Source organism: Polynucleobacter meluiroseus, from assembly GCF_900205755.1.
GTDB lineage: Bacteria > Pseudomonadota > Gammaproteobacteria > Burkholderiales > Burkholderiaceae > Polynucleobacter > Polynucleobacter meluiroseus.
In genome coordinates, this window is the sequence record NZ_OANS01000001.1 from 54659 (window position 1) to 110411 (window position 55753).

Annotated in this window: 57 protein-coding genes and 1 riboswitch (2 of these 58 cut by a window edge); of the genes, 40 read left to right on the forward strand and 17 right to left on the reverse strand. The window is 47.7% G+C overall.

The annotated features are described in order from the left end of the window. From metK to metF, 3 genes are all read left to right on the forward strand, one after another. Positions 1–792 carry the 3' portion of a methionine adenosyltransferase gene (metK, locus tag CP950_RS00340; RefSeq protein ID WP_096671880.1) on the forward strand. The gene continues 381 nt to the left of window position 1, outside the view, so 792 of the gene's 1173 nt are visible here — the last part of the coding sequence; its start codon lies off the left edge, out of view; the stop codon is at positions 790–792. 63 nt (positions 793–855) lie between these two features. After that, positions 856–966, forward strand: a riboswitch (S-adenosyl-L-homocysteine riboswitch). Positions 967–1027: 61 nt separating this feature from the next. Next, positions 1028–2473 carry an adenosylhomocysteinase gene (ahcY, locus tag CP950_RS00345; RefSeq protein WP_096672379.1) on the forward strand — a complete coding sequence of 482 codons (1446 nt, stop codon included), beginning with the start codon at positions 1028–1030 and terminating at the stop codon, positions 2471–2473. Positions 2474–2498: 25 nt separating this feature from the next. After that, positions 2499–3329 (forward strand): methylenetetrahydrofolate reductase [NAD(P)H], encoded by an 831-nt coding sequence (gene metF / locus CP950_RS00350; protein WP_096671881.1) that lies wholly within the window; start codon positions 2499–2501, stop codon positions 3327–3329. On the opposite strand, the gene CP950_RS00355 is transcribed toward metF, so the two are convergent. Next, complete coding sequence (locus tag CP950_RS00355) at positions 3318–3953, reverse strand: 5-formyltetrahydrofolate cyclo-ligase (RefSeq protein WP_096671882.1); 636 nt, start codon at positions 3951–3953, stop codon at positions 3318–3320. The two genes, metF and CP950_RS00355, sit on opposite strands and share 12 nt — an antisense overlap. A gap of 168 nt (positions 3954–4121) precedes the next feature. Here CP950_RS00355 and CP950_RS00360 point away from each other — a divergent pair, with 168 nt between their 5' ends. From CP950_RS00360 to CP950_RS00370, 3 genes are read left to right on the forward strand one after another with little or no spacing between them, the layout of a single operon-like run. Continuing rightward, a complete protein-coding gene (locus CP950_RS00360) occupies positions 4122–6014 on the forward strand; it encodes a lytic transglycosylase domain-containing protein (RefSeq protein WP_096672380.1) in 1893 nt (630 codons plus the stop codon). 23 nt (positions 6015–6037) lie between these two features. Continuing rightward, complete coding sequence (locus CP950_RS00365; RefSeq protein ID WP_096671883.1) at positions 6038–6946, forward strand: complex I NDUFA9 subunit family protein; 909 nt, start codon at positions 6038–6040, stop codon at positions 6944–6946. 4 nt (positions 6947–6950) lie between these two features. Continuing rightward, entirely contained in the window at positions 6951–8075 is a 1125-nt protein-coding gene (locus CP950_RS00370) for a tRNA nucleotidyltransferase/poly(A) polymerase-related protein (protein ID WP_096671884.1), read from the forward strand. 11 nt (positions 8076–8086) lie between these two features. Here CP950_RS00370 and CP950_RS00375 read toward each other — a convergent pair whose 3' ends face one another. Then, a complete protein-coding gene (locus tag CP950_RS00375) occupies positions 8087–9274 on the reverse strand; it encodes a class I SAM-dependent methyltransferase (protein WP_096671885.1) in 1188 nt (395 codons plus the stop codon). 24 nt (positions 9275–9298) lie between these two features. Between CP950_RS00375 and CP950_RS00380 the strand changes: the two genes are divergently transcribed. The 8 genes from CP950_RS00380 (at position 9299) to CP950_RS00415 (ending at position 20794) form a co-directional block, all read left to right on the forward strand. Further along, the gene (locus CP950_RS00380) at positions 9299–10120 is read left to right on the forward strand and encodes an SDR family oxidoreductase (RefSeq protein ID WP_096671886.1); all 822 of its coding nucleotides are present in this window, start codon (positions 9299–9301) and stop codon (positions 10118–10120) included. Between the two features lie 32 nt (positions 10121–10152). Beyond that, the gene (locus CP950_RS00385; RefSeq protein WP_096671887.1) at positions 10153–10548 is read left to right on the forward strand and encodes a dihydroneopterin aldolase; all 396 of its coding nucleotides are present in this window, start codon (positions 10153–10155) and stop codon (positions 10546–10548) included. Between the two features lie 32 nt (positions 10549–10580). Then, positions 10581–11489, forward strand: coding sequence for a tRNA 2-thiocytidine(32) synthetase TtcA (ttcA, locus tag CP950_RS00390; protein ID WP_096671888.1), 909 nt, complete (start codon positions 10581–10583; stop codon positions 11487–11489). Beyond that, the gene (glmU, locus tag CP950_RS00395; RefSeq protein WP_096671889.1) at positions 11486–12937 is read left to right on the forward strand and encodes a bifunctional UDP-N-acetylglucosamine diphosphorylase/glucosamine-1-phosphate N-acetyltransferase GlmU; all 1452 of its coding nucleotides are present in this window, start codon (positions 11486–11488) and stop codon (positions 12935–12937) included. The genes ttcA and glmU overlap by 4 nt, the downstream gene beginning before the upstream one ends. Continuing rightward, positions 12937–14769 (forward strand): glutamine--fructose-6-phosphate transaminase (isomerizing), encoded by a 1833-nt coding sequence (glmS, locus tag CP950_RS00400; RefSeq protein WP_096671890.1) that lies wholly within the window; start codon positions 12937–12939, stop codon positions 14767–14769. Before glmU ends, glmS begins: the two co-directional genes overlap by 1 nt. A gap of 109 nt (positions 14770–14878) precedes the next feature. Continuing rightward, entirely contained in the window at positions 14879–16405 is a 1527-nt protein-coding gene (locus CP950_RS00405; RefSeq protein ID WP_096671891.1) for an efflux transporter outer membrane subunit, read from the forward strand. Between the two features lie 206 nt (positions 16406–16611). Beyond that, positions 16612–17751, forward strand: coding sequence for an efflux RND transporter periplasmic adaptor subunit (locus tag CP950_RS00410; RefSeq protein ID WP_096672381.1), 1140 nt, complete (start codon positions 16612–16614; stop codon positions 17749–17751). Between the two features lie 7 nt (positions 17752–17758). Beyond that, entirely contained in the window at positions 17759–20794 is a 3036-nt protein-coding gene (locus tag CP950_RS00415) for an efflux RND transporter permease subunit (RefSeq protein ID WP_096671892.1), read from the forward strand. A 9-nt stretch (positions 20795–20803) separates the two neighbouring features. On the opposite strand, the gene CP950_RS00420 is transcribed toward CP950_RS00415, so the two are convergent. Together CP950_RS00420 and CP950_RS00425 are read right to left on the reverse strand one after the other, a co-directional pair. Then, entirely contained in the window at positions 20804–21466 is a 663-nt protein-coding gene (locus CP950_RS00420) for a glutathione S-transferase family protein (protein ID WP_096671893.1), read from the reverse strand. Positions 21467–21489: 23 nt separating this feature from the next. Further along, positions 21490–21990: a flavin reductase family protein gene (locus CP950_RS00425; protein WP_096671894.1), complete on the reverse strand. Its 501-nt coding sequence runs from the start codon at positions 21988–21990 to the stop codon at positions 21490–21492. Positions 21991–22150: 160 nt separating this feature from the next. On the opposite strand from CP950_RS00425, the gene acuI reads away from it, so the two are divergent. Continuing rightward, positions 22151–23134 carry an acrylyl-CoA reductase (NADPH) gene (acuI, locus tag CP950_RS00430; protein ID WP_096671895.1) on the forward strand — a complete coding sequence of 328 codons (984 nt, stop codon included), beginning with the start codon at positions 22151–22153 and terminating at the stop codon, positions 23132–23134. A gap of 27 nt (positions 23135–23161) precedes the next feature. Here acuI and CP950_RS00435 read toward each other — a convergent pair whose 3' ends face one another. Then, positions 23162–23566: a PhaM family polyhydroxyalkanoate granule multifunctional regulatory protein gene (locus tag CP950_RS00435; protein WP_096671896.1), complete on the reverse strand. Its 405-nt coding sequence runs from the start codon at positions 23564–23566 to the stop codon at positions 23162–23164. A gap of 75 nt (positions 23567–23641) precedes the next feature. Between CP950_RS00435 and CP950_RS00440 the strand changes: the two genes are divergently transcribed. Together CP950_RS00440 and metH are read left to right on the forward strand one after the other, a co-directional pair. Continuing rightward, on the forward strand, positions 23642–24706 hold the full coding sequence (locus tag CP950_RS00440; protein ID WP_096672382.1) for a homocysteine S-methyltransferase family protein: 1065 nt from the start codon (positions 23642–23644) through the stop codon (positions 24704–24706). Beyond that, positions 24703–27444, forward strand: coding sequence for a methionine synthase (gene metH / locus CP950_RS00445; RefSeq protein WP_096671897.1), 2742 nt, complete (start codon positions 24703–24705; stop codon positions 27442–27444). Before CP950_RS00440 ends, metH begins: the two co-directional genes overlap by 4 nt. A gap of 21 nt (positions 27445–27465) precedes the next feature. Here the strand turns inward: metH and CP950_RS00450 are convergent, their stop codons facing one another. Further along, positions 27466–27789, reverse strand: a complete 324-nt coding sequence (locus tag CP950_RS00450; RefSeq protein ID WP_243391872.1) for a DUF1840 domain-containing protein — start codon at positions 27787–27789, stop codon at positions 27466–27468. 29 nt (positions 27790–27818) lie between these two features. Between CP950_RS00450 and argS the strand changes: the two genes are divergently transcribed. From argS to CP950_RS00465, 3 genes are read left to right on the forward strand one after another with little or no spacing between them, the layout of a single operon-like run. Then, positions 27819–29564 (forward strand): arginine--tRNA ligase, encoded by a 1746-nt coding sequence (argS, locus tag CP950_RS00455; protein ID WP_096671898.1) that lies wholly within the window; start codon positions 27819–27821, stop codon positions 29562–29564. A gap of 59 nt (positions 29565–29623) precedes the next feature. Next, complete coding sequence (locus CP950_RS00460; RefSeq protein ID WP_096671899.1) at positions 29624–30229, forward strand: SPOR domain-containing protein; 606 nt, start codon at positions 29624–29626, stop codon at positions 30227–30229. After that, complete coding sequence (locus tag CP950_RS00465; protein ID WP_096671900.1) at positions 30226–30882, forward strand: thiol:disulfide interchange protein DsbA/DsbL; 657 nt, start codon at positions 30226–30228, stop codon at positions 30880–30882. Before CP950_RS00460 ends, CP950_RS00465 begins: the two co-directional genes overlap by 4 nt. A gap of 19 nt (positions 30883–30901) precedes the next feature. Here CP950_RS00465 and CP950_RS00470 read toward each other — a convergent pair whose 3' ends face one another. Genes CP950_RS00470 through CP950_RS00490 form a run of 5 tightly spaced genes read right to left on the reverse strand, consistent with a single transcriptional unit; the run spans position 30902 to position 35729 of the window. Next, a complete protein-coding gene (locus CP950_RS00470) occupies positions 30902–31678 on the reverse strand; it encodes an SDR family NAD(P)-dependent oxidoreductase (RefSeq protein ID WP_096671901.1) in 777 nt (258 codons plus the stop codon). Continuing rightward, a complete protein-coding gene (locus CP950_RS00475; RefSeq protein ID WP_096671902.1) occupies positions 31675–32970 on the reverse strand; it encodes an SAM-dependent methyltransferase in 1296 nt (431 codons plus the stop codon). Before CP950_RS00475 ends, CP950_RS00470 begins: the two co-directional genes overlap by 4 nt. Further along, positions 32967–33752, reverse strand: a complete 786-nt coding sequence (locus CP950_RS00480) for a DUF1365 domain-containing protein (RefSeq protein ID WP_096671903.1) — start codon at positions 33750–33752, stop codon at positions 32967–32969. Before CP950_RS00480 ends, CP950_RS00475 begins: the two co-directional genes overlap by 4 nt. A gap of 13 nt (positions 33753–33765) precedes the next feature. Beyond that, positions 33766–35154: an NAD(P)/FAD-dependent oxidoreductase gene (locus tag CP950_RS00485; RefSeq protein ID WP_096671904.1), complete on the reverse strand. Its 1389-nt coding sequence runs from the start codon at positions 35152–35154 to the stop codon at positions 33766–33768. Next, positions 35154–35729, reverse strand: a complete 576-nt coding sequence (locus tag CP950_RS00490; RefSeq protein WP_096671905.1) for a glutathione peroxidase — start codon at positions 35727–35729, stop codon at positions 35154–35156. The genes CP950_RS00485 and CP950_RS00490 overlap by 1 nt, the downstream gene beginning before the upstream one ends. 92 nt (positions 35730–35821) lie before the next feature. Here CP950_RS00490 and rfaE2 point away from each other — a divergent pair, with 92 nt between their 5' ends. Next, positions 35822–36310 carry a D-glycero-beta-D-manno-heptose 1-phosphate adenylyltransferase gene (gene rfaE2 / locus CP950_RS00495; protein WP_096671906.1) on the forward strand — a complete coding sequence of 163 codons (489 nt, stop codon included), beginning with the start codon at positions 35822–35824 and terminating at the stop codon, positions 36308–36310. Here rfaE2 and CP950_RS00500 read toward each other — a convergent pair. Beyond that, positions 36307–37128, reverse strand: coding sequence for a type III pantothenate kinase (locus CP950_RS00500; RefSeq protein WP_096671907.1), 822 nt, complete (start codon positions 37126–37128; stop codon positions 36307–36309). The genes rfaE2 and CP950_RS00500 overlap by 4 nt on opposite strands. Positions 37129–37138: 10 nt before the next feature. Next, positions 37139–37939 (reverse strand): biotin--[acetyl-CoA-carboxylase] ligase, encoded by an 801-nt coding sequence (locus CP950_RS00505; RefSeq protein WP_096671908.1) that lies wholly within the window; start codon positions 37937–37939, stop codon positions 37139–37141. Positions 37940–37976: 37 nt separating this feature from the next. On the opposite strand from CP950_RS00505, the gene CP950_RS00510 reads away from it, so the two are divergent. From CP950_RS00510 to CP950_RS00540, 7 genes are read left to right on the forward strand one after another with little or no spacing between them, the layout of a single operon-like run. After that, positions 37977–39071 (forward strand): VanZ family protein, encoded by a 1095-nt coding sequence (locus CP950_RS00510; protein WP_096671909.1) that lies wholly within the window; start codon positions 37977–37979, stop codon positions 39069–39071. Positions 39072–39082: 11 nt separating this feature from the next. Next, positions 39083–39391: a (2Fe-2S) ferredoxin domain-containing protein gene (locus tag CP950_RS00515; RefSeq protein WP_096671910.1), complete on the forward strand. Its 309-nt coding sequence runs from the start codon at positions 39083–39085 to the stop codon at positions 39389–39391. A gap of 33 nt (positions 39392–39424) precedes the next feature. Then, positions 39425–40132, forward strand: a complete 708-nt coding sequence (locus tag CP950_RS00520) for an alpha/beta hydrolase (RefSeq protein WP_096671911.1) — start codon at positions 39425–39427, stop codon at positions 40130–40132. A 6-nt stretch (positions 40133–40138) separates the two neighbouring features. Then, positions 40139–40414: a YbeD family protein gene (locus CP950_RS00525; protein WP_165766384.1), complete on the forward strand. Its 276-nt coding sequence runs from the start codon at positions 40139–40141 to the stop codon at positions 40412–40414. Between the two features lie 8 nt (positions 40415–40422). After that, the gene (gene lipB, locus CP950_RS00530; RefSeq protein WP_096671912.1) at positions 40423–41067 is read left to right on the forward strand and encodes a lipoyl(octanoyl) transferase LipB; all 645 of its coding nucleotides are present in this window, start codon (positions 40423–40425) and stop codon (positions 41065–41067) included. Next, positions 41064–42080 (forward strand): lipoyl synthase, encoded by a 1017-nt coding sequence (gene lipA / locus CP950_RS00535; protein WP_096671913.1) that lies wholly within the window; start codon positions 41064–41066, stop codon positions 42078–42080. Before lipB ends, lipA begins: the two co-directional genes overlap by 4 nt. Positions 42081–42090: 10 nt before the next feature. Continuing rightward, positions 42091–42660, forward strand: a complete 570-nt coding sequence (locus tag CP950_RS00540) for a hypothetical protein (protein ID WP_096671914.1) — start codon at positions 42091–42093, stop codon at positions 42658–42660. A 12-nt stretch (positions 42661–42672) separates the two neighbouring features. On the opposite strand, the gene CP950_RS00545 is transcribed toward CP950_RS00540, so the two are convergent. Then, a complete protein-coding gene (locus CP950_RS00545; RefSeq protein WP_096671915.1) occupies positions 42673–42930 on the reverse strand; it encodes an accessory factor UbiK family protein in 258 nt (85 codons plus the stop codon). A 265-nt stretch (positions 42931–43195) separates the two neighbouring features. Between CP950_RS00545 and CP950_RS00550 the strand changes: the two genes are divergently transcribed. The 8 genes from CP950_RS00550 to ptsP all read left to right on the forward strand — a co-directional run bounded on the left by CP950_RS00550 (position 43196) and on the right by ptsP (position 50840). Further along, on the forward strand, positions 43196–44140 hold the full coding sequence (locus CP950_RS00550) for a TorF family putative porin (RefSeq protein ID WP_096671916.1): 945 nt from the start codon (positions 43196–43198) through the stop codon (positions 44138–44140). Positions 44141–44164: 24 nt separating this feature from the next. Then, positions 44165–44503, forward strand: a complete 339-nt coding sequence (locus CP950_RS00555; RefSeq protein ID WP_096671917.1) for a P-II family nitrogen regulator — start codon at positions 44165–44167, stop codon at positions 44501–44503. A 13-nt stretch (positions 44504–44516) separates the two neighbouring features. After that, a complete protein-coding gene (locus tag CP950_RS00560; protein ID WP_096671918.1) occupies positions 44517–45995 on the forward strand; it encodes an ammonium transporter in 1479 nt (492 codons plus the stop codon). 100 nt (positions 45996–46095) lie between these two features. Further along, entirely contained in the window at positions 46096–47394 is a 1299-nt protein-coding gene (gshA, locus tag CP950_RS00565; RefSeq protein ID WP_096671919.1) for a glutamate--cysteine ligase, read from the forward strand. A 30-nt stretch (positions 47395–47424) separates the two neighbouring features. Further along, positions 47425–48372 carry a glutathione synthase gene (gene gshB, locus CP950_RS00570; RefSeq protein WP_096671920.1) on the forward strand — a complete coding sequence of 316 codons (948 nt, stop codon included), beginning with the start codon at positions 47425–47427 and terminating at the stop codon, positions 48370–48372. Further along, positions 48369–48800 carry a PTS sugar transporter subunit IIA gene (locus tag CP950_RS00575; protein ID WP_096671921.1) on the forward strand — a complete coding sequence of 144 codons (432 nt, stop codon included), beginning with the start codon at positions 48369–48371 and terminating at the stop codon, positions 48798–48800. Before gshB ends, CP950_RS00575 begins: the two co-directional genes overlap by 4 nt. A gap of 15 nt (positions 48801–48815) precedes the next feature. After that, positions 48816–49085 carry an HPr family phosphocarrier protein gene (locus tag CP950_RS00580; RefSeq protein WP_096671922.1) on the forward strand — a complete coding sequence of 90 codons (270 nt, stop codon included), beginning with the start codon at positions 48816–48818 and terminating at the stop codon, positions 49083–49085. A gap of 3 nt (positions 49086–49088) precedes the next feature. Continuing rightward, positions 49089–50840, forward strand: coding sequence for a phosphoenolpyruvate--protein phosphotransferase (gene ptsP / locus CP950_RS00585; RefSeq protein WP_096671923.1), 1752 nt, complete (start codon positions 49089–49091; stop codon positions 50838–50840). On the opposite strand, the gene CP950_RS00590 is transcribed toward ptsP, so the two are convergent. From CP950_RS00590 to gpmA, 3 genes are read right to left on the reverse strand one after another with little or no spacing between them, the layout of a single operon-like run. Continuing rightward, positions 50832–51590, reverse strand: a complete 759-nt coding sequence (locus CP950_RS00590) for a HesA/MoeB/ThiF family protein (protein WP_096671924.1) — start codon at positions 51588–51590, stop codon at positions 50832–50834. The genes ptsP and CP950_RS00590 overlap by 9 nt on opposite strands. A 26-nt stretch (positions 51591–51616) precedes the next feature. Then, a complete protein-coding gene (locus CP950_RS00595; RefSeq protein WP_096671925.1) occupies positions 51617–53050 on the reverse strand; it encodes a S41 family peptidase in 1434 nt (477 codons plus the stop codon). A gap of 15 nt (positions 53051–53065) precedes the next feature. Then, positions 53066–53755, reverse strand: a complete 690-nt coding sequence (gene gpmA, locus CP950_RS00600) for a 2,3-diphosphoglycerate-dependent phosphoglycerate mutase (protein ID WP_096671926.1) — start codon at positions 53753–53755, stop codon at positions 53066–53068. 22 nt (positions 53756–53777) lie between these two features. On the opposite strand from gpmA, the gene CP950_RS00605 reads away from it, so the two are divergent. The 4 genes in view from CP950_RS00605 to CP950_RS00620 are tightly spaced (at most 30 nt apart) and all read left to right on the forward strand, a layout consistent with a single transcriptional unit that may run on beyond the window. Then, positions 53778–54191 carry a rhodanese-like domain-containing protein gene (locus CP950_RS00605; protein ID WP_096671927.1) on the forward strand — a complete coding sequence of 138 codons (414 nt, stop codon included), beginning with the start codon at positions 53778–53780 and terminating at the stop codon, positions 54189–54191. A 22-nt stretch (positions 54192–54213) separates the two neighbouring features. Then, positions 54214–54471: a glutaredoxin 3 gene (gene grxC, locus CP950_RS00610; RefSeq protein WP_096671928.1), complete on the forward strand. Its 258-nt coding sequence runs from the start codon at positions 54214–54216 to the stop codon at positions 54469–54471. Between the two features lie 30 nt (positions 54472–54501). Then, on the forward strand, positions 54502–55023 hold the full coding sequence (gene secB / locus CP950_RS00615) for a protein-export chaperone SecB (RefSeq protein ID WP_096671929.1): 522 nt from the start codon (positions 54502–54504) through the stop codon (positions 55021–55023). A 21-nt stretch (positions 55024–55044) separates the two neighbouring features. Continuing rightward, positions 55045–55753: the 5' portion of an NAD(P)H-dependent glycerol-3-phosphate dehydrogenase gene (locus CP950_RS00620; RefSeq protein ID WP_096671930.1), read on the forward strand. Its footprint extends 314 nt past the window's final position; 709 of the gene's 1023 nt are visible here — the first part of the coding sequence; the start codon lies at positions 55045–55047; its stop codon lies off the right edge, out of view.

Consider the following 55753-nt stretch of genomic DNA (forward strand, 5'->3'; position numbering starts at 1 on the left):
GGCTATGCTTGTGATGAGACTACTGAGCTCATGCCCATGCCGATTCATTTGGCGCACCGTTTAGTGGAACGTCAGTCCCACTTACGTCGTGATGGCCGTTTAAATTGGTTGCGTCCTGACGCTAAGTCTCAAGTAACACTGCGCTATGTCGATGGCAAGCCTGATTCGATTGATACCGTCGTGTTATCCACTCAGCACGATGAAGAAATTTCGCTCGAGAAATTGCGCGAAGCGGTGATCGAAGAAATCATTAAACCGGTATTGCCTAAGCATCTCATTAAAGGCGCGATTAAATTCTTGGTCAATCCAACAGGCCGATTTGTGATCGGTGGCCCACAGGGTGACTGCGGTTTAACCGGGCGCAAAATTATTGTTGATACCTATGGTGGTGCAGCGCCCCATGGTGGTGGCGCTTTTTCCGGAAAAGATCCTTCCAAGGTGGATCGCTCAGCAGCCTATGCTGGCCGCTATGTTGCCAAGAACATCGTTGCCGCTGGTTTAGCGAGTAAGTGCTTGATTCAGATCTCTTACGCAATTGGCGTTGCTAAGCCCACATCCGTGATGGTGAGTACTTTTGGTACTGGCAAGATTGCCGATGAAAAGATCGCCCAATTGGTTTCTGAGCACTTTGACTTGCGCCCCAAGGGCATTGTGAAAATGCTGAACCTCTTGCGTCCAATTTATCGCAAAACCGCTGCATACGGCCATTTTGGTCGTGAAGAGCCTGAATTCACTTGGGAGCAGTGTGATAAAGCGCCTGCATTACGTGCAGCAGCTGGCCTATCAGCCTAATAAGTGGTGATAGTTAAGTAGTAATACAGTCGAACATGGCGAAATTGATTACAATTTCGCCATGCCTTCAAGGAGCGTTGCAAGGAATACTGCGAACCAGTGTTTCCCCAGGCTTGAAGGGAGTGAGTCCTTAGTAACCCGAGGACCTGCTAATTGCAACCGCGCTCGCTAACCCATGATTCAATGGCTAGCGAGTATCTACTCCAGCGTTGAATCGTATTTAGCTGGAGCTTTCATGAGCACTGTTACAGATTTAAACGAATTCGTTGCAACGCGTTGCGCGATTGCAGATATTTCCTTATCGGATTTTGGCCGCAAAGAAATTGCGATTGCCGAAACTGAGATGCCTGGCCTGATAGCAATTCGTGATGAATTCGCAACGCAACAACCCTTGCGTGGGGCGCGCATCACTGGCTCCTTGCACATGACCATTCAAACAGCGGTATTGATTGAAACGCTCGAAGCCTTGGGTGCAGAAGTGCAATGGGCTTCCTGTAATATTTTCTCCACTCAGGATCATGCCGCCGCAGCCATTGCTGCCAACGGTACCCCCGTGTTTGCGATTAAAGGTGAGACCCTCGAGCAGTATTGGGATTACACGCACCGCATCTTCGAGTGGGCGGATGGCGGTTACACCAATATGATTTTGGATGATGGTGGCGACGCAACTTTGTTGCTACACCTAGGTGCCCGTGCTGAAAAAGATCAAGCTTGCATCAGCCACCCTAGTAGCGAAGAAGAAACAATCTTGTTTGCCGCTATCAAGAACAAGCTGGCCATTGACCCTACTTGGTACTCAACGCGCTTAGCTAAAGTTAAAGGCGTCACCGAAGAAACTACTACTGGCGTACATCGCCTCTATCAAATGTTTGCTAAGGGCGAATTGATGTTCCCAGCAATCAACGTAAATGACTCCGTGACTAAGAGTAAGTTCGACAATCTCTATGGTTGCCGCGAATCTTTAGTTGACGCAATCAAGCGTGCAACGGATGTCATGGTGGCTGGTAAGGTTGCTGTGGTCTGTGGTTACGGCGATGTGGGTAAAGGCTCAGCGCAAGCCTTGCGTGCTTTGTCAGCACAAGTATGGGTGACCGAAGTCGATCCTATTTGCGCTTTGCAAGCAGCTATGGAAGGCTATCGCGTTGTAACCATGGATTACGCTGCTGATAAAGCCGATATCTTTGTTTCCGCGACCGGTAACTACCATGTGATTACCCATGACCATATGGTGAAGATGAAGAACCAAGCCATCGTTTGTAACATTGGCCACTTTGATAATGAAATCGATATTGCTGGTATTGAAAAATACCGTTGGGAAGAAATCAAGCCCCAAGTTGACCATGTGATTTTCCCTGCGAGCAATGGCTTGCCAGAGAGACGCATCATCATTTTGGCAAAAGGCCGTTTAGTAAATCTGGGCTGTGGTACTGGACACCCTTCTTACGTCATGAGCTCCTCTTTTGCAAACCAAGTGATTGCACAGATTGAATTGTGGAATGCGGTAGGGACTGATAAATACCCAGTCGGCGTCTACACCTTGCCTAAGCACTTAGATGAAAAAGTGGCGCGTTTACAGCTCAAAACTCTCAATGCGCAATTAACGGTTTTATCTGACCAGCAGGCCACCTACATTGGTGTAACAAAGGAAGGTCCATACAAGACCGACCACTATCGTTATTAATCAGAAAGTAGACAGGCCCAAGATCATGGAATTAAGTATTGAATTCTTCCCTCCAAAAACACCAGAGGGAGAAAACAAGTTACGGCTGGTGCGCGAGCGTTTGAGTGAGGAACTCAAGCCCGCGTTTTATTCCGTGACCTTTGGGGCTGGCGGCTCTACGCAGTCAGGGACATTAAAGGTAGTGAGTGATATTCACGCTGCTGGCGCAAGCGTAGCGCCCCATTTATCTTGTGTTGGCAGTTCGCGCGATAGCGTGCGCGAGATGCTCAAGCAGTATCAAGCTTTAGGCATTAAGCGTATTGTCGCTTTACGCGGTGACCTGCCATCTGGTATGGGGCAGTACGGTGAGTTCCATCACGCTAATGAATTAGTGGAATTTATTCGTCTCGAGACAGGCGACTGGTTTCATATTGATGTTGCAGCTTATCCAGAAAGTCACCCGCAAGCAAAGTCACCAGCGAGTGATATTGGCTTCTTTGTACAAAAAATGAAAGCGGGCGCGAATTCCGCGGTGACCCAGTATTTTTATAACAGCGATGCTTACTTCCGTTTTGTGGATGAGGCATACGACTTAGGAGTTACCCAGCCAATCATCCCTGGGATCATGCCGATTACCAATAGTACGCAACTGCTGCGTTTTTCAGATGCCTGCGGCGCTGAAATTCCTCGTTGGATTCGTTTGCGTTTGCAATCCTATGGTGATGACACTGCTTCTATCCGCGCTTTTGGCGAAGAGGTGGTAACTGACTTGTGCGACCAACTATTGTCTGTTGGCGCGCCCGGTATCCATTTTTACTCCCTCAATCAAGCGGATGCCGTTCTTGGCATCACCGAGAATCTGAATTTACCGAGCTGAGTTGTGGATGCCTGATTCGGTCAGCATGATGTCCAGAGGTTCATCATGCGTTTGACTTTGCCATTGGGCATCATTGAGTTTTTGCCAATCAAAACCAATACCCACGCAGAGTAAGTCTGGTTTAGCCTGTCTTAATTGGGCTAAGGTGCGGTCAAAGTAGCCACCACCGTAGCCAAGGCGCCAAAAATAGTGCCTAGTTGCACTCATCGATTCAGACCAGCCTACGCAAGGAATCAAAATACAGTCTGGCGCGATTTGAGCCCTACGCGGATTATTGGGATCAGGCTCGGGTACGCCGTGCTGACTAGGAATTAAGGTGTCACCCTCTTGCCAAGCATAAAAATCTAAATGTTTGTCTGGGCGTGCAAAAGGTAAGCAGAGCCGTCGCGCTTTATCCTCCTCGACCCAAGTGAGCAAAGAACCGCGCAGATCAACTTCATCTTGAATTGGCCAATATAGGGCGATAGATCCTAAGCGAGAGGCGTTCTTTTGGAGAAAGTCCTGCAAATGAGAGAGCAGGGCGGTCTTTAAGGGCACATCGTCGCCGCAAGCCGCAAAGCTTTTTCTTTGCGCCAATAAGTCTTGACGGAGGGTTTTTACAGAATTGCCGTGCATAACCGACATTATCAGGCGAAAATTGAGAAATGAAGTCATTGCTGAAGCACAGTCTTCGGAGCAATAAAGAAGTACCATTTTTAATGATTTAAATAAGGCTGGAAATTGAAAAAGAAGTTTGGAACGCGAAAAAGCACATATCCGCTTTGCTTCGGAGCGCTGCTCTTGGCTTTTGCTATGGGCAGCCCGAGCCAGGCAGCTGACGCCGTTAAGAAATCGAGTCAAGCCAAGTCGTATGTAAATAAGGTAACAGCAGCGGATCTTACCGATAGCGACCGAACTTTCATGGAATTACGTGAAGCCGCTAAAAAGAATGACGTACCGCGCACCCAACAACTTGCAGCTAGCTTAGTGAACTACCCATACGACGATTACGTTGCCTACTTTCGCATCAAGCCACAGTTATTTGATAGTGCTGGAGGCGCTCGTGCAGACACCATTGCAGATTCTCAAGTTCTGGCTTTTTTAAATCAATATCAAGGCAGCGCTCTCGCTGATCGGATGCGGAACGATTGGTTATTGGTTTTGGGTAAGCGTAAGGACTGGGCCCGCTTTGACGCCGAATACCCTAAGTTTGTATTGGACGATGACACCCAAGTAAAGTGCTACGCCCTGCAAGCAAAATTAGCACAGGGAGAAAACCCAACGAAAGTGGGAATAGACGCCCGTGCCGTGCTGACCGATCCGCGTTATTACGGACAGGCCTGTCAAGAGCTTGTGCCCGCTTTAGCGGGGGCTGGTGGACTCAGCCCAAGTGAAGCCAAGGCTTTGGGCCGAGCAGCCAGTGAAATGGGTTTTGACACTATGGCGCGCCGTGTAGGTGGAGAAGATCCGATTGCGGATATCGTGAAAGCTGCCAAAGCCGACCCAGCAAAAACTTATAAAGAGTTTTCACGCAATGCCGCGCGTTACAGCAAAGAGAACCAAGCGGTTGCTTGGGGAGTCATTGGCCAGTTTTTGGCAAAATCATTGGATTCAAATGCGGATGATGCCTATCGTTTGCAACAAGAGTTGGGTTACAACGAGCTTTTATCCACCGAAAGTCAAGAGTGGAAAGTGCGCGCTGGTTTGCGAGCAAAAGATTGGACCTTAGTGAAAGGTGGAATTGAGGGTATGAACCCAGCTGTGCGGACTAAAGACCCCGCATGGACCTATTGGTACGGACGCGCTCTAGCAGTGAGCGGTCAAAATGACAAAGCGCGCGAAAATTTTGAGCTGATTGCAGACCAGTTCAACTTCTATGGACAACTAGCGCGTGAAGAGCTGGGTAAAAGCAATCACGCGCCTGCTAAAACTAAAGTGACAGATCAAGAAATCGATGCGATGGCCACGCGCAAGGGCTTTGTCAGGGGTGAGCGCTTATATGCCATGAATCTGCGCTTTGAAGGCAATCGTGAATGGAATTGGGAATTGCGCAATATGAGTGATAAGCAGTTGCTCGCTTCGGCCGAATATGCCAAACGGATTAGTCTGTATGACCGCGTAGTGAATACTGCGGATCGAACTAAGCAAGAGCATGACTTTAGTTTGCGTTATCCAACGCCTTACCGAGATGAACTGTCCCCGATTGCCAAGCAAATAGATTTGAACTTAGCTTGGACCTACGGATTGATTCGTCAAGAATCTCGCTTCATCATGAACGCCTCCTCTTCAGTCGGTGCCTCTGGATTAATGCAGGTGATGCCGAATACTGCCAAGTATGTTGCAAAGAAAATTGGTATGACTTCTTACACCAACGAGCGTTTGAGTGATACTGGTACGAATCTGACTTTGGGAAGCAACTATCTCAATATGGTTCTTGGCGATTTAGATGGTTCATGGGTGTTGGCATCGGCCGCCTATAACGCGGGCCCGTCTCGATCAAAAGCCTGGCGTGAAAAACTCACCAGCCCCACTGAGGGCGCCATCTTTGTTGAAACCATTCCATTTAATGAGACACGCACTTACGTGAAGAATGTCTTAGCCAACGCGACTTATTATTCAGCGGTAATGAACGGCCAAGTGCAATCTTTAAAGCAGCGCTTAGGCGTCATTGCTCCTAAAGTAGCCTCTCAATCAGAATTACCCTAAGCACTTCTCACCATTGGAACTCTATGAAATATGACATCTTATTGATCGGCGGCAATGGCTTTGTTGGTAGAGTCCTAGCCGCCCAATTACAGGCCGCAGGATATTCCGTATTAATGCCAACCCGTCACATGGCCAGTGCGCGTGAATTACGGATGTTGCCAAAGATTCATCTTGAAGAGGCAGATGTACAAGAGTTCGATGATTTACAAAAACTGTGCGCTCGGATCAAGCCAAGTGGGGCAGTCATTAACTTGGTCGGAATGTTGCATGACAAACCGGGTGAGCCCTATGGCTCAGGATTTAAAGCCGCTCATGTAGATTTACCTAAAAATATTATTACCGCAATGCAATTGGCCGGCCTCAAGCGCTACCTTCATATGAGTGCCTTAGGCGCAGACTCGCATGGACCTTCTATGTATCAGCGAAGCAAGGGCGATGGTGCGGCTGCAGTGGTGGCCAGCAATTTAGATTGGACTATTTTTAGGCCTTCCGTAGTATTTGGAGCGCAAGATCAATTCATTAACCTTTTCGCCAAGCTCACCAAGTTTTTACCAGTTATGCCTTTGGCACATTCAGGAGCGCAGTTTCAGCCGGTGAGCGTCGATGATGTAGCCAGTGCGTTTACTAAGTCACTCAAGATGCCAAATACGATTCATCAGTCATATGATTTGGTTGGTCCTACCGTTTACACCATGAAACAGATTGTGGAGTTTGCGGCTAAGAAGGTGCATAGTAAGTGCGTGATTATTCCTGTGCCTGATTTTGTAGGCTATTTGCAAGCCCTTGCTTTTGAATATCTACCGCTGCCTACTTTAATGTCGCGGGACAATATCGACTCAATGAAGTCGCCTAATATTTTGCCGCTCAATGGCCAAGATGCCCTTACTGATGTGTTCGGGATCAGTCGACGCACACTTGAAGGCATGAAATAAGCCAATGAAAATCTATGCTGTAGGCGGAGCCATACGAGATACTCTGATGGCTTTGCCTGTGCACGATGTGGATTATGTCGTCGTGGGTGCTAGCGTCGATGAGATGCTTGCACTAGGATTTCGCCCAGTTGGAAAAGATTTCCCCGTTTTTTTGCATCCAGATACTCAGGCTGAGTATGCCTTGGCACGCACGGAGCGTAAGACCGGCGTAGGGTACAGGGGCTTCATGTTCTATGCTGACCCCACGGTGACTTTAGAAGAAGATTTGGAGCGCCGCGATTTGACGATTAACGCCATGGCGCAAGAAGTAGATGCCAATGGTCAGTGGTTCGGCCCGATTATCGATCCTTACAATGGTCAAGAAGATTTAGCTAAAAAAGTATTTCGTCATGTCTCGGATGCGTTTGCAGAGGACCCTCTCCGCCTATTGCGGATCGCCCGTTTCGCTGCGCGCTTTCCTGAATTTATTGTTGCAGCAGAAACATTAGATGCTCTAAAGGCCATTGTGCATTCAGGCGAGTTAGCAGCCTTATCCCCTGAGCGAGTTTGGCAAGAGTTGGCTAGGGGCTTTATTGCTGACAAGCCAATGCGTATGTTTCAAGTGTTACTCGATACGGGAGCAGCAAAAGCACTCTTGCCTGAAGCTTTAGTGAACGAACTGGTAGAAGAGTCTTATCGTGAAGAATTGATCGCATACCTGCATGCAAGTGATGTGCGTCTTGAAAATCGCTGCGCAGTCGTGTTGATGCATTTGCCTGCACAGGAGATTCGTGACTGGTCTGAGCAGGTGCGCATGCCTCATGAGGTGCGGGACTTCTGTGAAATTTTCAGCACCTTGCATCAACTAACCATGCAGCATAAAGATGGGGCCTATCAAGCAAATGGGGTTTTGACTTGGTTTAATCGCGCCGATGTTTGGCGTAAACCAGAGCGTGCTCAAGCTTTAATGAAGTTGGCGCAGAGCATAGGCGTTCAAGTCAGCCGTTTAAACGAGGCGATGTTGGCTGCTCAACAACTTAATCCAGCTGAAATCATTGTGAGACTTTCAGAAGTCGATCGCTTGAACGGCGAGCGGATTAAGAGTGCTGTTGAAGAAGCGCGCTTGTTGGCAATTGCTACAGCTCTCTAGCGCGCTCTAAATTACAGTCGGTTCCTGCCCCTGAGTCCCGGCAAATCTTCTAATCTGTAATCGGGTAATAAAGTCTGCAATTTCTTTGAGAAAGCGAAGGCTTTAAAGAGTTCGCCCATCTCAGCTTCAGACAATAGTTTTTGCAGAGCATTCGAGATGGGCAAAAATATTTCTGGCTTAGTAGGGTCTCCTATTTCCAAGGCGATATCGCCAATACCCGCATCTAGCAAATAGGCTGCTTGATTAGTGAGAAAAACATCATCTACGTTTTCTGCCAGCGCATTACGAGCCAGTTGCAGCCACTCCACGTGGGTCGTTAAATCACACAGACCCGGTAAATGAAAGGGGTCTTGAATAGCATGGTGGCGATGATGCGCCATTAAAGTCCCCGCCAGTCTTTGCGGATGGTAATACTCGTTTTCTGGAAACCCATAATCAAAGGTCAGAAATAAGCCGGTGTCCAATTGTTGTGCCACATGACGGATCCACGCGTTGGCTTGTAAATGGAGTTCAGTCACATAGCCCTCTGAAAAGTGACTGGTAAGCAAGGCCTCGGGTAGTAAATCTTGCTCAACAGGTTGCCCACTTTTCCAAAGGAATTGATCATTTGCAAATGTGACCCCGTACCAATACCAAAAACCATTCTGATAGATGATGGCCTCACAAGGGATGGCATCAATCACCTCGTTTGCCAAAATAATGCCTTGATAGTCTTTTGGTAGCGCAGTTAACCAAGTGCATTGTGTTGGGAGTGCTTTTTCAGTGAGCAGCTGGCTGAGTCGCTTTTCTTGTTTTTGCGCAAGATCGGGAGAGATTTCAATGATGTCGTAACGATCTAGCCCAAAATCAAGCTCAGCAAGACGGCTTAGGATGGATTGCGCTAGTTTTCCAGTGCCAGCACCAAACTCCAGAATTTGTGTGGGTAGGCCTCTAGCCTTCAAGCCCTCCAATATGGGTAGCAAGGTAGTGACAATAGTTGCACCAAAAAGCGGTGAAAGCTCAGGCGCTGTAGTGAAATCTCCGCCTGCCCCTAATTTATGGGCTCCCGCGCTGTAGTAACCGAAGCCAGGCTCATATAAGGCCATCTCCATATAGCGGGAAAAGGGGATCCAACCGCCCCGAGAATCAATTTCATGGGCAATTTTTGTACTAAGGAGCTGGCTGTGCTCCATTTCTGCGCTGGTCAAGGTAATATCCATAGTCGCTAGTCTAAGAGAATTTAAGTGAACCCCAGTTCAATACCTACCGCGCAGCAAAAGAAAGCAGTCTTAGTGACTGGCGCAGCAAAGCGCCTGGGTCGCGAAATCGCCTTAGCTTTTGCTAGACAAGGCTGGGATGTAGCCGTCCATTATGGCCAATCTGCTAGAGAAGCGTTTGCCACTGTGGAAGAGATTCGAGAATTAGGGTCGAATGCGCAGGCTTTTCAGGCTGACTTGGGGCAGGAGGCAGAGGTGAAGCGCCTATTTAGCGACGTGGTGAACACCTTTGACAACCTGCATTGCGTTATTAACAGCGCCTCCATCTTTGAGTATGACCGCGCCAATTCTCCCACTCCATTAAGTTTTCCAAGCTTGCAAGAGCATATGCAGGTGAATGTCGCCGCTCCTATTTTGCTTTCTCAGTTGATGTTCGATTGGTGTAAATCTCAAGACAATCCGCTGGCAGTGGTCCCCGAGATTATTCCCTCCGTGATTCACTTGCTAGATCAAAAGTTAATTAATCCTAATCCGGATTATTTGTCATACACCTTATCTAAGAGCGCGCTACTTGCTTCGGTGGAGTTGCTGGCAATGGACTGTGCTCCCCACCTGCGCGTAGTCGGTTTGGCTCCCGGCATTTCTCTGCCATCGGGCGATCAAACTGAAACTGGTTTTGCGCAGGCTCATCAAATGACGCCTTTACGAAAATCTTCCACTCCAAATGACATCGCGTCAGCCGCACTCTTTTTGGCTAATGCGACTGCTATTACCGGTACAACTCTCTACGTAGACGGTGGCCAACATTTGCTGCCATCGACTCGTGATGTGATGTTTAAAACAAATTAATACACTATTAAAAAATAATAAAGAGAACCTGCATGCATACAATCTTGACTCATCCTGCTTTAGTTGATTGTCGCCGTCTCTTTCTGCGTGACTATGAAATTTATATCAATATCGGTGTCCATGATTTTGAAAAACTCGCAGAACAGCGCGTTACCTTGAATGTCGATTTATATATTCCGCTTTCGATGAGCACTCCCTCCATGGATCAATTAAACGAAGTAGTGGACTACGACTTCATGCGCGAGACCATCAAGACTATTGCCTCGCAGGGCCATATCCAATTGCAAGAAACCTTTTGTGATGACATTCTTGCGGCCATGTTGAAGCATCCCAAGGTTCTGGCTGCGCGCGTAAGCACCGCTAAACCCGATGTCTATCCAGATTGTCATTCTGTCGGCGTCGAAGTCTTTCGCATGAAGCCACAATAACGAACGGTGAAGAGAAGAGAATCGATAGAGGCATGAGCAATACGCGTAAACTTATTTTTGAAGAAAACAAGCTCGAGAAAAAACTCTGCCGCTTAGTTGGCCAAGCTATTGGCGATTTCAACATGATTGAAAATGGCGACAAGGTCATGGTCTGTGTTTCTGGTGGCAAAGATAGTTACGCCATGCTCGATGTCTTATTAAAACTGCGCGAGCGTGCCCCCATTGATTTTGAAATCATTGCGGTTAATCTCGATCAAAAGCAACCAGAGTTTCCTGCGGAGATATTGCCAAACTATCTCAGTAGTTTAGGCGTGCCGTATCACATAGAAACCCAAGATACCTATAGCATCGTCAAGCGAGTGATTCCTGAAGGGAAAACAACTTGTGGTCTGTGCTCGCGTTTACGTCGAGGAATTTTGTATCGTGTCGCCGATGAATTGGGCGCTACCAAGATTGCCTTAGGTCATCATCGTGATGACATCCTTGAGACTTTATTGCTGAATATGTTCTTTGCGGGCAAGCTTAAGGGAATGCCCCCTAAGCTACGCTCAGATGATGGCAAGCATATGGTGATTCGTCCCCTAGCTTACGTACCGGAAAAGTTGCTGGAGCGGTATTCAAGTGATATGAACTTCCCTATCATTCCTTGCAATTTATGTGGCAGTCAGCCCAATTTGCAAAGGGGTGCCATGAAAGAAATGTTACGTGATTGGGAAAAGAAATTTCCTGGTAGGGTGGAGAATCTATTTCGCTCAATGCACCATATCGTGCCCTCCCATTTAATGGATAGAGAGGCTTTTGATTTCCAAAACCTAGAGGTCTCCACAGCTTTATCTGGAATTGCTGCTCGAGCTGGTGGCGATAAGGGTATCGACGAAAAAGAATTCGATGAATTAGTCTCCGGAACCCTTATTCAGGGTGCTTATAATATTTCCTTATGAATATTGTCATTTTGGCTGCCGGGCAAGGAAAGCGGATGAAGTCCGCCCTCCCCAAAGTATTACAAACCTTGGCAGGAAAACCTTTGCTTTCCCATGTATTGAGTACGGCTTTATCTTTACAGGGTAAGCAAACGAGCTCTGGCCCGATTGTGGTTATCGGTCATGGTGCGGCAGAGGTCAAGGCATTTCTTGAGGCGGCTGGTCAAGCTGATCCCGCTTTTGCAAGTGTCAAGACCGTACTGCAAGCTGAGCAAAAAGGGACTGGGCATGCCTTATTGCAAGCCCTGACTAAGTTAGACGTTAATGTGCCAACGTTAGTGCTCTACGGCGACGTACCCTTGACTGCTAAAAAGACACTCAGCAAATTGGCTAAATTAGCTGATGGTGCACGCGGACAAGATTCCGCCTTGGCCTTGCTCACACAGAACTTAAATGATCCCACTGGGTATGGCCGCATCATCAGAGGTGGAGATGGGTCGGTGCTGGAGATCGTTGAAGAGAAGGATGCAACGGCAGAGCAGAAGCGGATACTAGAAATTAACACCGGCATCATGGTATTGCCGACCGGCTCGCTCAAGAAATGGCTAAAAGCCTTAGGTGCAAGCAATGCCCAAGGTGAGTACTACTTGACGGATGTGATTGCCATGGCAGCAAAGGACGGCGTACCGATTCGGACGACTCAAGCCGATGCCGCATTTGAAACAGTAGGTGTGAACAGCCGCGATCAACTGGCGGCATTAGAACGAGTGCATCAACTGAACCTAGCGCAACAACTGATGGATAGTGGTGTAGCACTAGCAGATCCCGCGCGGATAGATGTCCGTGGCAGTTTGGAATGCGGTACGGACGTTTCTATCGACGTAGGTTGTATTTTTGAGGGGCGCGTTACCTTGGCCTCAGGAACAAAGATTGGTCCTTACTGTGTCATCCGCAATAGCGTGATTGATAAGGGCGTGGCAATTCATGCATTTAGTCATATTGATGGTGCACAAGTTGGAGCGAACTCTGTTATCGGCCCTTATGCACGCTTACGTCCTGGCGCAGATTTGGCGCAGGATGTTCATATTGGTAATTTTGTGGAAGTGAAGAACAGCACTATCGCTGCGCAGAGCAAAGCCAATCATTTAAGTTATGTGGGAGATTCCATTGTGGGCGCGCGCGTCAACATTGGCGCAGGAACGATTACTTGTAATTACGATGGCGTTAACAAACACCAAACGATTATTGAGGACGATGTTTTTATTGGCTCTGATACGCAGCTAGTTGCTCCAGTGCGTGTCGGCCGAGGTGCCACTTTGGGCGCTGGTACTACCTTAACGAAAGACGCGCCACCCAATCAGTTGACAGTTTCAAGAGCAAAACAAGTTTCTTTGGAGTGGCAAAGACCGATTAAAAAGACTGCTGCCAAAAAAGCCCAGAGCAAAAACGCGGTGAAGGCTAAAAAATAATGTGTGGAATTGTTGGTGCCGTATCCCAAAAAAATATTGTTGAAGTATTAGTCGAGGGCTTGCGTCGTCTTGAGTATCGCGGCTACGACTCATGCGGTTTTGCAGTGATGAATGGAGATGATTCGCAACATCTAATTGAGCGTGCGCGTACCACCGCTCGTGTCTCCGAATTAGCATCGCAAGGCAATGATTTTTACGGCACCTTGGGCATCGCCCACACACGCTGGGCAACCCACGGTAAACCCGATACTCAAAATGCCCATCCACATATTTCAGATGGCTTGATAGCTGTGGTTCACAACGGCATTATTGAAAACTATGAAGTACTTCGTGATGAGCTAAAGGCCCTTGGGTATATCTTCGCTTCAGAAACGGATACAGAGGTTATTGCACATTTGATTCACCGAGCTTATACCGAGACTAAGCAGGTCGATCTGGTTGCTGCAGTTCGATCGGTATTGCCGCGTTTACATGGCGCTTATGCGATCGGGGTTATTGCGCAAGATCAACCAGATATCTTGATTGGCGCGCGGGTTGGCTCACCCCTAGTTGTGGCGCTTGGTGATAATGAAAACTTCTTGGCGTCAGATGCTCTTGCCTTGGCGGGCCGAGCTCATTCCATGCTCTATTTGGAAGAAGGTGATGTCGCTGTGTTGCAAGCCAAAGGCATACAGATTATTGACGCATTCGGTCAGGTGGTGCAAAGAGCACATAAGCCCATGCCAGCCCAAGCGGATTCCGTTGATTTGGGCCCGTATCAGCATTACATGCAAAAAGAGATTTTTGAGCAGCCCCGCGCCATCAGCGATACCTTGGCAAATATTGCAAGCTTTGGACCAGAGCTCTTTAATGCCACTGCGCAGGAATGGCAAAAGTTTGATCAGGTTTTAATTCTTGCCTGTGGAACTAGTTACTACTCAGCTTGTGTAGCGAAATATTGGATAGAAGATCTTGCCGGCATACCTACACAGGTAGAAATCGCGAGTGAATATCGCTATCGAACTAGCGTGCCAAATCCCAAGACCTTGATTGTGGTTGTTTCTCAATCTGGTGAAACAGCGGACACCTTAGCCGCCTTACGCCATGCCCAGAGCTTAGGCCATGAGTTAACCTTGGCTATTTGCAATGTGGATAGTAGCGCCATGGTGCGTGAAACTCGCTGGAAATTTCTCACCAAAGCAGGCACTGAGATTGGGGTGGCATCTACTAAAGCGTTCACCACGCAATTAGTGGCTTTATATGTACTCGCTATCTCCCTGGCAAAACGGGCTGGCAGAATTACGCCAGAGCAAGAGAAGTCGCTGTTACGAGAATTGCGCCATTTACCAAAAGCCTTGCAAGCAGTTTTAGCTCTAGAGCCGCAGATCATTGCTTGGAGTACCCATTTTGCGAAATGGGAGAATGCGCTGTTTCTAGGACGCGGCATGCATTACCCCATTGCTTTAGAGGGCGCTCTGAAGTTAAAAGAAATTTCGTATATTCACGCGGAAGCCTATCCAGCAGGCGAGTTAAAACACGGCCCACTGGCCTTAGTCACGGAAAAAATGCCTGTAGTCACAGTCGCTCCTAAGGATGAATTGCTGGAAAAGCTCAAGTCGAATATGCAAGAAGTAAAAGCACGCGGCGGCAAGCTCTACGTCTTTGCTGACCATGACACCGAGATTGCAAGTAGTGAAGGCATTCAGGTCATCCGCCTGCCAGAACACTATGGCAATCTCTCGCCCATCTTGCACGTAGTGCCGCTACAACTCTTGGCCTATCACACGGCCTGTGCTTTGGGTACGGATGTTGATAAGCCAAGAAACTTAGCAAAAAGTGTGACCGTAGAGTAAGTAGATTGGCCTATTAAAAATTAAGCAAGAAAATCAGGGTGTTACAAAACCTTGTGTAGTGAATCTGTGTTCAAATGTCTTTTGTAGAAAAGGATATTTGCACTATTTCATGATTCACTCAATCATTTCCACAATTGCACGTCCGTACTGGCTTTCGCTGATTTTGGCAGGTCTGATTTCTGCATGTGCGGTGGGCCCTGATTTCAAGCAGCCCGAGCCACCAAAGACAAACTCTTATACTGAAAATCCACTTCCCCAAAAGTTGGTAACCACTCCCGGGATACCGGGTGGTGAAGTGCAGGAGTTTGCGCAGGGTGTTGATATCGCAGCGGATTGGTGGACTTTATATCATTCGCCCGAGTTGGATGCGCTGATTAAAAAAGCCTTGCAACAAAACCCCACTTTGGGTGCTGCTGATGCAGCACTGCGATCTGCCCAAGAAAATGTGAATGCACAAATTGGCGGGCAATATTTTCCCGCCATTGGTTTGAATGGCAGCGGTAGTCGCCAACAAGTACCTAATGCTGCGTTTGGTGTTCCCGGAAGTGGTACTAATATTTATAATCTCTACAACACTAACGTGAATGTGACCTACCGCCTGGATGTTTTCGGTGGTGCTCGTAGAACGGTGGAGAGTGCGCAGGCACAAGCCGAGTATCAGCAGTTTCTTTTAGAGGGTGCTTACCTTTCTCTTACCTCTAATATTGTTACTAGCGCTATCCAAGAGGCGGCATTACGTGCACAAATGCAATCCACCGCGGAGATACTAAAAGCGCAGACCAATCTTGCCAATCTCACTGAAAGTCAATTACTTATTGGTACGGTGTCGAAAGTGGATGTCACCTCCCAAAAAGCTTTAGTGGCTAACTCACAAGTTGATCTCTTTACCTATGAGCGTAATTTGGCCTTTGTACGCAATCAATTGGCGGTCTACACTGGCGAGTTACCCAGTAATGCCAACATCGCTAAATTTGATTTAAGCTCTTTGCGCTTGCCAGCAACCTTACCCTTGTCAGTGCCCTCCAGCTTAGTTAGGCAACGCCCTGATGTGCGTGCTGCAGAGGCAAGACTCAAAGCAACCAATGCCTTAGTCGGTGTTGCCACGGCCAATCTATTACCCCAAATCAACTTAAGCGCCAGTATCGGTTCGGAGGCTTTAAGCACTGGTGCCTTATTTGGCCCCAACGCGGCTTTGTGGTCTGTTGCGGGCGGTTTATTTCAGCCCCTGTTTCAGGGCGGGCAATTGCTGGCGCAACGACGTGGCGCCATGGCAAATTACGAGCAAGCGGTATATCAATATCAAGCCACTGTCTTAACTGCGTTTCAGGAGGTAGCTAATGCATTGCGTGCACTCGAAACTGGCGCGCAAGTTTTGAAGTCTGCTACAGATGCTGAACGCTATGCTTATGAAACATTGGATCTCGTTCAGCAACAATACAAATTGGGAACAGCAAGTTACTTATCTGTCCTCTATTACCAAAACCAGTATCAACTTGCTAAGGTGAAATCGGTTTCAGCTCAAGCAACCCGCTTTGCAGATACTGCCGCCTTATTTGCGGCCTTGGGCGGTGGCTGGTGGAATCGTACCGGACCTGCTTTTCAACCAAAAGACCTAGTTAACCAAAATCCCAAATGAAACTCCTCGAAACCATTAAAACCAAAATGATTGCAATCGCAGTTGCGCTTCAATCGTGGGCTTTAGCAAAAGCGCAAGAGTGGCAGCTGAATGAAAAATTGGCTGCCATATGGGGGAAGGTTAGCGCAACTTGGGCCGCTGTTGGTGGTCGCCTGCGTCTGCGCGAACGCGTCAGGAACAGCAAAGCCTATGCAAAATTACAGGCCATGACACCTTTACGCCGTCGCATGACTTTAATGCTTTGCGGCGTCTTTCTTTTACTCGGTCTAATCTTCGGCTTTAACCAATTAAAAACGGCTTTAATCAAGCATTTCATCTCTGGGGCAGGTTTACCACCAGCGTCGGTTTCCACTATGGTCATCGCCACCACAGAATGGCAGCCTAAATTATCTAGCGTTGGCAACGTGCGTGCATTCAGGGGCGTTGAGCTCAGCACGGAAATCAGTGGTTTAGTGCTGACGGTTCCCATCAAATCTGGCATGGATGTGAATGAAGGGGACTTATTAATCAAATTGAATGATGCCTCCGATGTAGCGCAACTCAACTCTTTAAAGGCCCAAGCTGCTTTGGCAAAGCTTATTAATGAGCGCGATAGACAGCAATTAGCCATTCAAGCGATTAGTAAAAATGTTTTCGATACCACCAAAGCAGATGCGCAATCGAAGCAAGCGCTAGTTGACCAGCAGATTGCCTTAGTTGCAAAAAAGAATCTGAAGGCACCCTTTAGCGGGCGCATAGGTATCGTGACGATTAATCCAGGTCAATACGTTAACCCTGGCGACAAGCTATTGACACTACAAACTTTGGATCCCATCTATGTGGATTTCAACTTACCCCAAAGTAATGCGGAGCAAGTGCAGGTTGGTCAAGAAATTGAAGTGACTACGGATGCATTTAAGGGGGCAAGCTTTACTGGAAAAATTACCGCAGTTAGTCCAAAGGTAGATACCGGCACGCGCAATATTTTGGTCGAAGCGCAACTAGCTAATCCTGACAAGAAAATCTTGCCAGGGATGTTTGCCAATGTGAATATCAATGTAGGTGGCCAAGTTGCATTTTTGACTCTGCCCCAAACAGCGGTGACCTATAACCCTTATGGATCCACTATTTTTATCGCGAAGCGAACCGATAAACTGGATAAGCAAGGCAACCCAGTCCTTGAAGCGCAACAAGTATTTGTTACGACGGGTCTGACTCGTGGCGATCAGGTTGCGATTCTTAAGGGTGTAGAGGCTGGCACCACGGTGGTCACTAGTGGTCAACTAAAATTGAAAAATGGCACACCATTAATTGTGAATAACAAAGTCCTGCCCGCAAATTCCCCCGATCCAAAGCCGCAGGAGTGAGTCTAAGATGAATTGGACTGATGTATTTATTCGCAAGCCAGTCTTGTCGCTGGTAGTAAGTGCGCTCGTTTTGGTTTTTGGTTTAAAAGCGATGGGCTCCTTGCCTGTCAATCAATATCCGCAAACTCAAAATGCGGTGGTGACCATTACTACCGCTTACTATGGCGCCGATCCTGAGACGATTGCAGGATTTATTACGCAGCCGCTAGAGTCTGCTATTGCGCAAGCTCAGGGAATTGACTATTTGTCATCAACGAGTGTCAGTGGTTTGTCTACTATCACCGCTACTCTGAAGTTGAACTATGACTCAAACGCGGCTTTGACACAAATACAGACACAGATTAGCTCGGTATCGAATCAGCTGCCTAAGCAAGCGCAACAACCCGTCTTGACAGTGCAAATTGGTCAGACCACGGATGCCATGTATTTAGGTTTCTACAGTAATGAGATCCCCAACAATGCAGTGACGGATTACCTGCTGCGCGTGGTTAAGCCCAAATTAGATGCGGTTGACGGTGTGCAAACTGCGGAAATTGTTGGCGGAAGAAAGTTTGCCTTACGCGCCTGGCTCGATCGTGCAAAGATGGCGGGTTTAGGTGTTGGTGCTGACGATGTAGCCAATGCCTTAACTGCCAATAATTACTTATCGGCGGTAGGTAGCACTAAGGGCGACATGGTGTCAGTCGATCTAGTTGCGGGTACTGATTTGCATTCTTTAGAGGGCTTCCGTAAGTTAGTAGTCAAGAGTGATGGGATCAATATTGTGTATTTAGAGCAGGTAGCCACCGTGACTCTAGGTTCAGAGGATTACAACACCAACGTGGCGTTTAGTGGCGTGCAATCTGTATTTATCGGTATTAAGGTTGCGCCTCAAGCGAACTTATTGGACGTGGCGCAAAAGGTCAGAGCTGCTGTTCCTGGGATTCAAAAGCAATTGCCAAATGGCTTAACAGGCAAAGTGGTTTACGACTCGACCCAATTCATCACGACTTCAATCGATGAGGTGGTGAAAACGTTGCTTGAGGCATTGTTGATCGTGACGGTAGTGATCTACCTCTTCTTAGGAAGCGCGCGTGCAGTGGCAGTACCTGTGATTGCGATGCCCCTGTCTTTGATTGGCACCTTCTTCCTGATGCAAGTACTTGGTTACTCGATTAACTTGCTCACGCTGCTATCCCTTGTTTTGGCAATTGGCTTGGTAGTTGATGACGCCATTATTGTGGTGGAGAACGTAGACCGCCATATGAAGGAAGGTAAATCACCACTGGAAGCCTCCTTGGTGGCTGCTCGTGAGTTGGGTGGTCCGATCTTGGCGATGACTGTAGTCTTGATCGCGGTTTACATTCCGATTGGTTTTCAGGGAGGCCTGACTGGCGCTCTCTTCACGGAGTTTGCGTTCACTTTGGCTAGCGCCGTGGCCGTTTCTGGCTTGATTGCGCTGACCCTCTCACCTATGATGTGCTCGCGCATCTTTACCGAGGCTCAAGAAGCATCTCCATTTGTTCAAAAGATTGATCGGATCTTTGACAAAGTACACCATAGTTACAAAAGCACTTTGCGAGAATTGCTCGGTACATGGCAGGTCATCATCGTGATGGGCGCACTTCTCCTGGGCGGGGTTGCCTACTTATATGCAACAGCACGTTCAGAGCTAGCTCCTACCGAAGATCAAGGAATTGTATTAATGCAGGCATTTGGGCCGCCAAATAGTACGGTGAATCAGATGCAGACTTATGCAGACCAGATCTATCAGCTTGCTAGTGTCGAGCCAGATTACGAGCAGGCTTTTCAGATTACTAGTCGCACCAGTAGTTTTGGTGGCATCTTGTTGAAGGACTGGAATAAGCGCACCTTAAACGCTTCGCAGTTTCAGCAGAAGATGCAGAACCAGTGGAATACCATTGCTGGCGCCAGAGTGGCGGCATTTCAATTTCCAGCCTTGCCTGGTGCGCAAGGTTTGCCAGTTCAGGTAGTCATTAATACCACCGAGTCTTACGAGCAGTTGAACGAAGTTTCCCAAGCTGTTTTAGATAAGGCGCGCAAGAGCGGCAATTTCTTTTTCGTTGATACCGATTTAAAAATCGATAAACCACAAGATGTTTTAGTGATTGATCGTGAAAAGGTCGCCGCTTTGGGAATGACGCAACAGCAAGTGGGCGCTGCGTTATCGGCTGCACTTGGAGGTGGCTACGTCAATTACTTCTCAGTTGCTGGACGTTCCTATCGCGTGATCCCGCAAGTTAAGCAAATTGATCGCCTCAATCCAGACCAAATTTTGGACTATTACATTCGTACACCGAGTGGACAAATGATTCAGGCAAGAACGATTGCTACCATTCAGCAAAAAGTCGTACCTCAATCAATTAACCATTTCCAGCAATTAAACTCGGCGACTATTTCAGGCGTGAGTACACCATTTATTTCACAAGCTGATTTGTTGGAGTTTATGCGCCAAACATTAAGTGAGGTTGCGCCCATTGGTTACAGCATGGACTATGCCGGACCATCGCGCCAGTTCATGGCGGAGTCTGGGGGATTCTTGGTCACCATGTTCTTTGCGATCTTGATCGTCTTTTTAGTATTGGCGGCGCAGTTTGAAAGCTTCCGTGATCCGATAGTCATTTTAGTTTCGGTGCCACTTGCATTATTTGGCGCACTCATTTTTATCAATCTTGGATTCACCACGCTCAATGTGTATACCCAGGTTGGTCTCGTAACTCTCATGGGCTTGATTAGTAAGCACGGTATTTTGATTGTGGAATTTGCTAACGAACAGCAAGCTAAGGGACTTAGTAAGCTCGAAGCCATTATTGAAGCATGCAGTGTGCGACTTCGGCCGATTTTGATGACTACTGCGGCGATGGTCTTAGGGGTGTTGCCTTTGGTGGTTGCTTCTGGGGCGGGGGCTGCTGGTCGCAAGTCGATGGGCATCGTGATCTTTACGGGATTATCGATTGGCACTCTCTTTACTTTATTTGTTGTGCCGGCGATGTATCTTTTCATTGGCGCAGATCACCACGCTAAGAAATTTAAAGAAGAATAAACCCGCTTTTTAATTCACGATATTCAGTTCTTTATCAGCTACGACAGTAAATTGCGTCTGCGCATAAAGGCGTTCCATCCAAGCGTCGATATTGGCCAGTTGTTTACGATCCCCAGTTCTTTCTGGGAAGAAGGTGTTCAATAAAAGCCAGCGATGCACGCAAAGAGCTAAAGCAATATCACCAATTTGAAACGTATTTCCAGAACAGTATTTTTGGTTCGCTAAATTTTGATCCAGTAGAGTCAGGCACTGATTCGTGTCTTGGTAGAGTTTTTTAATTAATACGTAGTCACGTTGATCTTCAGGGGTGCGAGTAAGCCCTAAAAAGACTATCCGCAGAGATGGCCATAAAGTGCTTAACTGCCAATCCAGCCATTTCTCTGAACCGAATTTGCTTGCAATATCAGTTGAGAACCGTTTCTTCTGATCATATTGTTGGGACAGATAGCGCATGATGGTATTGGACTCCCACAGCACGATGTCGCCATCCTCTAGGGTGGGTACTGTGCCGTTAGGATTGAGCGTCAAAAACTCTGGAGTGCGATTTTTCCCGAACTGGAGACCAGCATCAATGCGCTCAAAATCAACCCCCTCTTCAAGTCCAAGTTCAGCCAGACACCACAAGACTTTTTGAACGTTAATCGAATTCTTTCTACCCCATAAGCGCATCATTGGCGGCTCTTTCCGTAAGTGTATTAGGTGGGCGTTTCTTGCTGCTGCTCAAGCCCAAGAAACTGGCTATGGGCGTAAATCAGCGGTTGCCTATCGGGATGATTTTTAATTTGGAGAACTTTAGCCACAATAATGTTGTGATCGCCGCCCGTGTGCACGGAAACTGTTTCGCACTCGTAATAGGCAATGCAGCCTTCAATTTGCGTTAAGCCACTTGCCGAAACTGTATGAGGAATCGTTACAAATTGATTTTCTTTCACAGTTGCAAAATGCATCGCCATATCCGCTTGCGAACGCTCCAGCACATGAATGAGGTGTTGATAACCCACCTCAAAGTACGGCATTAAACGGGAGTGCTTTTTTAGGCTCCATAGGATCAGAGGGGGCTCTAGAGAAACCGTATTAAAAGAGCTGATGGTGATGCCGTGGGCTTGTTTCTCAGCATCAAGGCAGGTAATCACAGTAACGCCAGTAGCAAAAGAGGAAAAGCCTTTGCGCAACTCTTGCGGGGTAAAGGGGCTCATCTAGTCCTTTTCATGGGTTTTGAGACACGACTGGGCCAGACGCCAAGCTTTTAATAGTAGAATTTTTTTCATGAAAATAGACATAATCGGTATTGCTCGTTAGCATAAACCTATTGAGCAAGTACAGTAGGTTATTAGATTCTTTTAAAAAAGGTGAAACATGTTTAAAGCTATTTTAGTAAATAAAGATGAGCAGGGTTATCGCGCGGAATTGTCACAGGCTGAGGAAGCGAGCCTGCCAGAGGGCGACGTTACCGTCAAAGTGCTGTATTCCACTCTCAATTACAAAGATGGCTTAGCAATTACCGGCAAAGGCCCTGTAGTGCGCAGTTTTCCAATGGTGCCTGGTATCGACTTTGCGGGTGAAGTATTAGAAAGCAAGAGCTCAGACTTCAAGGTGGGCGACATGGTGATTCTCAATGGTTGGGGGGTTGGTGAAGGACATTGGGGTGGTTTGGCTCAGGTAGCCAGAGTGAAGTCTGAATGGCTCATTCCTTTGCCTAAAGACCTGACACCGAAGCAGGCCATGGCTATCGGTACCGCGGGTTACACCGCCATGTTGTGCATCATGGCATTACAAAAGCATGGTTTAAAGCCGAATGATGGCGAGGTATTGGTAACGGGTGCGGCAGGAGGTGTTGGTAGCTTTGCGATTGCGCTTTTGAGTAAGCTCGGCTTTAAAGTAGTGGCCAGTACAGGACGCATGGCAGAGGCGGATTACTTAAAGAAACTCGGCGCAACCGAAGTGATTGATCGAGCCACCTTATCAGTGCAAGGCAAGCCTTTAGCCAAAGAGCGTTGGGCTGCGGTGGTGGATAGTGTGGGTAGCCATACCCTAGCTAATGCATGTGCGCAAACGAAGAGTGACGGCGCAGTAGCGGCGTGCGGGCTTGCACAAGGCATGGACTTGCCGGCCAGTGTCGCGCCATTCATTTTGCGGGGTATCACCTTATACGGCATTAATAGCGTGACTGTGCCCCGCGCAAAACGGATTGCTGCTTACGAACAACTTAGTCAATTGGTCGATCTCAACACCTTAGAAGAGATCTCCCATGAAATTACCTTGGAAGAAGCTATCCCAGCTGCAGCGCAATTAATGGCTGGCGATCTACGAGGCCGAGTCGTCGTTGATGTAAATCGTTAAGACGGTCTGCGGCGCTGATTAAGGCGCCTAAGTCTTGGATTGTCGACTACGCGGTGCGGCCTTCTTGCGCGTTTTAGTGCTGGAGTCTGAGCTTTCAGACGTGCTTGTCGCCGCGCTACCTGCTGCGGAGACGGCATCACCAAAGGACTTCAGGGCCATCATCGTGGCGTACTGGACTTCTAAGCCCTGAATCGTTGACTTCAGAATATTCAGATTGAGGTTGAGCCAGCTCTCCACGCTTTTCAGATCCTTGATGCGTTTCTCTAATTCATCTGTATCTAAGCCTGGAAAGGCTGCGTTAAAGCCACCCGCTACCTTAGAGGGATCAGCACTAAATGGGAACTGCCCTGGCATCTGACCAGCGGCACCTTGACCCCACATGGTTTTAAACATTTCAAGGCTTTGATTGAATTCAGGCATGCTTGTAAACATAAAGGCTCCAGTCCAGATAAAAAGTCGTATTTACCAATAGAATAGGGGATTCTAGAGATGATTCCCGGTTTAGCAATGCAATTTAATGGTTTATCCCAGTCTTACACCCGCGGTCAGGCACTTCCTGAGCTTTTAAAGCAGCGCATTCTGATTTTGGATGGCGCCATGGGGACAATGATTCAGCAGTACAAACTGTCTGAAGCGGATTACCGCGGCCTACCCAAGAACACCCGTTTTGCTGACCACCCTGGTGATGTTAAAGGGAATAACGAGTTATTAGTTCTCACTCAGCCCCAAATTATTAGCAAGATCCATGAGGAATACCTTGAGGCGGGCGCGGACATTATCGAAACCAATACCTTCGGAGCGACCTCAATTGCTCAAGAAGATTACAAAATGGCGCCGTTGGCACGCGAGATGAATGAAGTCTCCGCGCGCTTAGCCCGTGCCGCTTGTGAAAAATTCAGCACTCCAGATAAACCCCGTTTTGCTGCCGGTGCGATTGGACCTACTCCCAAGACCGCAAGTATTTCTCCGGACGTCAATGATCCGGGTGCACGTAACGTCACTTTCGATGCCTTGCGTGCTTCTTATCGTGAGCAGATTGAAGGACTCTTTGCGGGTGGCGTGGATTTATTTTTGGTGGAGACGATTTTCGATACACTGAATGCCAAAGCGGCTCTCTTTGCTCTTGATGAATTTTTTGAGGAGACTGGCGAGCGCTTGCCAGTCATGATCTCTGGCACAGTAACCGATGCTTCTGGACGGATTTTGTCTGGTCAAACTGTCGAAGCTTTCTGGAATAGTTTGCGTCACATCAAGCCGCTGACATTTGGTCTGAACTGCGCACTCGGTGCAGCGCTGATGCGCCCCTATATTGCGGAGTTGTCTCGTATTTGTGATGTTGCTATTTCTTGTTATCCTAATGCGGGCTTGCCAAATCCAATGAGTGATACTGGCTTTGATGAAACCCCAGACATTACTTCAAGCTTGGTAGATGGTTTTGCTAAAGATGGTTTGGTAAATTTAGTTGGTGGATGTTGCGGCACTACTCCTGATCATATTCGGGAGATTGCCCGGGCGATGGCTAAGCGTCAACCACGCCCCTTTTATCGTGAAGCTAACGAGGCAAGTGCATGACCAAGCAAGTACTAACCCCCATGAAACTCTCGGGACTAGAGTCTTTTAATGTGACTCCTGATGTGCGCTTCGTCAACATCGGTGAGCGCACCAACGTGACGGGATCGAAAGCGTTCTCCCGCATGATTCTGAATAATCAGTTTGACGAAGCTTTAGTTGTCGCTCGTCAGCAGGTAGAAAACGGCGCTCAAGTTATTGATATCAATATGGATGAGGCCATGTTGGATTCAGAAGCGGCGATGACGCGCTTCTTGAACCTCATTGCCTCTGAACCGGATATTGCTCGGGTTCCCATCATGATTGACTCCTCTAAGTGGAGCGTGATTGAGGCGGGGTTGAAATGTGTTCAAGGTAAGCCGATTGTCAACTCCATCTCTCTCAAAGAGGGAGAGGAGCCCTTTAAAAAGCAAGCACGTTTAATACGACGCTATGGCGCAGCCAGTGTCGTGATGGCCTTTGATGAAGTAGGTCAAGCCGATACCTACGAACGTAAAACAGAAATTTGCCAGCGCTGCTATGACATTCTTGTTAATGAAGTGGGCTTTCCGGCTGAAGACATTATTTTTGATCCAAATATTTTTGCGATTGCCACTGGAATTGAAGAGCATGACAACTATGCCGTAGATTTTATTAATGCAACACGCTGGATTAAAGAACATCTTCCGGGCGCGAAAATTAGTGGCGGCGTCTCCAATGTGAGTTTCTCATTCCGGGGAAATGACCGGGTTCGTGAAGCTATTCATACCGTATTTTTGTATCACGCGATTCAGGCGGGTATGGATATGGGCATCGTGAATGCCGGCCAGTTGGGCGTGTATGCAGACTTAGATCCCGACCTGCGAGAGCGGGTTGAAGATGTCGTACTCAATCGTTTTAAAGAAAAAGAAGGCAAGACGCCAACCGAGCGCTTGCTCGATATTGCCGATCAATTTAAAGGTGGCGGTGCAAAGCAAGTAGAAAATCTGGTTTGGCGTGAAGCGCCAGTGCGTGAGCGCTTGACACACTCCTTGGTTCAGGGCATCACCTCGTTTATCGAAGAAGATACTGAAGAGCTCCGTGCGCAGATTATGGGTGATGGTGGCAGACCCATTGAGGTGATTGAAGGCCCGCTCATGGATGGCATGAATGTGGTGGGCGACTTATTCGGTGAAGGCAAAATGTTTTTACCGCAGGTCGTCAAAAGCGCTCGTGTGATGAAGCAAGCGGTAGCCGTATTAATTCCCTATATTGAAGAAGAGAAGCGTTTACATATCGCTTCTGGTGGTGAAGCCAAAGCCAAGGGCAAAATTATTATGGCGACGGTAAAGGGCGATGTGCATGACATTGGTAAAAACATTGTTACGGTTGTTCTGCAATGTAATAACTTTGAAGTCGCCAATATGGGCGTGATGGTGCCTTGTGCAGAAATTCTGAAAAGGGCTAAGGAAGAGAAAGCAGACATCGTCGGCCTTTCTGGATTGATTACACCCTCCCTTGAAGAAATGACCTATGTTGCTCAGGAGATGCAACGTGATGATTATTTCCGTGAGCGTCAAATTCCCTTGATGATTGGTGGAGCAACTACTTCACGCGTTCATACGGCTGTGAAAATCGCCCCTCACTACGATGGTCCGGTGGTGTATGTGCCCGACGCCTCCCGTTCCGTTTCAGTTGCTTCTAGTTTGCTGTCGGATGAAAGTGCCAAGAAATTTATTTCAGACTTGCGCGAAGACTATGCGCGTATTCGTGAACAGCATGCGAATAAAAAAGCGGCGCCCACCATTTCTTTGGCAGCTGCACGTAAAAATCGTGAGTTGATTGATTGGTCTGCTTACGTACCAGAAAAGCCCAAATTTATTGGTCGGCGGATCTTTAAAAATTACGCCTTGAGTGAAATAGCCAAGTACATTGACTGGACTCCTTTTTTCCAGACTTGGGACTTGGCGGGTAAGTTCCCCGCCATTCTTGATGACGAGATTGTGGGAGTGGAGTCGCGCAAGGTGTTTGAAGACGCAAAACTATTGCTCGATAAATTAATTAAAGGGCAGTGGTTACAAGCAGATGCGGTGGTCGCTTTTTATCCTGCTAACACGATCGGCGACGACATCGTTTTGTACACAGACGAGGCACGTGAACATCCCTTATTTGTTTGGCACAACTTGCGTCAGCAGGGTGAGCGCCCAGTTGTTGATGGTGCGCGCCGCCCTAATCGTTGCTTGGCAGATTATGTCGCACCAAAAGATACCGGAGTAGCAGATTATTTAGGTTGCTTCGCGGTCACCACGGGTCATGGCGTCGAAAAGAAAGTGGCGGAATTTCAGGCTAAACATGATGACTACAGTGCCATTATGTTGAAGGCCCTAGCCGATCGTTTAGCGGAAGCCTTCGCCGAACTGATGCACCATCGCGTACGAACTGATCTATGGGGTTATGCCACGGATGAAATTTTGACTAATGAGCAGATGGTAAATGAAGAGTACCGCGGGATTCGTCCGGCGCCTGGATACCCTGCTTGTCCTGCACATGAAGTCAAAAAGGATTTGTTGCGCGTCATTGGTTCAGAAGATATTGACATGACATTAACGGAATCGATGGCTATGAATCCCGCTTCAAGTGTGAGCGGTTTCTATTTAGCGCACCCTGATGCGCGCTATTTCAACGTCGGTAAGGTCATGCCAGATCAGATAGAAGACTTGGCTCAGCGTCGCGGTGACTCGCTGGAAGATGTGCGCCGCCAACTCGCAAGCTCAATCGATTAAGAGATTAAGTATCTTTGGGGCTTAAACACCCCAAAGAACTGGTTCACCTTTTTCTTTGGCTTGCTTCATGAGTTCGAGGAAGGGGTAGGCTCTTTGGCCCAACCTATCTGGCTGAGAAAGTTTTTTAACGTCTTGACCAGACGATGACTGAGCTTCTTTGCGCTCTTCTAAGTCCCTGAGGATGGCAGTTTCCAAGCGGGTAATGAATACGGGCAAGTGCTCAACGGTGAGAATGCCCCTTGGCTCTAAAGGGCAGTCCAGAATATCAAAAATCCGTTTGCTCAGGTCCGCTAGCATGATGACGTCAGGGCCCGCTTTGGAGCGAAATTGATAGATCATTTGCATAGCTTACCACCTGATAAACTCACTCATCTATGTTAGTAACTAATAAAAACCGCCTAATCACGATGTTGGGTAATGCACTCCAAGGCATCGCCCAAGAACGTGGCTTGGGAGAGCCTCTAGAGCCCCGCCTTGAGCGACCCAAGGCACTGGATCACGGAGATGTTGCCTGTAATGTCGCTCTACAACTATCCAAGGCGTGGAAACTCAATCCTAGAGAGTTGGCACAAGACCTGGTGCAACGTTTGCAGTTGCAGCCTGAATTTACGGATTTGATCGCCTCTTGCGAAATCGCTGGCCCTGGCTTTATTAATTTCCGTTTCAGTAACGCGGCTAAGGCAATGGTTGTCCAGGAGATTCTGACTGCGGGAGCGCAATTTGGTATGTTGGGACAAGGTTCGGGACCGGTAGCGCATGCCATGATTGAATTTGTTTCCGCCAATCCAACTGGACCATTGCACGTGGGGCATGGCCGACAGGCTGCTTTGGGGGACGCTCTCGCCAATTTGATCGCCACCCAAGGGATCGCAGTCCATCGTGAGTTTTATTACAACGATGCCGGGGTACAGATTGCCAATTTGGCCTTATCCGTTACCGCACGCTTACAGGGTCTTAAGCCGGGTGACGCGGCATGGCCAGAGCAAGCTTATAACGGTGAATATATTGCCGAGATTGCTACCGCTTTTAAAGCAACAGAGCAATCCAATGTAACGCGTTCTGAAGCAGAGCAACTTGAAGCAGTTCGACAGTTTGCGGTGGCCTACTTGCGCAATGAACAAGACATTGATCTGAAAATCTTTGGCGTAAAATTTGATTGCTACTACCTCGAGTCTTCCTTGTATACCGACGGCAGTGTGGCGCAAGTGGTAGAAGATCTCCAAAGTGCTGGCAAGACCTACGAATCCGAAGGCGCTCTTTGGTTAAAGACGACCGACGACGGCGATGATAAGGACCGAGTCATGCGCAAGTCTGACGGGACTTTTACTTACTTCGTGCCGGATGTCGCATATCACACCAGCAAGTGGCAGCGCGGCTTTGCGAAGGTCATTAATGTGCAAGGCAGTGATCACCATGGCACGATCGCTAGGGTGCGCTCAGGCCTGCAAGGAGTTGCCCAAAAACGGGGCTGGGACATCCCCAAGACCTACCCTGACTACATTTTGCATAAGATGGTCACAGTCATGCGTCATGGCGAGGAAGTCAAAATTTCCAAGCGCGCTGGATCGTATGTCACAGTGCGAGATTTGGTTGAGTGGTCAGGCGGCACCACTCCAGACATGACTCCTGAGGTGCGAGAGCAGTCATTACAACGGGGCCGTGATGCGGTACGTTTTTTCTTAATCTCTCGCAAAGCGGATACCGAGTTTGTGTTTGATGTGGATTTAGCGTTAAAGCAAAATGATGAGAACCCCGTGTTCTACATCCAATATGCACATGCGCGCATTTGCTCGATTCTGACGCAATGGGGCGGCCAAGTGGCTGACCTTAAATCAGCCGACCTTGGTTTATTACAAAGCAAAGCTTCCGATCATCTGTTGCGGCGTTTAGCTGAGTATCCTGAAGTATTGACCAATGCCGCAGAAGACCTTGCGCCCCATGCATTGGCCTTCTATTTACGGGACTTAGCAGGCGACTTCCATACTTTTTACAATGCAGATCGGGTTCTCGTGGATGATTTGGCATTGAAATTGGCTCGCCTGGCCTTGTTATCTGCTACTCGCCAAGTGCTTGAAAATGGTTTAAAAGTATTGGGTGTATCCGCACCCGCTAAGATGTAAGTCATAGGCTGCAGTAAACCGATAAAGTAATGATGTAGGATGGAACAAGGTGATCACAAATGAATCAAAAAAAGGGCTTCATTCGACGTACTAAGGCATCCAGCCCTGAATACGGCGGAACCATCATCGGCTTTATTGTCGGTTTGGCTGTTGGCTTGGGAGTTGCATTTTTGATCGCTTTTTATCTTTCTAAGCACACCCCCCAAGAGCGCCCTGGCATGCGCGCGCCGAGTTTTCCATTAACTCTGAAGTCAGCGCCCACTTCAGAGGAAGGTGCACCGGCAAGCCCTACGGCACCCTTAGATTTAAATAAACCTTTGCAAGGCAAGCAGGCCGCCACTCCAGTGGCGACAGCCGATCCAATCGGCGAGTTGCTAAACGGCAAAAAAGCACCTGAAACTGTCGCGACGCCCGCAGCCAAGGTTGAGGCGGTGTATTTCTTGCAGGTAGGGGCGTTTGCAAAACGCGTTGACGCAGATGGACAAAAGGCCAATTTAGCAATTCAGGGAATTCAGTCGCAATTAAGTGAGATATCGAACGACGGCAATACAGTCTGGAGAGTGCGCGTTGGCCCATTTGACAGTGCCGAAGAAAGCAACCCGATGCGCGATAAGTTAAATGCCATGGGTATCAAACCAACCGTTATTAAAGCGAATAAATCATGATTCTGTCCCCTAAAAAAATTCTCATGAGTTTGGCGGCGCTCGTGCTGTCACTTTCCTTCATGAGCAATATAGCTGCGCAGAGCCCTAAGATTGAAGAAGGTTTCGATTACCGCGTACTACCCATTCCTCAAGCAGTGGAAACCAAGAACAAGGTGGAGGTGATTGAATTCTTTTGGTATGGTTGCCCGCATTGTTATGACTTTGAACCTGAGCTGAGCGCATGGGCTAAGCGTCAACCTAAAGATGTGGTTTTTCGTAGAATTCCTGTAGCGTTTCGTGAAGACTTCATGCCTCATAGCCAATTGTTTTATACATTGGAGGCGCTAGGCAAGGGAGATGCCTTGAATGAAAAAGTCATGTACGCCATGCATAAAGAAAACAAACGTTTGCTGACTGAAAATGATATAGCTGAGTGGGCTGTGTCTCAAGGCATTGATCGCAATACGTTTTTGGCAACCTATCGCTCATTTGCAGTCACCTCTAAAGCCCGAGTAGCAGGCCAATTGGCCGAGGCATATCGTATTGATGGCGTACCAACAATTGTGATGCAAGGTCGCTACGTAACCTCGCCATCGATTGCTGGAACCAAGGCAAAAGCAATTTTGGTGATGGATTATTTAGAGCAAAAGATTCGTAAAGATAAATACAAATAAGACCCCCAAGAGCGTTGCCTTAAATCTTGACGAAGCGACGTAATATCCAAAAATATATGGGGTATGGGAGGATTCTGAGAAATTTCATGAATCCTGTAAATCGCTTAGGAAAGTGAATATCGAACTCACCTTGTTCTAGGCCCGCCATAATATCTTTAGCGGCTTGCTCCGCAGTAATGAGGGCGGGCATCTCAAAATCATTTTGTGCCGTTGCCTCAGTTGCAACAAATCCCGGTGAGATGAGGTGCACACTCACACCTTGGGGCTGCAAATCGTAATACAGGGTTTCACAGAAATTAATAATTCCGGCTTTGCTTGGGCCGTAAGCAAGCGCTTTTGGTAAGCCACTGTAGCCAGCCACGCTACCAATAATGGCTAGATGACCGGTACGATTTTTCAGCATCTCAGGTAGCACTAATGCGACAGCACGCATGGGTCCCAAAAGATTGGCGTCAATGGTCCTCTCAGCTACCTGAATGTCAAAAGCATCAGCGCGCATTGGAATATACATGCCCGAAACAAACAGGAGTAAATCTAGTCCATCCCAATTTTCTAGAATAGTTTGGTAGGCAGCCTGCATTTGCTGTGCTTGGGTAACATCGAGAGCAAGCACAAGTGATTGCTCCACCGGATGACTGCTGGCGATGTGAGTAAGTCGCTCAACTCGACGGCTAGATAGTGCTACCTTTGCGCCAGCTTTGAGGAGGGCTTGGGCACAAGCTTCGCCAATCCCGCTAGAGGCCCCAATCACCCAAACGCGCTTACCTAGCCAATTGTCTATGCCTGCTTGTTTCATGCTGTGTGCGAATCCTTGGTAGGTGAGGCGGTAGTGTGAGCTAAGGTGAACTGCACGACATCAATATTTTTCTCAGCAAATCCTGCGGCGCAATACATCAAGTAGAAATTCCAGAGTCTGATAAAAGTTTGATCAAAACCAAGGTGAGAAATTTCTTGTAGCTTACTATTAAAGCGATCGCTCCATAGGCAGAGTGTTTTTGCATAGTCGGAGCCGAAAGCAAAATCTGCCTCTACCCGCAGACCTGCATTGGCCGCTAATTCCGCAAAACGTTTTTTGGTGGGTAGCATGCCTCCTGGAAAGACATACTGCTGAATAAAGTCAGTACTGTTGCGGTATCGCTCAAATAGATCCTCTGCAATCACAATCGTTTGTATGCAAGCTTTACCACCCACCTTTAAGCACTTAGCAATCATCTGGAAATATTCAGGCCAATATTGCTCACCTACTGCTTCAAACATTTCTACTGAGGCAATCGCGTCAAACTGCTCCGTACAGTCACGATAGTCCTGGAGTCGCACATCAAATCCTGGCAAGTCGGTGCCCGGGGCTTTGATATTTTGGAGCCTGTTCAGAGTAAATGCTTTTTGCTCTGTTGAGAGGGTGAGTCCAGTAACTTGAAGTTGCTTGCGCAGAGCCTCTTCCATCAATCCGCCCCAACCGCAGCCAATTTCAAGAAGATGCGCATTCTGCTTCACGTCTAAGGAGTCCAAGATGCGAGCAATTTTGGCTCTTTGAGCATCCGCCAAAGATTGACCTTCTCCCTCGCTAAACCAAGCGCTCGAGTAGCTCATGGTCGGATCCAACCATAAGGCGTAAAAAGCATTTCCTAAATCGTAATGTGCATGGATATTTTTTCGACTACCTGATTTAGAGTTTCCTCTTAACCAATGTTTAAAGCGATAGAAAAGTGAGCCATACCAGCTTCCATAAATCACTTTTTCTAAGATCGTACGATTACGAATCGCCAATTCTAGGAGGGCCTTCAGGTTGCTAGTGTTCCAGTCGCCACGAATGTAACTTTCGGCAAAGCCAATATCACCATGCGAAAGCAGTTGCTTAAAGACAGACCAGTCATGTAATTGGATATCGGCATGCAGAGTGTCATCGAAATTACCAAATTTTTTTACAACACCATTGGGCAGAGTCAGCGTAAGAAAGCCACTTTGTAACTTCGAAAGCAGATTTAGTAAGGTTTCAGTAGCGATACGATGTTGATGTGGCTTAGGCTGCTGATTGCGGGGGCGAAAAAAGTTTAAGCGGGAGAGCAAGGTTTGTCCAGGGCGATTCATTGGGTGATTTTAAGTTCAGGTGGGGTGGGCTTTGTATGAAAGGGCACGCCTTTTAGCCAAAGTTTTAATGCTTGCCAGTGTATTCGTCCAATGACTCCTACACTCATTAAGGGGTAGCGTATAAAAGCCGCATACAAGGCCCTTTTGGTAAGTGGTTCACTAACGCCGCTGATGCTGGTATTGATCAGCGGCAAACCCTCTTTGTGAAGCTCAATACGACAGACAGAGTTTCTGAGGGAGAGGCTGTCTTGGGGGAAGAGAAAGCGGAAATGGTATTCACCACTCACATCGCAAAATGGAGAGACATGAAATACTTTAGCGCTTGTAAACGTCTCACCCGATCGTAAATGATCGCCATTCTCTTTGTGGAGTAAATAGCAGTGACGCTCACCAAAGGTATTGTTAACCTCGGCAAGAACTGCTTGTACTTGTCCATTAGCGCGGGTACAAATCCAAAAACTCACTGGGTTAAAAACGTAGCCTAAAACACGGGGAAAAGTTTGGAGCCAAATCTCACCATCGACCTGGGTGATTTGGTAGTCTCGCAAGACCTGCTCAAGCCACTCTAAGCTATCTGCATTACCGACACCATGATCTTTGTCGAGGAAGGAGAATAGGCTAAAGCGATTATCGCCAAGACCATTTTTTTGGAGTAATTGGGGATTGGCTTTTCTGGAGCGCATTGGAATCGAGAGCGTAAAAACTCCGTAGCCAAACGCATTCTTTGCGGGACGGAAACGGCGGTGCCGCACTACCCCAAAGTTAATCGTTGCTTGGTTCATACGCTGGATTCATTTAGCGGGTGTTTTGAATGGAATTGGATTCAATAGGAGGGTGAATACTTTCCAGGAGATCTTTCGCAACCAATTCGCCCGAACGCAAGCCATCCTCATGAAAGCCAAAACCGGTCCAAGCGCCACAATACCAAATCGAGGAATTTCCCTGAATGAGCGGCAACTCTTTTTGAGCCTGAATCGCCCTCATGTCAAATACGGGATGAGAGTAACGAATTTCCTGATGAGTCAGCAGGGGGTCGGGGCTGGTCAAGGGATTTAAGCTGACAATAATTGGCGTTTTCTTCCACTCGACTGGCAATGGCTGAAGTCGATTAATGAGATAGTTAACACTGACGTGCTGCTGCGCATTTGGTAACGCCCCTGATTTGGCGGTGTAGTTCCAAGCCGCCCAGCAGCGCTCTGTTTCTGGCAAGAAGCGTTTATCTGTGTGCAATATGGCACGATTCTTTTGATAAGGAATGGCTGCCAGGATATTGCGAGCATCTTGCTCAATGCCGTGCAATAAATTCAGGGCTTGATCGCTATGACAGGCCATGACGACTTCATCAAACCAAGTTGAACCGCTGGGACAAATCACCTCAACTGGCAACTTTCCGTCTGGGCTGGCATTCACACGAACAACCGCCTCACGTATAAACTGCACTTGATGAAGCTCTAACGCGGCTACAAGGCGCTTTACATATTCGCGCGAGCCACCAGTTACGGTAAGCCACTGAGGGCGATTCTGAATTTGTAACAAGCCGTGGTTGTGACAAAAACGCACCATGGTTTTAATTGGAAATTCCAGCATTTGTTCAACTGAGCAAGACCAGATGGCACCGATCATGGGAAGAAAATAATTTTCCCGAAAGCTTTTGCTAAAGCGGTGACGATTGAGAAAGTCCGCAATACTCTCATCAGGTTCGCTGTATTCGTGTGCAGAATGCATCTGCTGTTCTGCTAATTTGGTAGCGAGACGATTAAAGCGCAAGATGTCATAAGCCATTCTCCAAAACGAGAGTGACAGCAGGTTAGATCTTTGACCAAAAAAAGAATTGAGATCGTTACCTGCCCACTCAATATTTTGATGTCGATGAGCCTTTTCGCTGTTATCGATTGATACTGAGAATGACATCTCTGAAGGCGAGATGGGTACGCGCAATTCGGTAAAGAGTCGAACTAAATGGGGGTAGGTCCTGCGATTAAATACCAAGAAGCCGGTATCCACTCCATGCGTGATTAGGCCGTGAGACGTTTGTAGAGAAAGGTCCACGGTATTGCTGTGACCGCCGATATGGTCGCCGCCCTCAAAAACAGTAATTTCAACATTTGGATCTTGTCGCAGGGCATAGGCGCAACCTAAGCCAGAAATTCCTGCGCCAATAATGGCAATCTTTTTCTTAAGCACTAAATTTTCTCTCCTAAGAGTTTTTCAATCTCAGAGGTAATGCTGCTACTCGTAGGCTTGGTCATGCTGCCGAAAGAGTCGACGACATTCCCGTTGCGATCAATGAGGTATTTATAAAAGTTCCATTTGGGGCTTGTGCCAGTTTTAGCAATAAGCATCTTAAATAATGGATTCGGATTGCTCCCGCTCACAACACTTTTGGCAAACATCGGAAACTTGACGTCATAGGTGTTTTTACAAAACTCCGCAATCTCTTTGTTTGTGCCGGGTTCTTGTTGCCCAAAATCATTGGAGGGAAAGCCCAGGACAACTAGCCCTTGGGCCTTGTACTTGGCATAAAGAGCCTCTAAACCTTCATATTGCGTGGTGAAACCGCAATAACTGGCGGTATTGACTACCAAGACCACCTTACCTTGGTATTGACACAGATTTTGTGGGGCTTCGTCTTGCAGACGGGGAAAGGTGTGTGAAAGCAGGGGGCTGCAAGTAGCAGGCGTAGGCCCTGCGGCAGTAGCAGATTGAATGAGGGGCGTAAACGCCAAAACTAGTAGCCACTTCATCAAAATACGAAACATGTTGCACCTTTTTTGGGGTATTTGGGTAAGCCAAGTCTAAGACATTCTGGCGTTTCTCGTTGGACATCACGCAATACTATTAATATTGTGTCATGACCCCAATACCAGCTCCTTCGTTTGATTCTAAAGTGTGCTCACCTGCAGATTTAACTGCCCGTATAGCGCAGCTACCAAGGCCTCTAGTCTTTACTAATGGCGTATTCGATATCCTGCATCGTGGCCATGCAAGCTACCTAGATCAAGCTCGCCAGCTAGGCGCAAGTTTGGTGGTGGGAGTAAATTCTGACGCGTCCGTGAAAATGCTGGGTAAAGGGGCTGATCGGCCGATCAACTCTGAGGCAGACCGCCAAGCATTATTAGCGGCATTGGCTAGCGTGGATTTAGTGACCTTATTTACCGAACAAACCCCAGTTCAATTGATCGAGCAGGTTCGCCCGGATATTTACGTCAAGGGTGGCGATTATGAAATCGATACCTTGCCAGAGGCCCATTTAGTAAAAACCTGGGGTGGTAAGACCGTTGCCATCCCGTTTTTATATGAGCGCTCTACCAGCACCTTGTTGGGCAAGATCCGCTCTTAAAGCTGTTGAACCAACCATGCCCACAAGCCGCGCAATACTAGGCCTTCAATGGACTCGGTTGAGAGGGCAAGTGGCTGGGGTAGCTTAGCGATTTCCGCTGCTAAGATTTTGGCATTACCGCCATCAAGCCAAATCCGTTCAATGGGGTGATTGAGCTCTTTTGATAATTGGGTAGCGCGCAGGATGGCACCCAATTGCGCTGCATCACACCCCCCAATCATGGCATCGTTGGTATTGACGCCAAAGCCCAAAGCTTGAGAATAAGTGTTGCTGCGAGTTGCCTGAGGCAATTGCGCCGTATTAGTGGGGAGGCTCTCTTGCATCATGCTAAGTCCTGGCAAAATCCAGCCGCCATAGTGCAGGCCATTGCCACCCAACATATCAATGGTGGTCGCCGTGCCAGCACTCACCACAAGGGTGTTGTTGGCGGAGAGGGCTCTGGCACCCAAAATAGCCGCCCAACGGTCAGCACCCAATTTAGTCGGATCTTGGTAAAGCGTACGCACCCCTTTAAAAGTGCTGTCCCCGGTAAATTGTCGCCAAAGAAGATCCTGCCACTGCGGAAAGAGGGTGCGCAGATTGGTCATCACCTCTGCACCTGCAACACAACAATAAGCAATGGCGTCGGGTTTGGGTACCGTTTTGGCAATATAGTCTGATAGCTCTTCCCGCAACTCCAAAGACTGGAGTGACTTGGTGCTGATAGAGCCAGAGTAGGCCCACAATTTTTTCTGACGATCAGAGGGGTTTTGCGTTGACTCAACTGCAGCCCACTTCAAGCGTGTATTGCCCACATCAAATAATAAATAGAGACTCATAAAAATAGACTCATTCTTGAGCCCGCAGAGAAACATCGCCAGCAAATATTGTCATCAGATTTCCATCCCGCTCAAGAAGTAATGCCCCATTGTCATCCACCCCTTGCTCGAGGCCTAAAAGTGGTGGTTGCAGCCCTGCTGAAATGCGGACGGGCTGCCCATAAAAAGCATCCCAATGCTGCCATTCAGCGCGAAAGTGACTAAACCCCGTCTTTTCAAATTGCGTCAATACGTTCTCTAAAGCGCTAATGAGCTTTAGCCAAATCTGATCAATCTCAGGTAAGACACTCTTCTCTGAAATCAGCTGATCCAAAGAGCCCACCTGAAGATGGGTTCGCCCATCCAGCTTCGCCTCAAGTGCAGCAGCATTGCGTAAGTTCATTCCCACACCAATGATCATCCAAGTGGGCTCATTCATATTGGTTTGTCTACCCTCAATCAGGACTCCGCCTAGCTTAGCGTGATTAAGTAAAAGGTCATTAGGCCATTTGAGGCGCAGGCCTTGAGAAAATAAACTGGCCTCACTGCAATCAAGCGCAGAGGCTAAGCCACTGATGAGGGCCAGGCCAACACAGAGACTTAAACCACTTAGCTCATTAGGGCTCCCAGGGTAAGGGTAGGCCAAAGAAAAGCATAGTGAATCCTGGGGGTTGGCAAGCCAAGTTCGTCCAGCCCTGCCTTTGCCTGCAGTTTGTTTGTAGGCGATTCTGGCAACCGGATGCGTTAACTCACCAGCACGCCAGCGGTTTAATAAGTCGTCGTTGGTCGAAGCCGTTTCAGCGACGCGCTCAAAGGTGCAATTCCAGTTCATTTGCTCATTGTAGAAAAGACTGACCTAGAATTGGGGAATGCATCAAGAAGAACAGCGTCCCCGTAAGTTTGTTTGGCCTCTTCAAGCCATGCCCTTGGCTAGAGCGATGACCCTTATTTACGCTTTGTTAATTCTGTATGTGAGTCTGAATCCCTTTGAATTTACTTTAGATAATGGTATTTCGGGCTGGGCCTGGTTAGACGCGCCATTACCGCGTTACATCACCTTATTCGATGTTTCGGTCAATATCCTGGCTTATATTCCGCTAGGATTTTTAATCGTTTTTTCGGCTTATCCACGCTGGCGTAATTTTGTTGCCCTTGGCATTGCTTTGGCTTTAAGCGCCATGCTTGCTTTCAGTGTTGAATCATTGCAGAGCTGGGTACCCACGCGTATTCCTAGTCTGATGGATTGGTGGGCTAACGTTTCAGGTGGCTTGCTAGGTGGCTTACTGGCTATTCCCATGGGGCCCCAATGGCTCTCAGGAAGCGCCATTCGACGGCGCTTCGATCGCTGGTTTGGTCTAAATTGGGCCTGGGCGGGATTATTTTTATTATTTCCTTGGGCACAAATCTACCCGCAGAGTTCTTGGCTTGGAACGGGTGTTTGGGGGCATGCCATTTTTGGCTCAATTGACTGGGGCACTACGGTGATGAATCACTTTGCCCAAGAGACAGCGATAACGGCCTTATGTTGGCTTGGTACTGCACTCTTGCTTTCTTTAGGCATGCGAACGAAGGCGCCGCAGTGGAAAATTCTGATGGGCTTGCTTGCTTGGACAGTGCTGATCAAGATCCTGTTCACTGCATTGCAATTTGGCGCTGAATTGAGTTTGCTGTGGCTGACCGCAGGTGCAATTTGGGGAATGGTCTTGGGGAGCGTGATTTTGAGGTGGATGCTGCGTTGTTCTATTAGGACAAAATTTTGGGCTGCGCTTGTTTGTTTGCTCTCAGCGACGGTGGCCATCAGTGTGCTACCTGATAATCCCTACTTTATATTGACGATGCGCCATTGGTATCAAGGTCCCATGTTGCACTTCAATGACTTAATGCAATGGCTTTCAGTACTATGGTTGCCATTGGCTCTATTTTGGATGATTCGTGAAGCCTTAGTAGTTAAACTAAAACCCTAATTGGGATCGCTATGTACTTTAAGAACCACGTATTTTTCTGTTTGAATGAACGATCTAATGGGGATAATTGTTGCCATCAACATAACGCCTATGCTTTGTTTGAGTACGCCAAAAAGAGAGTCAAAGAATTGGGCTTAGCGGGTTCTGGCAAGATCCGAATTAACAAGGCCGGTTGTTTGGATCGTTGCGCGCAAGGCCCGGTCATGGTGATTTATCCCGAGGGCGTTTGGTACACCTTCATTGACTCTGAAGATGTAGAAGAAATTATTCAGTCGCACTTAATCGAGGGGCGTCCTGTTGAGCGCTTACAGTTAGCTTAGGTTGATCTAGATAAATTTGAGAAAGCGCTGACTATGAGTGTTGACCCTAAGGTAATGCATATTGATGGCCCCATGGGCTCGATAGAAATGTCTATCGACCTACCTGATGATTTAAAAAAGAATCCCGCATTTACCGTGCGCGGTTTAGCTTTGGTAGCCCACCCCCATCCACTGATGGGTGGCACTAAAGATAACAAGGTAGTGCAAACCATGGCACGTACATTCAACCTATTGGGGTATATCAGTGTGCGCCCCAATTTTCGTGGAGTGGGCACAACTGCAGGCGAACATGATCATGGTGTCGGTGAAACCGAAGATTTACTCCAGGTAACTGACTGGATGCGCACTCCCGCAAGCTGGGCACGCTTTGAGGCAACCCAAGGCCAAGCTTGGACTAACTCCGCCAATACCCTCCCTTTGCTTGTATCTGGATTTTCTTTCGGTAGTTTTGTGGGTACGCACCTGGTGCAAAAGTTAGCTGAGCTTGGACGTCCTGCTGAGCGTCTTGTTATGGTGGGTAGTGCTACGGGTAAATGGGAGTTGGCGCCAGTACCAGCTGATACGATCTTGATTCATGGTGAGGTGGATGAAACCATTCCCCTAGTGGATGTCTTTGATTGGGCGCGACCACAAGAATTAACGGTGCAGGTTGTTCCAGGTGCGGATCACTTTTTTCACCGTAAACTCCACTGCATACGCAACATCATTACCGGGGCATGGTTAGGTATGCCCAACACATAAGGAATCATGAACACCATGGCAGAAGAAAAATCCCTCATCGAATATCCCTCCCTATTTCCAATTAAGGTCATGGGCAAATCCGTCCCTGAATATTTACCCGCAATTTTGCATATTGCCCATCAATTTGATCCGATCTTTGATGAGAGTCAGGTGGAGCAACGACCCTCAAAAGATGGCAACTACCTCGGCATTACCCTGCCTATTAATGCGACTAGTCGCGAGCAATTGGATGAGCTGTACCGAACCCTCTCGACCCATCCTTTAGTCAGCATGGTTCTTTAAGCGGCTTCATGGCGATCTTAGTGAAGTCTTTGGGTTTATCGGACTATGCCGAGACCTATGAAGCAATGCAGGCATTCAATCAACAGCGCACGCCCGACACTCCAGACGAGATTTGGGTTTTAGAGCACCCACCCGTCTTTACCTTAGGTCTCGCTGGTGATGCAGGAAACTTACATTCTCCTAGCAGTGATATTCCTTTAATTCAGGTCGATCGTGGCGGTGAGATTACCTACCATGGCCCAGGCCAGATTGTGATCTATCTTTTATTGGATTTACGGCGACTCGGAATCTTTGTTAAAGAGTTGGTAGCGCGCATTGAGCAAGCGCTGATTGACACTTTGGCCAACTTTGGTCTTCAGGCTGAGCGACACTCTGGAGCCCCTGGAATCTATGTTTGCGCACAGGCTGGTTTACCTGAACCCTATATTGGAGCGAAAATCGCCGCACTGGGTTTAAAAGTCTCCAAAGGCTGCACATATCATGGCCTAGCCCTTAATGTGGCCACGGATTTAGACGCTTTTGCCCGTATCCACCCTTGTGGTTACGAGGGCTTGAGAACGGTGGACATGCAAACTCTCGGGATCAAGGACAATAAGGAGATGATTAGCAAAACCCTCATTGACCATTTGCAGGCGCAATTGATTCGACCATGACCATAGATAAGATAGAACTGGAAAGTAGTGCACTCCTTGAGTCACGTCAGGACGTCAACTACGATGCTTCACGTAAGCAAAAGTCCAATGAGAAGACGGCCCGCATTCCGATCAAGATTATCCCCATTGAGCAGGTACTCAAAAAGCCTGATTGGATTCGGGTGAAGGCCGCCTCTGGAAATTCTCGCTTTGCAGAAATTAAGCAAATTTTGCGTGAGAATGATTTAGTTACCGTTTGTGAAGAAGCGAGTTGTCCTAATATCGGCGAGTGTTTTGGTAAGGGCACAGCTACATTCATGATCATGGGTGATAAATGCACCCGTCGTTGTCCATTCTGTGATGTAGGTCATGGCCGCCCAGATCCCTTGGATGAAAAAGAACCCGCTAATTTAGCGCGCACGATTGCCGTCCTTAAACTAAATTACGTAGTGATCACGAGCGTAGACCGCGATGATCTGCGTGATGGTGGGGCTATGCATTATGTTGACTGTATTTCTCAATCAAGAGCGCTCTCACCAAATACCCGAATTGAAGTGTTAGTACCTGACTTTCGTGGTCGATTAGATAAGGCCTTAGATATTTTTTCAGAGCATGCGCCTAATGGATTGCCTGATGTAATGAATCACAATTTAGAGACGGTTCCCCGTTTATATAAACAGGCGCGTCCAGGTGCTGACTATGCACACTCCTTAAAACTGTTGCAAGATTTCAAAGTACGTTTTCCACACATTCCTACCAAGAGCGGCTTGATGGTAGGTCTAGGTGAAACCGATGAAGAAATCTTGGAAGTCATGCGTGACATGCGAGCACACCAGATTGATATGTTGACGATTGGTCAATACCTGGCGCCTTCTGGGCACCATCTGCCAGTCCAGCGCTATGTCCACCCTGATGTCTTTAAGCACTATGAGAAAGAAGCTTACGCAATGGGCTTCTCGCATGCGGCAGTAGGCGCCATGGTGCGCTCTAGCTATCATGCGGATCAGCAGGCTCTCGGGGCTGGCCTTGTCTAGAAGAAAGGCAATGCGAAGTTGCATCGTGATTGCAACAAGCATTCTGCTGATCGCTTGTAGTCCGAAACTAGACTGGCGCACAGTTCAAGCGCCTCAAGAAAGTTTCACGGCATTATTTCCGGGTAAGCCTGACAAGTTAGAAAGACAGGTGCCCTATCAAGGCGCAAATATTCCGCAGATTTTAGAGGCGGTCAAAGTCGATGAAGCGATTTATTCAGTCTCTTCAATTTATTTAAACAAAGATCAGTCAGATTTTTTTCCTGAGCTGCTTAAGCAGATGCAAGACAATCTTTTTAAGCGGGCAGGCGTAGACGCGCAGAGCGCTCTTAGCTCTTCTGCCGTCTATCGCACGGTAGCTCGCCAACGTCAACCAACAACAGATTATTTTTTAGACTTTATTGCGCCTGATTCAAAGCGGCAATCTATGCGAGTGCGCTGGATTTCTAGGCCGAGTCCTGATGGCGGCATATGGGTATATCAAGTTTCCGTTTTGCAGAACACGCCCTCTGGGATCAATATTGAACAACTCTTTTCAGAAGAGCAGTACGCCACTTTCTTCGAAGAATTTCATCCCGAGTAAATTGCTAGAGACTTACTGAGTTTTTTCCATAGCCGCTACTTTTGCTTCAAGCGCTTCCAATTTTTCTCTCGTTTTGGAAAGCACTTTAGTTTGCAAATCAAATTCTTCGCGAGTGACTAAATCCATTTTCTGAAAGCCTTGACTCATCATGGCGCGCACATTCTTTTCAATATCCTGTGCGGGCGAATTACGGATCGCATCTCCCACCTTATTTTGCATTTCGCCAGCAATGCGTTGAATCTGTTCGAGGATTTCACCAGGTTTTTGCATGATTTGACTTACTCGCTATGGGTTAGAGTTGCGTAAATGAGACAAACCTTATTTTAATGGGAGTCGAGTTTCGGCGTCCGAAAAGACCTAAAACAGTAAAAATGGGAACAGATTCACTTTAATGGTGCAAACTGAAGCACCAAATAAGTGCATGAGCTTCATTATGGGGAATGATTGAAAAAGGGCTTAACAGGGGGACTTCATCATCGACCCATGCAATAAAGCATTTAACCCTTTTTTCATTACAACTAGTAAGGAGCATTTTATGAAATCTTTTCAAAAGTCAGCAATTTCTGCTGTTGCAGTTGCCTTGTTGAGCGGCTTAGTTTACACATCCGCTTTTGCGGAAGAGGCCGCAGCAGAAGCACCTGAAGTAAGTCCGGTTACGGCTAACGTAACTGTAGCAAGTAACTATATCTATCGTGGTTTGACGCAGTCCAATAACAAGCCAGCTATTCAAGGTGGCTTTGATTATGCTCACGAGAGTGGTTTGTACATTGGTAACTGGAACTCATCTATTAGCTGGATCAGCGATGGCTATTCTTCCTCATCAAACCCAAAAACAACTGGCACCGGCGTATCTGCTCCGATTGAAATGGACTTCTATGCAGGTTTTAAGAAAGAGTTAATCGGCGAAGGCTTTGCGAGTGATATCGGTGTATTGCAATACTATTACTCAGCAGCTGGCTTACCTGGAATTCAGTCTAGTACAACCGTCAACAACATTCCAAGTAGTCGCCAAGCTGCAGGTGTGAATCCAAGTACAACTGAATTGTATGTAGCCCAAAACTACACATTTGGTCCTGCAACTGGATTCTTGAAGTTCTCCTATGCTGTAACTAATTTGTTCGGTATCAAGAATTCTGCAGGTGCTTTCTACCCTGATTTCACTGCGAACTATGACACAGGCTTTTATGGCATCAGCTTAAATGCACATGCTGGTTATCAGTACGTGCCTAATAACGTTGTTACTTCTAATGCCCAGTCAACTGCTGGAGTTGGCAATACTTCCTTGGCAGGAACTTGGAATGCAAGCTACGCTGATTGGAAGCTTGGTTTGACTAAGGACTTCGGCGGCGGCTTGTCTGGTACCGCTTACTACACAGGAACAAGCGCACAAAAAGTGGGTAGCACTTATGTTTACGCTACCCCAAACGGCGGCAACGCTGGACGTGGTAACGCTGTAGTTGCTCTTACAAAAACTTTCTAATTTCCACTCTGAACGGAGAAACATATGAAATTAATCACTGCAATCGTCAAGCCATTTAAGCTTGACGAGGTGCGCGAAGCTCTCTCAGAAGTGGGAGTTTCGGGCATCACTGTTACCGAAGTTAAAGGATTTGGTCGTCAAAAGGGTCACACTGAGTTGTATCGCGGTGCTGAGTATGTAGTGGATTTTTTGCCTAAGGTAAAAATTGAAGCTGCTGTTGATGATGACATTTTGGAGCGAGCAATTGAAGCGATTGAAAAATCTGCTCGTACTGGCAAAATTGGCGATGGCAAAATCTTTGTTACTTCTGTAGAACATGTCATTCGTATTCGTACCGGTGAAACCGGTGCGTCAGCACTTTAAAGAGAGGCTCAAAATGTTAACTTGGATGAAAAATCTCCTAGCTGGTGGTGCGATGGCTTTGGCCATTGGCGCAACTGGCGTAATGGTAAGCGCTCCCGCGTTTGCCGATGAAGCGAAACCCGCTGTTTCTGCTCCTGCAGCCGCCTCAGCTGCCGCAGCCGCTCCAGCAGCACCTGTAGCAACAGTAAACAAAGGTGATACCGCTTGGATGTTGATATCTACAGCATTAGTGCTGTTGATGACGCTTCCTGGCTTGGCATTGTTTTACGGCGGCTTAACCCGCAGTAAAAACATCCTGTCCATTTGTATGCAATGTTTCATGGTCTTCTCTCTGATTACCGTGCTGTGGGTCTTCTACGGCTATAGCTTGGCGTTTACGGAAGGTGGGGCATTTATTGGCGGACTTGATCGTCTGTTCTTGGCTGGCTTGACTCCAGACTCTATCGCAGCAACCTTTAGTAAAGGTGTTGGTATTCCTGAGTATGTATTCATGGCTTTCCAGGCAGTGTTTGCCACTATTACTTGCTGTTTAATCATCGGTTCTTTTGCTGAGCGCGCTAAGTTCTCTGCAATCCTGATCTTTATGGTGATTTGGTTCACGTTTAGCTACTTGCCAATCGCTCACATGGTTTGGTTCTGGCCTGGCCCTGATGACATCAAAGATGCAGCGTCACTTGAAGCTATCACTGCCCGTGCAGGTTGGTTATGGCAAAAAGGTGTGCTCGACTTTGCTGGCGGTACCGTTGTTCACATCAATGCTGCGATCGCTGGTTTAGTTGGCTCCTTTGTGATTGGCAAGCGTATTGGTTACGGCAAAGAAGCAATGAAGCCACATAACTTAGTTTATGTAATGACTGGTGCCGCACTCTTGTGGTTCGGTTGGTTTGGTTTCAACGCAGGTTCAGCACTCGAAGCAAACGGAAGCGCTGCATTGGCATTCGTCAATACCTATGTAGCTACTGCCGCCGCTGTATTGGGCTGGTCATTTGCTGAGTGGATTCTCAAAGGTAAGCCATCGATGTTGGGCGCGGCTTCTGGTTGCGTAGCAGGTTTAGTTGCTATTACTCCAGCTGCTGGTTTCGTTGGCCCAATGGGTGCAATTGCTATCGGTCTGTTCGCTGGCGTCATTTGCCTTTGGGGTGTAACAGGCCTGAAGAAAATGTTGGGCTCAGATGACACATTGGATGTATTCGGTGTGCATGGCGTAGGTGGTATTTCTGGTGCGTTGTTGACTGGTATTTTTGCTGATCCAGCTTTGGGTGGCACAGGTATCTGGGATTACGTTACAAATGCTGCTGCACCTGATTATTCGATCGCTAGCCAAATGTGGATTCAAGCTCAAGGTGTGATCACTACCGTAATCTGGTCTGGCGTAGTTTCTTTCATTGCCTTCAAATTGATCGATATGGTGATTGGTTTGCGCGTTAAAGAAGAAGAAGAGCGCGAAGGTTTGGATATCAGCTCACATGGTGAAACTGCTTACGAGTCTTAATTAGTCGTTTTAACCCTCTTAGGCGGTCCTAACTGCCTGCTTTATCAGCGCGGAATCTTCGGATTCCGCGTTTTTTTTATAAAATACTTACAATGGTGAAATGGTTCCACATCTCATTACTGCCCTTAGTGGTCCTTTGCTCGAACTCGAGACAAAGGTCTTAGAAGCTACTCCTACGATTGAGCGCTGGTTTAGGCTTGAATGGCAAGAGCACACCCCCCCTTTTTACTGCTCGGTAGATTTACGTAACTCGGGTTTCAAGCTAGCCCCAGTTGACACGAATTTATTTCCTGGTGGCTTTAATAATCTTTCTCCCCAGATGCTGCCTTTGGCAGTGCAGGCTGCTATGGCGGCCATTGAGAAGATTTGTCCAGAAGCAAAAAATTTATTGCTGATTCCTGAGCGCCATACCCGTAATACGTTTTATCTGCAAAACGTAGCGCGCCTATCTTCCATCTTGCGTCAGGCCGGTCTCAATGTCCGTCTGGGTACTTTTTCCGAAGAGATTAAAAAGCCTACCTGGATAGATCTCCCTGATGGCAACCGCTTGTTAATGGAGCCTTTGTCCCGATTAGGATTAAAGCAGCAACGTTTGGGATTGAAGGATTTTGATCCATGCTCAATTCTGTTGAATAACGATCTATCCGCAGGCATTCCGCCTATTTTGGAAAATATTCATGAGCAGTATTTGTTGCCTGGGCTGCATGCGGGTTGGCATATTCGCCGTAAATCAAATCACTTCGCTGCCTACGATGAAGTGGCAAAGAAGTTTGCCAAGGTGGTCGATATTGATCCTTGGATGATCAATCCGTATTTTGCGCAATGCTCCGAAGTCAATTTTCATGAGCGCAAGGGTGAGGATGAACTGCAAACAGCAGTTGAGAAAATACTCAAAAAGACTGCCAAGAAATACCGCGAGTACGGCATTAAAGAAAAACCTTTTGTCGTTGTAAAGGCCGATGCAGGCACTTATGGCATGGGCATTATGGTGGTGAATGATCCTGCTCAGCTCAAAGACTTGAATCGCAAAGAACGCAACAAAATGAGCGTGGTGAAGGAAGGGTTAGAAGTCAGTGACGTCCTCATTCAGGAGGGTGTTTACACCTTTGAGAAAGTCAATGAGGCGGTTGCTGAGCCGGTGGTGTACATGATTGATCGTTACGTTGTCGGCGGTTTCTATCGCGTACATACAGACCGCGGTCCTGATGAAAACCTCAATGCCCCAGGAATGCACTTTGTGCCATTGGCTTTTGAGCAAGACTCTATGCCCGATATCACTGCCAAAGCTGGCAGCGCGGCTCCGAACCGTTTTTATCTTTATGGCGTGGTTGCGCGCTTGGCACTGTTGGCTGCTTCATTGGAGCTCGAGCGTACCGACCCTGATGCTGAATTCGCTTAAATTAAAAGCATTTATTTTTGAATAAATAATATGGATTACTTGTTTATTGCTGATCCACTTGACTCGTTCAAGATTGGTAAAGATTCGACCTTAGCGATGATGCGAGTGGCTCAGGCAGCCGGTCATCGGCTTTGGTTTTGCCAAAGCCGCAATATTTTGTGGCGCGACAATGTGATTGTGGCTGATTGCGAGCCTCTCTTTATTAAGCCGTCCGGTACCTCTTGGTATGAATTGGGTCTAGTCGAGGCGCGTAGCCTACATTCTTTTTCTGCGGTGTTGATGCGCACCGATCCCCCGTTTGATATTGAATACCTTAATACCACTTGGTTACTTTCTGCAGCGGTGCGACAAGGCGCCAAGGTATTTAATAATCCAACGGCGATTCGCGATCATTCGGAAAAATTATCCATTACTGAGTTTCCGCAATTGATTCCACCCACTCTAGTGAGTCGTGAGCTGAGTGCAGTTGAGGCGTTTCACCGCGAGTACCGTGACATAGTGATTAAGCCTTTAGATGGTATGGGCGGCATGGGGGTATTTCGGGTTGGGCCAGACGGTTTAAATTTAGCGAGTATTGTCGAAACTCTGGGCGAGAACGGGACGCGTACTTTGATGGTGCAACGTTTCTTGCCGGAGATTTCCCAGGGGGATAAGCGGGTTCTTTTAATTGGCGGCGAAGTAGTGCCTTTTGCATTGGCTCGTATTCCTCAAGGCTCTGAAATCCGTGGCAACTTGGCTGCTGGCGGTAAGGGTGTGGCAATGCCCTTAAGCGAGTCTGAAAAGAGAGTTGCGCAAGAATTGGCGCCGATTTTGCATGAGCGCGGTTTATTCTTGGTAGGGCTAGATTTGATTGGAGGCTTTGTTACTGAAATTAATGTCACTAGCCCAACCTGCTTTGTTGAAATTACTGAGCAAAGTGGATTTGATGTGGCGCAGTTTTGGTTGCAAGCGCTTGAAAAGGAGTTGGCACACTTATGACCGGAATCGTCATTGTGGCTCACACGCCGCTAGCTAGTGCTATGTTGGGATTTGTTGAGCATACCTTCGGTGTCATGCCCGAAGGCGTTCGAGCTGTGGATGTTCCTGCGCATGAAGATACTAAGGTAAGCTTTGAGCGAGTGCTAGAGGCTGCTAAAGGAGTTAATGCTGGCGCAGGAATTTTGATCTTGACTGATGTGATGGGTGCTACACCTGCTAACGTCGCCTCAAAATTGATGGGCTTAGGAGCAGATGCGAATTTTAGGGCGCCGGTCAATGTGTTGGCGGGGGTGAACCTACCCATGTTGATGCGTTGTGTTTCCCATCGCCATGAAGAATTAGAGGTCTTGACGCAAAAAGCATTGCAAGGGGGAGAGCAGGGCATTGCGCGCCTAGGTACTCAGATTCCAGAAGCAATTAGCAAGTAAAAAACAAGGTAAATCATGCCCGTTGCAGAAATCGAAATTATTAATAAGCTTGGTTTGCATGCCAGGGCATCAGCTAAGTTATCTAAGCTGGCAGCCGAATATCCTTGTGAAATATTGTTGTCGCGTAATGGCCGTCAAATTAACGCCAAAAGTATTATGGGCGTCATGATGCTAGCCGCTGGCATTGGTAGCAAGATTGTCATTGAAACTGTGGGCGACCAAGCTGATGAAGCCATGGCGGCCCTGAGTGAATTGATTCATAACCGTTTTGGTGAAGGCGAGTAAATCATGACTTTTGCTTTGCATGGGGTTCCAGTATCAAAGGGGATTGCCATCGGCAAGGCAGTGCTGATTTCAAATGCAGCGCTAGAGGTGAGTCATTACTTAATTGAACCTGGTACGGAAGAAGTTGAGGCTCAAAAATTACTAGATGCTTTTGAGCAAGTCCGCTTAGAGCTAGCGCAATTGAGGCAGAGTTTGCCTAAAGACGTGCCGCAAGAGATGGCCGCCTTTATCGATGTGCACGGCATGATTTTGGCTGATCCCGCCCTCACAGAGAAGCCGCTTAAACTCATTAGAGCCCAACGATTCAACGCCGCATGGGCATTGACTACTGAGCTTAATGATTTGCTGGCGCAGTTTTCTGAAATTAAAGATGCTTATCTCAAAGAACGCGCTAACGATATTCGACAAGTCGCAGAGCGAGTACTCAAGGCCTTAGGCGCTCGGCAAAAGGATTCGTCAACCCACTCCGAATTAGTCTCATCAGCCGAGGTCGGGGTTGATGCCATTATCGTGGCGCATGATATTGCTCCACACGACATGTTGCGTTTTAAAGAGTACGCGTTCACTGGCTTCGTTACTGATTTAGGCGGCACCACTTCCCACACGGCAATTGTGGCGAGGAGCATGGAGATTCCTGCAGTGGTTGGCGTACGTCATGCCAGTGAAATGATTCGTCACGGCGATTGGCTGGTGATTGACGGTGAGCATGGCGTAGTGGTGGTGGCGCCGGATGAACCACTATTAGAAGAATATCGGCGACTCCAAGCCAAGGCATTACAAGAAACCCATAAATTGCAGCAACTGAAGCACTCCAAAGCAGCAACGGTTGACGGAGTAGCAATTGAGCTGATGGTTAATATCGAGCAACCAGAAGATGCTATCCACGCTGTTGAGCTTGGTGCAGTCGGAGTCGGCTTGTTTCGCTCCGAGTTTTTATTTATGGATCCTGATCAAGCGCTACCGGATGAAGAAAAGCAGTATCAAGAGTATCGCCGGGCAGTAGAGTTGATGAATGGTCTTCCTGTGAATATTCGCACCATCGATGTGGGTGCTGATAAAGCGCTTGGTGCGGGTGCTGATTTATCTCAAACTGGCACTTCCCCATTAGGTTTGCGCGCAATTCGATGGTCATTGACCGAACCGGAAATTTTCTTAACGCAGTTGAGAGCAATTTTGCGCGCATCAGCTCATGGCCAAGCGCGCATCATGATTCCCATGTTGGCGCATGTTCAGGAGATTGATGAGACCTTGCGTCTGATTGAAAAAGCAAAACAACAATTGCATCAAAGGGGGCAAGCATTCAATGCCAATATCCCTGTGGGTGCCATGATTGAGATTCCAGCGGCAGCCTTGATCTTGCCTTTGTTTTTGAAGCGCTTTGATTTTTTATCTATTGGCACTAATGACCTGATTCAGTACACCCTAGCAATTGATCGCGCTGACCATGCGGTGGCTCACCTGTACGATCCAATGCATCCAGCGATTCTGAACTTAATGGCCAACATTATTGATCAGGCTAAACGTGCCAATGTACCAGTAGCAGTCTGCGGTGAGATGGCGGGAGATCCTGGGTTAACTAGGCTGCTCTTGGGTATGGGCTTGACCGATTTTTCTATGCACTTTAGCCAGCTGTTGCTCGTTAAGCGTGAAATCTTAAAGGCCAATGCGGGTGAGCTGAAGACACATATTCCAGCGCTCTTAATGGCTTTTGAGCCCGAGGAGCAGGCGTCGGCCCTGCAGCATTTGCTAGCCTAGGTGACTAGCGCTACACACCACGCACTCTGGATTGCGTGTCAGTCGAATTTCATCTATCTGGGTCTTGAGCGCATTCCAAAGCAACATTCTGCCCACTAAGGGCTCACCGAATCCAACCAGTATTTGCAACGCTTGAGCAGCTTGCATAGAACCAATAATGCCTACCAGCGGTGAGAAGATGCCCATGCTAGCGCAACTAACTTCTTCAAATGACTCATCCGGAGAAAAAATGCAGGCGTAACAGGGTGATGTTTCGCTGCGGAAATCAAATACGCTCAGTTGGCCATCAAAGCGGAGTGCTGATCCAGAGACAAGCGGCGTTTGGTGTTTCACGCAGCCGGCATTGATGCGCTGCCGAGTTGAAAAATTATCAGTGCAATCTAAAACAAGATCGACACTGGGTAGGAGTTGATCAAGCAAGGAGTCATCTGCTTCAGCCTGAATGGCGTGCACTTGAATTGTGGAGTTCAGCTGATCTAAAAACTGCTTACCCGATGCTGCTTTGTTCAGATGAATACTCTGTTGGGTATGCATAATTTGACGCTGCAAATTACTGAGTTCAACTTGGTCGAAATCCACCAAGGTAATTTTCCCTATACCAGCTGCTGCTAGATAGGGGGCAGCGGCAGAACCAAGGCCACCCACACCAATGATAAGAACATGAGAGGCCAAGAGCTTTTCTTGACCTGTAACATCAATTTCTTCGAGGAGTAAGTGCCTTGAGTAGCGCAGCAACTGCTCATCGTTCATAGCTTAATTAGAAATAAAGTAAAACGTTATTCGAGCTTAGAGGAAGAGCGCTTCACTGGCTGACCATTAAGAAATGCAACTGCTTGAGTCAGCATAAAGTCTTCTGGACTACCAAGTTCGATGGGCTTCTTCGACTTCTCTTTTTCTTTTTCTTCAGGCGTCTTCTTAGCGTTATTCGCTTCAATGCGTTGCATTTCTTCGATACGACGGTTTTCCCGGTCGGTAATTAACTTATCTTCAGAGGATTGTTTATTGCGTAAATGTTTCGCACTATCCACTTCACGCGTAATCAATACATCATCAGGGTCGCCTTCTTTGTTTTGATCCACTGGGATATCGGGCTTAATCCCAAAAGCCTGAATCGACTTTCCACTTGGAGTGAAGTAATAAGCCGTAGTAATTTTTAAAGCAGAGTCATTGCTCAATGGGCGAACAGTTTGAACCGAGCCTTTACCAAAGCTAGTTTTACCAATAATCGTTGCCCGCTTGTAGTCTTGCAGGGCTCCAGCGACGATTTCTGAAGCGGATGCGGAATAGGCGTTTACCAAAACAACCATTGGGAGTTTTTTAAATATCTCAGGAACCCCTGCCAATGGATCTCCTGCCTCACTTAAGCGATACATTGCTGGAGTCGCATTAAAGACTTGCTTGGATTCGGTGGTTTGACCCTTGGTTGAGACAATGACAGCATCGGCTGGCAAGAAAGCTGCAGCTACCCCAACAGCGCCCTGAAGCAGGCCACCGCCGTTATTGCGAAGGTCGAGAATAATTCCTTTGAGCTTGGGATCTTGAGCGGCAAGATCAGTGAGCTTCTTTGCGAGATCAGGGACGGTGCGCTCTTGAAAGCTCGTTACACGTACCCAGGCAATATCGTTATCTAGCAATTTTGCTTTGATAGATTGAACCTTAATCTCAGCGCGAGTAATCGTCACTGGGAAACTACGTTCTTCACTTTTGCGAAAAATCGTCAAAGTGATCTTAGTGCCAGGCTTGCCGCGCATAGTCCGCACTGCTTTGTCCAAGGACATGCCACGCACAGGTTTGTCATCAAGACGAGTAATTAAATCTCCAGCTTGTAATCCAGCGCGCGCAGCAGGACTATCCTCAATCGGATTCAGTACTTTGACTACGCCATCTTCCGAGGTAATCTCAATTCCGAGCCCGGCAAACTTACCTGAAGTTTGCTCTTGCATTTCCTCAAAATCTTTTTTATCTAAAAAAGTGGAATGGGGGTCCAAGCTGCTGACCATTCCCTTGACAGCGTCCGTCAGTAATTGCTTGTCTTCGATGGGCTCAACATATTCCCGTTTGATTTGTGCGAACACATTGGAGAGTGTGCGCAATTCCTCTAAAGGCAAAGTGGTACTTTGCTGTGCGGTCGCCGATAGTTGAATGGTTGCGGCTACCCCGGCAATCAGTCCAACTGCGATGAGTGAAGCATTCTTTAAAAATTGGCGCATAGCTATCTTTTTAACCTAATCCAAATAAAAGTGCTGAATTGGCTTGAGATCATCATCCAATTCATAAACGAGAGGGATGCCATTGGGCACATTAATTTCCATAATATCTTGGTCGGAAACTTGATCAAGGTATTTAATTAAGGACCGGATACTGTTGCCGTGAGCCACTAATAAGACCCGTTTGCCTGCCTTTAAGGCAGGAGCAATCGACTCATTCCACAAAGGCATTACTCGCTCTACATTGTCTTTAAGGCATTCTCCCGCAGGAATATCCGAGTGACTCAACTTCTCATAACGGCGATCATGATGGGCATGACGTTCATCTCCATCTTCTAATAGTGGTGGGCGAACGTCATAAGAGCGGCGCCAAATATGGACCTGCTCGTCACCATACTTTGCAGCAGTGTCGGCTTTATTAAGGCCGGTCAGTGCGCCGTAATGGCGTTCATTGAGCCTCCAGCTGTGTACGACGGGCAGCCACATTAAGTCCATCGCCTCTTGTACGTACCAAAGAGTGCGTATAGCTCTTCTTAAAACAGAGGTATAGGCAACATCAAAGTCATAGCCTGCTTTTTTGAGTTTCTCACCAGCTGCCAGTGCCTGTTCAGCACCTTTGGGAGTTAAGTCGATGTCGGCCCAGCCGGTAAAACGGTTTTCGAGGTTCCAGGCGGATTCGCCATGTCGAATAAGGACAAGTTGTTTCATAGAGCCATTCTATAATCTGGTAATGAACTTTCTCACACAAATTGATAACATAGCGCTGATTGCCCTTTTACTTGTTTCAGGGGCAGCGCTGTTTCTTCCTACATTATCTACGCTTATTAGCGGCAAGGGTTTGACGCCCACGGAAGCCACAATCTGGATTAATCGGCGCAAGGCTTATGTTTTGGATTTACGGTCAGTAGAAGCCTTCAAGTTAGGTCATTTGCCCGGAGCAAAACACATCATCTCCTCAGAGCTTGCGACTGGGATCGAGAAAATGAGATTAGATCGCAAAAATCCCGTCATTTTGGTGTGTGACAGCGGCAATCACTCCCGTAAGGGTGTTGCTGAAGTCCAAAAGCTTGGCTTTAGCGAAGTTGCCTCCTTAGAAGGTGGCGTTCAAGGCTGGCAGGCAGCGGCTCTTCCCTTAGTTAAATAAGCCCACCTTACAAGAGAAACTCATGCCCCCAGTCACGATGTATAGCACTCAAGTTTGTCCTTATTGCGTCATGGCAGAGAAGTTTCTGCAAAAGAAGGGCGTGCTCAGTCTAGAAAAAATCCTGATTGATCGTGATCCCGCTCAGCGCGAACTCATGATGACCCGTACTGGTCGCCGTACTGTTCCGCAAATTTATATTGGCGAAACGCACGTTGGTGGTTACGACGATTTGGTTGCATTGGATCGCGCAGGTCAACTTGACCCACTATTGACCAACTAATTTATATATTTATTTCACAGGAAGCTAGCCATGACCGAAGCCACTTTGCCAGCACAAGACGCTGCCAACACATCAAAAGAACCAGGATTTCGTATTCAGCGTGTGTACTTAAAGGATCTTTCTTTAGAGCAGCCAAACGCCCCGCAAATTTTATTAGTCGCCGCTGAGCCTACAGTTGAAGTTGAAGTTGATGTTGCTGTGACACGCTTGAGTGATGAAATTTTCGAAGTAGCGCTTACTGCCACTGTGACCGCTAAAGTGGAAAGTCAGGTACTCTTTTTGGTAGAGGCAAAGCAGGCAGGGATTTTTGAGTTCCAAAATATTCCTCCTGAGCAAGTCGACCCTATGCTGGGAATCGCTTGCCCAACTATTCTGTATCCCTACTTGCGCTCTAATGTTGCCGACACCATTAGCCGTGCTGGTTTCCAGCCAATTCATTTAAACGAAATGAATTTCCATGGCATGTATGAGCATCGCATCATGCAAGCTCAAGCTGCTGCAGCCCAAGAAAATGCTCCTGCAGAAGAAAGCAAAATCATCCTGCCTCATTAAGCTATCTAAGGCCTATAGATCATGAGAGTGACACTGCTTGGAGCAGGTGCTTGGGGCACCGCCCTCGCAGTACATGCTGCGAAATACCTGCCAGCTGGCGACATTTGCTTATGGTCTCGTAGCATGCAACAACTTGAGGAAATGAAGCGGGCCGGACGAAATTCCGCATATCTACCGGAGATTGATCTACCTGTACATTTGCAATTTGAAGACGACTTAGAAACCGCAATATTGCGTCTTTCAGAAGATGACCTTTTGGTGATTGCCACACCGATGTCTGCGTTGGCTGAGATGGTCAAGCAGGTACTGAAGATTGCGCAACATCCCCTCAATATTGTCTGGTTATGCAAGGGCCTCGAACCTCACACGGCGCTATTACCGAACCAAGTAGTCGAGCGTGAAAATCAACTGCATAGCCACGGATTAACGCACGCATTTGGCGCGCTGTCAGGTCCCAGTTTTGCGCGGGAAGTTGCCCTAGGAATGCCCTGCGCTTTAACAGTGGCAAGTAAGTCACCCACTTTGTGTGCTGACGTGCAGGCCGCATTTCACCACGGCAATATGCGCATTTATGCGAGCGATGATTTAGTGGGCGTGGAATTGGGCGGTGCCATTAAAAATATCTTGGCCATCGCAGCCGGCATCAGCGACGGCCTTGACTTAGGACTTAATGCTCGCGCAGCTGTATTAACGCGAGGGCTTGCCGAAATGATGCGCTTGGTAAAAGCTG

What these genes read in the sequence shown, in the direction of transcription:
- ahcY (WP_096672379.1), top strand. Translation starts at nt 1,028, where the DNA reads ATGAGCACTGTTACAGATTTAAACGAATTCGTTGCAACGCGTTGCGCG.
- metF (WP_096671881.1), top strand. Translation starts at nt 2,499, where the DNA reads ATGGAATTAAGTATTGAATTCTTCCCTCCAAAAACACCAGAGGGAGAA.
- CP950_RS00355 (WP_096671882.1), bottom strand. Translation starts at nt 3,953, where the DNA reads ATGTCGGTTATGCACGGCAATTCTGTAAAAACCCTCCGTCAAGACTTA.
- CP950_RS00360 (WP_096672380.1), top strand. Translation starts at nt 4,122, where the DNA reads ATGGGCAGCCCGAGCCAGGCAGCTGACGCCGTTAAGAAATCGAGTCAA.
- CP950_RS00365 (WP_096671883.1), top strand. Translation starts at nt 6,038, where the DNA reads ATGAAATATGACATCTTATTGATCGGCGGCAATGGCTTTGTTGGTAGA.
- CP950_RS00370 (WP_096671884.1), top strand. Translation starts at nt 6,951, where the DNA reads ATGAAAATCTATGCTGTAGGCGGAGCCATACGAGATACTCTGATGGCT.
- CP950_RS00375 (WP_096671885.1), bottom strand. Translation starts at nt 9,274, where the DNA reads ATGGATATTACCTTGACCAGCGCAGAAATGGAGCACAGCCAGCTCCTT.
- CP950_RS00385 (WP_096671887.1), top strand. Translation starts at nt 10,153, where the DNA reads ATGCATACAATCTTGACTCATCCTGCTTTAGTTGATTGTCGCCGTCTC.
- ttcA (WP_096671888.1), top strand. Translation starts at nt 10,581, where the DNA reads ATGAGCAATACGCGTAAACTTATTTTTGAAGAAAACAAGCTCGAGAAA.
- glmU (WP_096671889.1), top strand. Translation starts at nt 11,486, where the DNA reads ATGAATATTGTCATTTTGGCTGCCGGGCAAGGAAAGCGGATGAAGTCC.
- glmS (WP_096671890.1), top strand. Translation starts at nt 12,937, where the DNA reads ATGTGTGGAATTGTTGGTGCCGTATCCCAAAAAAATATTGTTGAAGTA.
- CP950_RS00405 (WP_096671891.1), top strand. Translation starts at nt 14,879, where the DNA reads ATGATTCACTCAATCATTTCCACAATTGCACGTCCGTACTGGCTTTCG.
- CP950_RS00410 (WP_096672381.1), top strand. Translation starts at nt 16,612, where the DNA reads ATGACACCTTTACGCCGTCGCATGACTTTAATGCTTTGCGGCGTCTTT.
- CP950_RS00415 (WP_096671892.1), top strand. Translation starts at nt 17,759, where the DNA reads ATGAATTGGACTGATGTATTTATTCGCAAGCCAGTCTTGTCGCTGGTA.
- CP950_RS00420 (WP_096671893.1), bottom strand. Translation starts at nt 21,466, where the DNA reads ATGATGCGCTTATGGGGTAGAAAGAATTCGATTAACGTTCAAAAAGTC.
- CP950_RS00425 (WP_096671894.1), bottom strand. Translation starts at nt 21,990, where the DNA reads ATGAGCCCCTTTACCCCGCAAGAGTTGCGCAAAGGCTTTTCCTCTTTT.
- acuI (WP_096671895.1), top strand. Translation starts at nt 22,151, where the DNA reads ATGTTTAAAGCTATTTTAGTAAATAAAGATGAGCAGGGTTATCGCGCG.
- CP950_RS00435 (WP_096671896.1), bottom strand. Translation starts at nt 23,566, where the DNA reads ATGTTTACAAGCATGCCTGAATTCAATCAAAGCCTTGAAATGTTTAAA.
- CP950_RS00440 (WP_096672382.1), top strand. Translation starts at nt 23,642, where the DNA reads ATGCAATTTAATGGTTTATCCCAGTCTTACACCCGCGGTCAGGCACTT.
- metH (WP_096671897.1), top strand. Translation starts at nt 24,703, where the DNA reads ATGACCAAGCAAGTACTAACCCCCATGAAACTCTCGGGACTAGAGTCT.
- CP950_RS00450 (WP_243391872.1), bottom strand. Translation starts at nt 27,789, where the DNA reads ATGCAAATGATCTATCAATTTCGCTCCAAAGCGGGCCCTGACGTCATC.
- argS (WP_096671898.1), top strand. Translation starts at nt 27,819, where the DNA reads ATGTTAGTAACTAATAAAAACCGCCTAATCACGATGTTGGGTAATGCA.
- CP950_RS00460 (WP_096671899.1), top strand. Translation starts at nt 29,624, where the DNA reads ATGAATCAAAAAAAGGGCTTCATTCGACGTACTAAGGCATCCAGCCCT.
- CP950_RS00465 (WP_096671900.1), top strand. Translation starts at nt 30,226, where the DNA reads ATGATTCTGTCCCCTAAAAAAATTCTCATGAGTTTGGCGGCGCTCGTG.
- CP950_RS00470 (WP_096671901.1), bottom strand. Translation starts at nt 31,678, where the DNA reads ATGAAACAAGCAGGCATAGACAATTGGCTAGGTAAGCGCGTTTGGGTG.
- CP950_RS00475 (WP_096671902.1), bottom strand. Translation starts at nt 32,970, where the DNA reads ATGAATCGCCCTGGACAAACCTTGCTCTCCCGCTTAAACTTTTTTCGC.
- CP950_RS00480 (WP_096671903.1), bottom strand. Translation starts at nt 33,752, where the DNA reads ATGAACCAAGCAACGATTAACTTTGGGGTAGTGCGGCACCGCCGTTTC.
- CP950_RS00490 (WP_096671905.1), bottom strand. Translation starts at nt 35,729, where the DNA reads ATGTTTCGTATTTTGATGAAGTGGCTACTAGTTTTGGCGTTTACGCCC.
- rfaE2 (WP_096671906.1), top strand. Translation starts at nt 35,822, where the DNA reads ATGACCCCAATACCAGCTCCTTCGTTTGATTCTAAAGTGTGCTCACCT.
- CP950_RS00500 (WP_096671907.1), bottom strand. Translation starts at nt 37,128, where the DNA reads ATGAGTCTCTATTTATTATTTGATGTGGGCAATACACGCTTGAAGTGG.
- CP950_RS00505 (WP_096671908.1), bottom strand. Translation starts at nt 37,939, where the DNA reads ATGAACTGGAATTGCACCTTTGAGCGCGTCGCTGAAACGGCTTCGACC.
- CP950_RS00510 (WP_096671909.1), top strand. Translation starts at nt 37,977, where the DNA reads ATGCATCAAGAAGAACAGCGTCCCCGTAAGTTTGTTTGGCCTCTTCAA.
- CP950_RS00515 (WP_096671910.1), top strand. Translation starts at nt 39,083, where the DNA reads ATGTACTTTAAGAACCACGTATTTTTCTGTTTGAATGAACGATCTAAT.
- CP950_RS00520 (WP_096671911.1), top strand. Translation starts at nt 39,425, where the DNA reads ATGAGTGTTGACCCTAAGGTAATGCATATTGATGGCCCCATGGGCTCG.
- CP950_RS00525 (WP_165766384.1), top strand. Translation starts at nt 40,139, where the DNA reads ATGAACACCATGGCAGAAGAAAAATCCCTCATCGAATATCCCTCCCTA.
- lipB (WP_096671912.1), top strand. Translation starts at nt 40,423, where the DNA reads ATGGCGATCTTAGTGAAGTCTTTGGGTTTATCGGACTATGCCGAGACC.
- lipA (WP_096671913.1), top strand. Translation starts at nt 41,064, where the DNA reads ATGACCATAGATAAGATAGAACTGGAAAGTAGTGCACTCCTTGAGTCA.
- CP950_RS00540 (WP_096671914.1), top strand. Translation starts at nt 42,091, where the DNA reads ATGCGAAGTTGCATCGTGATTGCAACAAGCATTCTGCTGATCGCTTGT.
- CP950_RS00545 (WP_096671915.1), bottom strand. Translation starts at nt 42,930, where the DNA reads ATGCAAAAACCTGGTGAAATCCTCGAACAGATTCAACGCATTGCTGGC.
- CP950_RS00550 (WP_096671916.1), top strand. Translation starts at nt 43,196, where the DNA reads ATGAAATCTTTTCAAAAGTCAGCAATTTCTGCTGTTGCAGTTGCCTTG.
- CP950_RS00555 (WP_096671917.1), top strand. Translation starts at nt 44,165, where the DNA reads ATGAAATTAATCACTGCAATCGTCAAGCCATTTAAGCTTGACGAGGTG.
- CP950_RS00560 (WP_096671918.1), top strand. Translation starts at nt 44,517, where the DNA reads ATGTTAACTTGGATGAAAAATCTCCTAGCTGGTGGTGCGATGGCTTTG.
- gshA (WP_096671919.1), top strand. Translation starts at nt 46,096, where the DNA reads ATGGTTCCACATCTCATTACTGCCCTTAGTGGTCCTTTGCTCGAACTC.
- gshB (WP_096671920.1), top strand. Translation starts at nt 47,425, where the DNA reads ATGGATTACTTGTTTATTGCTGATCCACTTGACTCGTTCAAGATTGGT.
- CP950_RS00575 (WP_096671921.1), top strand. Translation starts at nt 48,369, where the DNA reads ATGACCGGAATCGTCATTGTGGCTCACACGCCGCTAGCTAGTGCTATG.
- CP950_RS00580 (WP_096671922.1), top strand. Translation starts at nt 48,816, where the DNA reads ATGCCCGTTGCAGAAATCGAAATTATTAATAAGCTTGGTTTGCATGCC.
- ptsP (WP_096671923.1), top strand. Translation starts at nt 49,089, where the DNA reads ATGACTTTTGCTTTGCATGGGGTTCCAGTATCAAAGGGGATTGCCATC.
- CP950_RS00590 (WP_096671924.1), bottom strand. Translation starts at nt 51,590, where the DNA reads ATGAACGATGAGCAGTTGCTGCGCTACTCAAGGCACTTACTCCTCGAA.
- CP950_RS00595 (WP_096671925.1), bottom strand. Translation starts at nt 53,050, where the DNA reads ATGCGCCAATTTTTAAAGAATGCTTCACTCATCGCAGTTGGACTGATT.
- gpmA (WP_096671926.1), bottom strand. Translation starts at nt 53,755, where the DNA reads ATGAAACAACTTGTCCTTATTCGACATGGCGAATCCGCCTGGAACCTC.
- CP950_RS00605 (WP_096671927.1), top strand. Translation starts at nt 53,778, where the DNA reads ATGAACTTTCTCACACAAATTGATAACATAGCGCTGATTGCCCTTTTA.
- grxC (WP_096671928.1), top strand. Translation starts at nt 54,214, where the DNA reads ATGCCCCCAGTCACGATGTATAGCACTCAAGTTTGTCCTTATTGCGTC.
- secB (WP_096671929.1), top strand. Translation starts at nt 54,502, where the DNA reads ATGACCGAAGCCACTTTGCCAGCACAAGACGCTGCCAACACATCAAAA.